The 55,605-nt window shown below is 71.8% G+C and carries 59 protein-coding genes (2 of these 59 cut by a window edge); 18 read left to right on the plus strand and 41 right to left on the minus strand.

The features are described 5' to 3' along the window. Positions 1-1,033 carry the 5' portion of a S9 family peptidase gene (locus FB563_RS12935; protein WP_142218656.1) on the minus strand. It extends 782 nt beyond the left edge of the window, so 1,033 of the gene's 1,815 nt are visible here — the first part of the coding sequence; it begins with the start codon at positions 1,031-1,033; its stop codon lies off the left edge, out of view. Positions 1,034-1,116: 83 nt separating this feature from the next. On the opposite strand from FB563_RS12935, the gene FB563_RS12940 reads away from it, so the two are divergent. Further along, positions 1,117-1,959 (plus strand): class I SAM-dependent methyltransferase, encoded by an 843-nt coding sequence (locus FB563_RS12940; protein WP_234357577.1) that lies wholly within the window; start codon positions 1,117-1,119, stop codon positions 1,957-1,959. Positions 1,960-2,058: 99 nt separating this feature from the next. Then, a complete protein-coding gene (locus tag FB563_RS12945; RefSeq protein WP_199832714.1) occupies positions 2,059-2,847 on the plus strand; it encodes an SURF1 family protein in 789 nt (262 codons plus the stop codon). A gap of 8 nt (positions 2,848-2,855) precedes the next feature. Here FB563_RS12945 and FB563_RS12950 read toward each other — a convergent pair whose 3' ends face one another. The 4 genes from FB563_RS12950 to FB563_RS12965 all read right to left on the minus strand — a co-directional run bounded on the left by FB563_RS12950 (position 2,856) and on the right by FB563_RS12965 (position 7,509). After that, positions 2,856-4,016, minus strand: a complete 1,161-nt coding sequence (locus tag FB563_RS12950) for a hypothetical protein (protein ID WP_079048537.1) — start codon at positions 4,014-4,016, stop codon at positions 2,856-2,858. A 128-nt stretch (positions 4,017-4,144) separates the two neighbouring features. Beyond that, entirely contained in the window at positions 4,145-4,825 is a 681-nt protein-coding gene (locus FB563_RS12955) for a SigE family RNA polymerase sigma factor (RefSeq protein ID WP_142218657.1), read from the minus strand. Positions 4,826-5,150: 325 nt separating this feature from the next. Next, a complete protein-coding gene (locus tag FB563_RS12960) occupies positions 5,151-6,209 on the minus strand; it encodes an aspartate-semialdehyde dehydrogenase (RefSeq protein WP_055704145.1) in 1,059 nt (352 codons plus the stop codon). A gap of 28 nt (positions 6,210-6,237) precedes the next feature. Beyond that, a complete protein-coding gene (locus tag FB563_RS12965; RefSeq protein WP_055704146.1) occupies positions 6,238-7,509 on the minus strand; it encodes an aspartate kinase in 1,272 nt (423 codons plus the stop codon). A gap of 191 nt (positions 7,510-7,700) precedes the next feature. Between FB563_RS12965 and FB563_RS12970 the strand changes: the two genes are divergently transcribed. Together FB563_RS12970 and FB563_RS12975 are read left to right on the plus strand one after the other, a co-directional pair. After that, positions 7,701-8,426: a sulfite exporter TauE/SafE family protein gene (locus FB563_RS12970; protein ID WP_107100508.1), complete on the plus strand. Its 726-nt coding sequence runs from the start codon at positions 7,701-7,703 to the stop codon at positions 8,424-8,426. A gap of 124 nt (positions 8,427-8,550) precedes the next feature. Then, positions 8,551-9,090, plus strand: coding sequence for a hypothetical protein (locus FB563_RS12975; protein WP_055704147.1), 540 nt, complete (start codon positions 8,551-8,553; stop codon positions 9,088-9,090). Here the strand turns inward: FB563_RS12975 and FB563_RS12980 are convergent. The 4 genes from FB563_RS12980 to FB563_RS12995 all read right to left on the minus strand — a co-directional run bounded on the left by FB563_RS12980 (position 9,087) and on the right by FB563_RS12995 (position 11,944). Continuing rightward, the gene (locus tag FB563_RS12980; RefSeq protein WP_055704148.1) at positions 9,087-9,665 is read right to left on the minus strand and encodes a Uma2 family endonuclease; all 579 of its coding nucleotides are present in this window, start codon (positions 9,663-9,665) and stop codon (positions 9,087-9,089) included. The genes FB563_RS12975 and FB563_RS12980 overlap by 4 nt on opposite strands. Before the next feature lie 50 nt (positions 9,666-9,715). Then, positions 9,716-10,693 (minus strand): hypothetical protein, encoded by a 978-nt coding sequence (locus FB563_RS12985; protein ID WP_234357578.1) that lies wholly within the window; start codon positions 10,691-10,693, stop codon positions 9,716-9,718. Between the two features lie 275 nt (positions 10,694-10,968). Beyond that, positions 10,969-11,157: a DUF397 domain-containing protein gene (locus FB563_RS12990; protein ID WP_142218658.1), complete on the minus strand. Its 189-nt coding sequence runs from the start codon at positions 11,155-11,157 to the stop codon at positions 10,969-10,971. Next, positions 11,150-11,944, minus strand: a complete 795-nt coding sequence (locus FB563_RS12995) for a helix-turn-helix domain-containing protein (protein WP_324615832.1) — start codon at positions 11,942-11,944, stop codon at positions 11,150-11,152. Before FB563_RS12995 ends, FB563_RS12990 begins: the two co-directional genes overlap by 8 nt. 84 nt (positions 11,945-12,028) lie before the next feature. Here FB563_RS12995 and FB563_RS13000 point away from each other — a divergent pair, with 84 nt between their 5' ends. Beyond that, a complete protein-coding gene (locus FB563_RS13000; RefSeq protein ID WP_234357707.1) occupies positions 12,029-12,466 on the plus strand; it encodes a hypothetical protein in 438 nt (145 codons plus the stop codon). Here FB563_RS13000 and FB563_RS13005 read toward each other — a convergent pair. The 3 genes from FB563_RS13005 to FB563_RS13015 are packed head-to-tail and all read right to left on the minus strand — an operon-like array spanning position 12,417 to position 14,067. Beyond that, positions 12,417-13,079, minus strand: a complete 663-nt coding sequence (locus FB563_RS13005) for a DUF5063 domain-containing protein (protein ID WP_055705746.1) — start codon at positions 13,077-13,079, stop codon at positions 12,417-12,419. The two genes, FB563_RS13000 and FB563_RS13005, sit on opposite strands and share 50 nt — an antisense overlap. Continuing rightward, positions 13,072-13,671, minus strand: coding sequence for a recombination mediator RecR (gene recR / locus FB563_RS13010; RefSeq protein WP_055705747.1), 600 nt, complete (start codon positions 13,669-13,671; stop codon positions 13,072-13,074). The genes FB563_RS13005 and recR overlap by 8 nt, the downstream gene beginning before the upstream one ends. Positions 13,672-13,722: 51 nt before the next feature. Continuing rightward, a complete protein-coding gene (locus FB563_RS13015) occupies positions 13,723-14,067 on the minus strand; it encodes a YbaB/EbfC family nucleoid-associated protein (RefSeq protein WP_055705749.1) in 345 nt (114 codons plus the stop codon). 276 nt (positions 14,068-14,343) lie between these two features. Between FB563_RS13015 and FB563_RS13020 the strand changes: the two genes are divergently transcribed. Then, complete coding sequence (locus FB563_RS13020) at positions 14,344-15,096, plus strand: SLATT domain-containing protein (protein ID WP_142218659.1); 753 nt, start codon at positions 14,344-14,346, stop codon at positions 15,094-15,096. A 54-nt stretch (positions 15,097-15,150) separates the two neighbouring features. On the opposite strand, the gene FB563_RS13025 is transcribed toward FB563_RS13020, so the two are convergent. Continuing rightward, positions 15,151-17,280 (minus strand): serine/threonine-protein kinase, encoded by a 2,130-nt coding sequence (locus FB563_RS13025; RefSeq protein WP_142218660.1) that lies wholly within the window; start codon positions 17,278-17,280, stop codon positions 15,151-15,153. Between the two features lie 238 nt (positions 17,281-17,518). Between FB563_RS13025 and FB563_RS13030 the strand changes: the two genes are divergently transcribed. The 5 genes from FB563_RS13030 (at position 17,519) to FB563_RS13050 (ending at position 20,900) form a co-directional block, all read left to right on the plus strand. Next, positions 17,519-18,874 carry an aspartate aminotransferase family protein gene (locus tag FB563_RS13030; RefSeq protein ID WP_055707540.1) on the plus strand — a complete coding sequence of 452 codons (1,356 nt, stop codon included), beginning with the start codon at positions 17,519-17,521 and terminating at the stop codon, positions 18,872-18,874. Positions 18,875-19,019: 145 nt separating this feature from the next. Next, the gene (locus FB563_RS13035) at positions 19,020-19,715 is read left to right on the plus strand and encodes a GntR family transcriptional regulator (protein WP_055707541.1); all 696 of its coding nucleotides are present in this window, start codon (positions 19,020-19,022) and stop codon (positions 19,713-19,715) included. Positions 19,716-19,756: 41 nt separating this feature from the next. Next, complete coding sequence (locus FB563_RS13040; protein ID WP_142218661.1) at positions 19,757-20,407, plus strand: hypothetical protein; 651 nt, start codon at positions 19,757-19,759, stop codon at positions 20,405-20,407. 75 nt (positions 20,408-20,482) lie between these two features. Next, the gene (locus FB563_RS13045; RefSeq protein ID WP_055709981.1) at positions 20,483-20,722 is read left to right on the plus strand and encodes a DUF6400 family protein; all 240 of its coding nucleotides are present in this window, start codon (positions 20,483-20,485) and stop codon (positions 20,720-20,722) included. Next, complete coding sequence (locus tag FB563_RS13050; RefSeq protein ID WP_055709980.1) at positions 20,709-20,900, plus strand: hypothetical protein; 192 nt, start codon at positions 20,709-20,711, stop codon at positions 20,898-20,900. Before FB563_RS13045 ends, FB563_RS13050 begins: the two co-directional genes overlap by 14 nt. Positions 20,901-20,910: 10 nt before the next feature. Here FB563_RS13050 and FB563_RS13055 read toward each other — a convergent pair whose 3' ends face one another. From FB563_RS13055 to FB563_RS13070, 4 genes are all read right to left on the minus strand, one after another. Further along, positions 20,911-21,279 (minus strand): ester cyclase, encoded by a 369-nt coding sequence (locus tag FB563_RS13055; RefSeq protein WP_079049101.1) that lies wholly within the window; start codon positions 21,277-21,279, stop codon positions 20,911-20,913. Further along, positions 21,243-23,060 carry a bifunctional metallophosphatase/5'-nucleotidase gene (locus FB563_RS13060; protein WP_055709979.1) on the minus strand — a complete coding sequence of 606 codons (1,818 nt, stop codon included), beginning with the start codon at positions 23,058-23,060 and terminating at the stop codon, positions 21,243-21,245. The genes FB563_RS13055 and FB563_RS13060 overlap by 37 nt, the downstream gene beginning before the upstream one ends. A 174-nt stretch (positions 23,061-23,234) precedes the next feature. After that, a complete protein-coding gene (locus tag FB563_RS13065; protein ID WP_055709978.1) occupies positions 23,235-23,447 on the minus strand; it encodes a hypothetical protein in 213 nt (70 codons plus the stop codon). Positions 23,448-23,485: 38 nt separating this feature from the next. After that, on the minus strand, positions 23,486-24,769 hold the full coding sequence (locus FB563_RS13070) for an adenylosuccinate synthase (RefSeq protein ID WP_055709977.1): 1,284 nt from the start codon (positions 24,767-24,769) through the stop codon (positions 23,486-23,488). A 211-nt stretch (positions 24,770-24,980) separates the two neighbouring features. Between FB563_RS13070 and FB563_RS13075 the strand changes: the two genes are divergently transcribed. Next, positions 24,981-25,814, plus strand: a complete 834-nt coding sequence (locus FB563_RS13075; protein WP_208766294.1) for a diacylglycerol kinase family protein — start codon at positions 24,981-24,983, stop codon at positions 25,812-25,814. Here FB563_RS13075 and FB563_RS13080 read toward each other — a convergent pair. Further along, complete coding sequence (locus FB563_RS13080; RefSeq protein WP_142218663.1) at positions 25,806-26,405, minus strand: Uma2 family endonuclease; 600 nt, start codon at positions 26,403-26,405, stop codon at positions 25,806-25,808. The two genes, FB563_RS13075 and FB563_RS13080, sit on opposite strands and share 9 nt — an antisense overlap. Positions 26,406-26,614: 209 nt before the next feature. Between FB563_RS13080 and FB563_RS13085 the strand changes: the two genes are divergently transcribed. Beyond that, the gene (locus FB563_RS13085) at positions 26,615-28,126 is read left to right on the plus strand and encodes an APC family permease (protein WP_142218664.1); all 1,512 of its coding nucleotides are present in this window, start codon (positions 26,615-26,617) and stop codon (positions 28,124-28,126) included. A gap of 118 nt (positions 28,127-28,244) precedes the next feature. Here FB563_RS13085 and FB563_RS13090 read toward each other — a convergent pair whose 3' ends face one another. Then, positions 28,245-28,733 (minus strand): GbsR/MarR family transcriptional regulator, encoded by a 489-nt coding sequence (locus FB563_RS13090; protein ID WP_055709829.1) that lies wholly within the window; start codon positions 28,731-28,733, stop codon positions 28,245-28,247. 73 nt (positions 28,734-28,806) lie between these two features. On the opposite strand from FB563_RS13090, the gene FB563_RS13095 reads away from it, so the two are divergent. After that, positions 28,807-29,709, plus strand: coding sequence for an ABC transporter ATP-binding protein (locus tag FB563_RS13095; RefSeq protein WP_055709830.1), 903 nt, complete (start codon positions 28,807-28,809; stop codon positions 29,707-29,709). Further along, complete coding sequence (locus FB563_RS13100; protein WP_055709831.1) at positions 29,706-31,286, plus strand: ABC transporter permease; 1,581 nt, start codon at positions 29,706-29,708, stop codon at positions 31,284-31,286. The genes FB563_RS13095 and FB563_RS13100 overlap by 4 nt, the downstream gene beginning before the upstream one ends. 141 nt (positions 31,287-31,427) lie before the next feature. Here the strand turns inward: FB563_RS13100 and FB563_RS13105 are convergent, their stop codons facing one another. The 20 genes from FB563_RS13105 to FB563_RS13200 all read right to left on the minus strand — a co-directional run bounded on the left by FB563_RS13105 (position 31,428) and on the right by FB563_RS13200 (position 51,850). Then, entirely contained in the window at positions 31,428-32,651 is a 1,224-nt protein-coding gene (locus FB563_RS13105; RefSeq protein ID WP_055709832.1) for a cytochrome P450, read from the minus strand. Positions 32,652-32,722: 71 nt separating this feature from the next. After that, positions 32,723-33,217: a hypothetical protein gene (locus tag FB563_RS13110; protein ID WP_055709833.1), complete on the minus strand. Its 495-nt coding sequence runs from the start codon at positions 33,215-33,217 to the stop codon at positions 32,723-32,725. A 26-nt stretch (positions 33,218-33,243) separates the two neighbouring features. Next, on the minus strand, positions 33,244-33,909 hold the full coding sequence (locus FB563_RS13115) for a response regulator (protein WP_055709834.1): 666 nt from the start codon (positions 33,907-33,909) through the stop codon (positions 33,244-33,246). After that, positions 33,906-35,246 carry a sensor histidine kinase gene (locus tag FB563_RS13120; RefSeq protein ID WP_079049089.1) on the minus strand — a complete coding sequence of 447 codons (1,341 nt, stop codon included), beginning with the start codon at positions 35,244-35,246 and terminating at the stop codon, positions 33,906-33,908. The genes FB563_RS13115 and FB563_RS13120 overlap by 4 nt, the downstream gene beginning before the upstream one ends. A 109-nt stretch (positions 35,247-35,355) precedes the next feature. Beyond that, the gene (locus tag FB563_RS13125; RefSeq protein WP_055709836.1) at positions 35,356-36,036 is read right to left on the minus strand and encodes a response regulator; all 681 of its coding nucleotides are present in this window, start codon (positions 36,034-36,036) and stop codon (positions 35,356-35,358) included. Continuing rightward, positions 36,033-37,580 (minus strand): sensor histidine kinase, encoded by a 1,548-nt coding sequence (locus tag FB563_RS13130; protein WP_425281730.1) that lies wholly within the window; start codon positions 37,578-37,580, stop codon positions 36,033-36,035. The genes FB563_RS13125 and FB563_RS13130 overlap by 4 nt, the downstream gene beginning before the upstream one ends. A 10-nt stretch (positions 37,581-37,590) precedes the next feature. Then, positions 37,591-38,913, minus strand: coding sequence for an acyltransferase family protein (locus FB563_RS13135; protein WP_142218666.1), 1,323 nt, complete (start codon positions 38,911-38,913; stop codon positions 37,591-37,593). Continuing rightward, complete coding sequence (locus tag FB563_RS13140) at positions 38,906-40,045, minus strand: alpha/beta hydrolase (RefSeq protein WP_142218667.1); 1,140 nt, start codon at positions 40,043-40,045, stop codon at positions 38,906-38,908. The genes FB563_RS13135 and FB563_RS13140 overlap by 8 nt, the downstream gene beginning before the upstream one ends. Positions 40,046-40,236: 191 nt before the next feature. Next, on the minus strand, positions 40,237-41,133 hold the full coding sequence (locus FB563_RS13145; RefSeq protein WP_055709024.1) for an alpha/beta hydrolase: 897 nt from the start codon (positions 41,131-41,133) through the stop codon (positions 40,237-40,239). A gap of 198 nt (positions 41,134-41,331) precedes the next feature. Beyond that, a complete protein-coding gene (gene kynU, locus FB563_RS13150; RefSeq protein ID WP_055709023.1) occupies positions 41,332-42,516 on the minus strand; it encodes a kynureninase in 1,185 nt (394 codons plus the stop codon). Continuing rightward, entirely contained in the window at positions 42,509-43,357 is an 849-nt protein-coding gene (locus FB563_RS13155; protein WP_055709022.1) for a tryptophan 2,3-dioxygenase family protein, read from the minus strand. The genes kynU and FB563_RS13155 overlap by 8 nt, the downstream gene beginning before the upstream one ends. 149 nt (positions 43,358-43,506) lie before the next feature. Beyond that, positions 43,507-43,920, minus strand: coding sequence for a DUF3151 domain-containing protein (locus FB563_RS13160; protein WP_142218668.1), 414 nt, complete (start codon positions 43,918-43,920; stop codon positions 43,507-43,509). Positions 43,921-44,010: 90 nt separating this feature from the next. Continuing rightward, positions 44,011-45,465 (minus strand): MFS transporter, encoded by a 1,455-nt coding sequence (locus tag FB563_RS13165; protein ID WP_142218669.1) that lies wholly within the window; start codon positions 45,463-45,465, stop codon positions 44,011-44,013. A 68-nt stretch (positions 45,466-45,533) separates the two neighbouring features. Further along, a complete protein-coding gene (gene fbaA / locus FB563_RS13170) occupies positions 45,534-46,556 on the minus strand; it encodes a class II fructose-bisphosphate aldolase (protein WP_055708107.1) in 1,023 nt (340 codons plus the stop codon). Positions 46,557-46,700: 144 nt separating this feature from the next. Then, a complete protein-coding gene (gene pyrE, locus FB563_RS13175) occupies positions 46,701-47,249 on the minus strand; it encodes an orotate phosphoribosyltransferase (protein WP_055708108.1) in 549 nt (182 codons plus the stop codon). Positions 47,250-47,259: 10 nt separating this feature from the next. After that, complete coding sequence (locus FB563_RS13180; protein WP_055708109.1) at positions 47,260-48,048, minus strand: aldose epimerase family protein; 789 nt, start codon at positions 48,046-48,048, stop codon at positions 47,260-47,262. Between the two features lie 50 nt (positions 48,049-48,098). Further along, positions 48,099-48,866: an SRPBCC domain-containing protein gene (locus tag FB563_RS13185; RefSeq protein ID WP_055708110.1), complete on the minus strand. Its 768-nt coding sequence runs from the start codon at positions 48,864-48,866 to the stop codon at positions 48,099-48,101. Between the two features lie 54 nt (positions 48,867-48,920). Continuing rightward, complete coding sequence (locus FB563_RS13190; protein WP_055708111.1) at positions 48,921-50,558, minus strand: polyamine aminopropyltransferase; 1,638 nt, start codon at positions 50,556-50,558, stop codon at positions 48,921-48,923. A gap of 97 nt (positions 50,559-50,655) precedes the next feature. After that, a complete protein-coding gene (locus FB563_RS13195) occupies positions 50,656-51,180 on the minus strand; it encodes a DUF2617 family protein (protein ID WP_055708112.1) in 525 nt (174 codons plus the stop codon). A gap of 319 nt (positions 51,181-51,499) precedes the next feature. After that, positions 51,500-51,850 (minus strand): hypothetical protein, encoded by a 351-nt coding sequence (locus FB563_RS13200; protein ID WP_142218670.1) that lies wholly within the window; start codon positions 51,848-51,850, stop codon positions 51,500-51,502. A gap of 118 nt (positions 51,851-51,968) precedes the next feature. Here FB563_RS13200 and FB563_RS13205 point away from each other — a divergent pair, with 118 nt between their 5' ends. Beyond that, entirely contained in the window at positions 51,969-53,162 is a 1,194-nt protein-coding gene (locus FB563_RS13205) for a pyridoxal phosphate-dependent aminotransferase (RefSeq protein ID WP_142218671.1), read from the plus strand. A gap of 32 nt (positions 53,163-53,194) precedes the next feature. Here FB563_RS13205 and FB563_RS13210 read toward each other — a convergent pair whose 3' ends face one another. Beyond that, the gene (locus tag FB563_RS13210) at positions 53,195-53,656 is read right to left on the minus strand and encodes a MarR family winged helix-turn-helix transcriptional regulator (protein ID WP_055708002.1); all 462 of its coding nucleotides are present in this window, start codon (positions 53,654-53,656) and stop codon (positions 53,195-53,197) included. A gap of 62 nt (positions 53,657-53,718) precedes the next feature. Between FB563_RS13210 and FB563_RS13215 the strand changes: the two genes are divergently transcribed. Together FB563_RS13215 and FB563_RS13220 are read left to right on the plus strand one after the other, a co-directional pair. Continuing rightward, complete coding sequence (locus tag FB563_RS13215; RefSeq protein WP_055708001.1) at positions 53,719-54,090, plus strand: hypothetical protein; 372 nt, start codon at positions 53,719-53,721, stop codon at positions 54,088-54,090. A 142-nt stretch (positions 54,091-54,232) separates the two neighbouring features. Further along, positions 54,233-55,426 (plus strand): hypothetical protein, encoded by a 1,194-nt coding sequence (locus tag FB563_RS13220; protein WP_411573203.1) that lies wholly within the window; start codon positions 54,233-54,235, stop codon positions 55,424-55,426. A gap of 15 nt (positions 55,427-55,441) precedes the next feature. Here FB563_RS13220 and FB563_RS13225 read toward each other — a convergent pair whose 3' ends face one another. Next, a protein-coding gene (locus FB563_RS13225; protein ID WP_055708000.1) for a type III secretion system chaperone family protein crosses the window boundary here: on the minus strand, positions 55,442-55,605 show its final stretch. Its footprint extends 376 nt past the window's final position; only the last 164 of its 540 coding nucleotides appear in the window; its start codon lies beyond the right edge, outside the window; it ends in the stop codon at positions 55,442-55,444.

Below are 55,605 nucleotides of genomic sequence, written 5' to 3' on the forward strand. Positions count from 1 at the left end.
CCATGCCGGGCGGGTCCAGGACGACGCCGCCGGACGTCGAGCGGACGGCGGGCGGCTCGGCGGCCGACGACCACAGGTACTCCACGCTGCCGTCGGGGCGGGCGGTGGCGCCGGAGACCGTGCCGGGCGGGGTGGGGATGCGGGTCAGCTCGCGGCTCGCCAGGTCGTAGCGGAACAGCTCGCTGCGGGCCTCGAAGCCGTGGGCGATGAGCAGGGCCGAGCCGTCCGGATACCACTCGGCGCTCACGTCGCCCGGCAGGTCCAGGGCGAGGTCGGTCTCCTCGCCCGTGGCCACGTCCCACACCAGCGGCTCCCAGCGGCCCCGGCGCTGATGGCCGATGAGCAGCCGGGTGTCGCCGTCGACCGGTGCGAAGCCCAGCACCTCCAGGCCCAGCTCCTCGGTGCCGCCCTTGGTGTCGTCCAGCTCGGCGACCGGCGTGCCGTCCGGGCGCAGGACGCGCAGCGCCGCGTGCATGGCGTCGCCGTGCTCGGTGTGCTCGACGGCGATCAGGGAGCCGTCGTGCGAGAGGTCGCCGACGCCCGCCGACTCGCGGTGCCGGTAGATCTCCACCGGGTCCTCGCCCTCCCGGGCGAGGTGGATCGTCGTGCCCTCGTCGTCCGTGGAGCGGCCCACGACCGCCGTGCGCCCGTCCCGGGACAGGGCGAGCCCGGCCGGGTAGGACGGATCGAGGCCCGGGACGGCCGGCTCGTCCGCTCCTCCCTCGAAGGGCTGGCGGCGCCAGATGCCGAACTCGTCGCCGTCCTTGTCGTCGAACCACCAGATCCAGGCGCCGTCCGGGGAGAGCGCGCCGTCCGTCGTGCCGTTCGGCCGGTCCGTCACCTGCCGCTGCCCGCCCGTCGCGCGGTCCCAGGCGTACAGCTCGTACGTGCCCGTCGCGTTCGACACGAACAGGGAGCGCTCCGGCGCGTCCTCCGCCCAGTCGGGCAGTGACACCCGCGGCGCCCGGAAGCGCTTCTCCCAGTCCGGCATGCCGGCCGCGTCGCGCGCACCCGGCCCGTTGCTCTCACTCATCGCCCCAGTCATGCGCCCATACTGCCTGGCCGCGCCGACAATTGGGTGGCGGGTGTGCGCAGCCTGTGGATAACTTCCCGATCATGAGTACCCAGGCCGACCATCACTGCGCCCCCGGCGGCTGGCGCGAGGACAACCGCGCCATGTGGGACGAGCGCGTGCCGGTGCACGTCGCCGGTGAGTACTACGACCTCGACGGCTTCCGGACCCACCCGGACGTGCTGCGGGACTTCGAGACGGCCGAGGTCGGCGACGTCACCGGCAGGACGCTGCTCCACCTGCAGTGCCACATCGGGACCGACACCCTCTCCTGGGCCCACCGGGGCGCCGCACGCGTCGTCGGCCTGGACTTCTCCGCCCCGGCCGTGGAGGCCGCCCGCTCCCTCGCCGCCGACCTCGGCCTCGGTCCCGAGCGCGCCGCCTTCGTCACCGGGGACGTGTACGACGCGGCCGACACCGTGCCCGAGCCGTCGTACGACATCGTCTACACCGGGCTCGGCGCGCTGTGCTGGCTGCCCGACATCCGGCGCTGGGCACGCACGGCCGCCTCCCTCGTCGCCCCCGGCGGCTTCCTCTATCTCGCGGAGTTCCACCCGATCACCGAGTCCCTGGACGACGCGACCGGCACCCGGATCGTGCGCGACTACTTCGCCCGCGACGCCCAGGTGTGGGACGAGCCCGGCACCTACGCCGACCTGAGCGCCCCCACGGTGCACAACCGCAGCGTCCAGTGGCAGCACACCCTCGGCGACGTCGTCTCCGCGCTCGCCGCGACCGGGCTGCGCATCGAGTTCCTGCACGAGCACGACGTGTCGCTGTTCCCGCGCTTCGAGAACTTCGAGGTCCGCGACGGCTACCACCGCTTCCCGGCGGACCACCCGCGCATCCCGCTGATCTACTCCCTCAGGGCGAGCAGGGACCACTGAGCGCGAGCCGGGACCACCGAGCGCGAGCCGGGGCCACTGACGCGGGCAAGGGCCGCCCCGCGGGCGGGCGCCCGGGCGCGGCGCCGTACCGTGGAGGGCGTGTACCGGTTTCTGCTGACACCCCGCTGGTGGGGCATCAACCTCTTCGTGCTGCTCGCCATCCCGTTCTGCGTCTTCATGGGGTCCTGGCAGCTGAGCCGGTTCGAGGGGCGCGTGCACGACAGCCGCGCCGCGACGCAGCGGGCCGCGTCCGACCAGCGGGAGGCCGCCCGTCCGCTGAACTCGATGCTGCCCGTCGACAAGGCCACCTCGGGCCGCCGGGTCACCGCGAGCGGGCACTACGGCACCCAGCTGCTGGTGCCCGGCCGGCAGCTGGACGGCAGGAACGGCTTCTACGTCCTCACCCTGCTGCGCACCGACTCCGGCAAGGCGCTGCCGGTGGTACGGGGCTGGCTGCCGGGCAGGGCGGACCCGGCGAAGGCGCCCGCGCCGCCGCGCGGTGAGGTCACCGTCACCGGCGCGCTGCAGGCGTCCGAGACACCCGGGGACAACGGCGTCAGCGCGGCCGGCGGACTGCCGTCCGGGCAGACGGCCGCGATCAGCTCTGCGTCGCTGGTCAACCTGGTGCCGTACAAGCTGTACGACGCGTGGGTGACCCTCGACAGGGCCGACGCGGGGATGAAGGCCGTGCCCGCGACGGCACCGGACGGCACCGGCCTGGACCTCAAGGCCTTCCAGAACCTCGGCTACACCGGGGAGTGGTTCGTCTTCGCCGGCTTCGTGGTGTTCATGTGGTTCCGCCTGGTACGACGGGAGGCCGAGGCCGCGCGGGACGCTGCGCTGGGCCTGGTGCCGGAGGAAACACCGGCGCCGGTGACCAGTAGCTGAGGGCGCCTCTACGCCCCCGCCAGCACCCCGGTGTAGATCACCGTCCCCGCGCACTCCCCCGCCACCGTGGCCGTGGCCGAAGGCGAGCCGCCCTGCGCCATGTGGGTGATCTGTACGCTGCCGTCGGCCGTGCCGTCCTCGGTCATCAGCTGGGTGGTGGTGCCGGCCGACCCCGAGCTGTCGGTCGAACCGCCGGAGGCGGTCGGTGTCGGATCCGGCGTCGCGCCACCGGTGTCCGAGCCGCCGGTGGTGCTGGTGCCGCCGCCGGTGGTCGGGCAGGTCTCGGAGGGTACGAAGGCGAACTTCTCCTCGTAGGCCGCGCTCGGCTGCAGGACCAGCCCGGTCACCTCCAGGGAGGGGTCGGGCAGTCCGGTCGCCGCGTCCCCGGCCACATGCCGGGCGGTGCTGATCTTGGTCTTGTCGGCCGCGCCCAGGGCGGTCGGGGTGATGGTGCCCGCGCCGGCGACGGTGCAGGCGGTGGAGGAGACGTTGACGACGCGGAACGTGCCGTAGACCACGCCCGCGCTGTCGGGGGCGTCGGCGGTGCCGGTGGCCGAGCCCAGCTGGGCCGGCGTACACAGCGGGACGCCGCTCGAGCTGAGGGTGGAGGAGGGGCTGGCTCCGCCGGTGGAGCCGCCGCCGCTGCCGCCGCCGTCCTTGCCCTTCGTCCCGGACTTGTCGGGGCCCTTGCCGGGCTGGACGCTCGTGCTGCCGGAGTCCTTCTTGCCGCCCGTGTCGCCGCCCTTGTCCCTGCCCTGCCCGGTGCCGCCCTGGGCCTGGGAGGACTGGCCGGCCATGGCGGTGTCGGGGTCGGTGCCGCCGGACTGGGTGACGTGCACGAGGGCGGGGATCGCGGTGCCGATGAACAGGGCCGCGGCGGCCATGCCGACGGCGGCCTGCCGCTTGCGGGCCCGCCGCGCGGGGACGGCCCGGCGCAGATGCTCCAGGGTGCCGGTGCGCGGCTCGAGGTCGTCGACGGCGGAGTGCAGCATCCGGCGCAGGGCCTGCTCGCCGGCACCGAGGCCGTCGAGGTCGGCACCGAGGCCGCCGAGGTCGAACCCGTCCGGACCGGCGCCGGGACCCTCACCGCGCCCCTCGGGACCGTTGCCGCGTCCGTCGGGACCCTGGTCGAGGCCCTCGGGGCCCTTCTCGTCGGGGCCGTGGTTCACAGTTCCGTTCCCAGCGTGCGATTGCGTGTGGTCTTGCTCATTGCGCTTCGTCGGCTCGTGCCAGGCGAAGGGCTCGTGACGTTCGTGGGAGTGACGTTCGTCGGAATCGCCCCCTTGGGCGCGCGCACTCATGCCAGTGCCCCCATGGCCACCCGCAGCGCGGCGATGCCCCGCGAGCCGTACGCCTTCACCGACCCCAGCGAGATCCCGAGGCTCTCGGCGACCTGGGCCTCGGTCATGTCCGCGAAGTAGCGCAGGACCAGGACCTCCCGCTGCCGGCGCTGCAGGCTCTTCATCGCCTTGATGAGGTCGCGGCGCTCCAGCTGGTCGTAGGCGCCCTCCTCCGCGCTCGCCATGTCGGGCATGGGCTTGGAGAGCAGTTTCAGGCCGAGGATGCGGCGGCGCAGCGTGGACCGGGAGAGGTTGACGACCGTCTGCCGCAGGTAGGCGAGGGTCTTCTCGGGGTCGCGCACACGCTTGCGGGCCGAGTGCACGCGGATGAAGGCCTCCTGGACCACGTCCTCGCAGGAGGCGGTGTCGTCCAGGAGCAGCGCGGCGAGGCCGAGCAGCGAGCGGTAGTGCGCCCGGTAGGTCTCGGTTAGGTGGTCGACGGTCGTACCGGCAGCCTCGGTCGCCGTGGTCGCCGCGGCCTCGTCGGAGCCGTCACGCTGACTTGGAATGCGGGCGGGCCGCGCTGCGGGCATGGGCGCGATCACCGGCATGCCGCCGGGCGTGCGGGGCCGGAGCGCACGGGGCGGCCGAAGGGCCGCCGCGCCGCGGGCCGCGCTGAGTTCGAGTACCTCTGCCACGCCAGTTGGACACGTCTCCCCCCGCCAGGGTTGTACGTGCCGGGCGTCACATGTGCGACAACCGGCCGAGCCTCAAGTGCCGTCATGCGTCCCGCTCTTCCCCTATGTCCGATATGGGCGGGTGTCCCCACACCCGAGCACGGCGTCCCCACGCCCGAAGAGTGACCGCAAAGACGCTCCCCGTCCTCCGCGCGGTTGCGGGGACGGGGAGGGAAATCCTCTGTTGCCTTGAGCAATGATTCAAGTGGTACGGACCATGCTCCCGGCCACACTTCTTACATGGATCCTACAAAGGTGTTGCCGTGGCCGGGCCGGGACCACGGTCTCAGCGGCCGGCCCACTCCGCCGCGACGAGCTCCGCGATCTGCGCGGTGTTCAGGGCGGCGCCCTTGCGGAGGTTGTCGCCGCAGACGAAGAGTTCGAGGGCGGTCGGGTCGTCCAGGGCCCGCCGCAGCCGGCCCACCCAGGTCGGGTCGGTGCCCACGACGTCCGCGGGAGTGGGGTACTCCCCGGCGGCCGGATCGTCGCACAGCACCACACCGGGCGCGGTCGCGAGGATCTCCCGGGCCCGGTCGACCGAGACCCCGCCCTGGAAGCGGGCGTGCACGGTCAGGGAGTGGGTGGTGATCACCGGGACGCGTACGCAGGTCACGGCGACCGGGAGCCGCGGCAGCCCCAGGATCTTGCGGGACTCGTCGCGGACCTTCATCTCCTCCGACGACCAGCCGTCCTCCCTGAGCGACCCCGCCCACGGGACGACGTTCAGCACGACCGGCTCCGGGAACGGCCCGGTGTCCTCCCCGACGGCCCGCCGTACGTCACCGGGCTGGGTGCCCAGCTCCGTCCCGGCCACCAGGGACAACTGGGCCCGCAGCGTGTCCACACCGGCCCGCCCGGCCCCGCTCACCGCCTGGTACGACGACACCACCAGCTCGCGCAGCCCGAACTCGGCGTGCAGCGCGCCCAGGGCGACGATCATCGTCAGGGTCGTGCAGTTGGGGTTGGCGACGATCCCGCGCGGCCGGACCCGTACGGCGTGCGGGTTGACCTCGGGCACCACCAGCGGCACCTCGGGGTCCAGCCGGAAGGCGGCGGAGTTGTCGACGACGACCGCGCCGCGCGCGACGGCGATCGGCGCCCACTGCGCGGCGACCTCGTCCGGGACGTCGAACATCGCGACGTCGACCCCGTCGAAGGCCTCCTCGCTCAGGGCCACCACCTCGACCTCCTCCCCGCGCACGGTCAGCTTGCGGCCGACCGAGCGGGGGGAGGCGAGCAGGCGGATCTCGCCCCAGACGTCCGCGCGCTGGGACAGGATCTGGAGCATGACCGCGCCGACGGCCCCGGTCGCTCCCACGACCGCGAGCGTCGGCTTGCCGGTCATCGTCGTACGCCTCCGTACGGAGAGACGGTCACCGGCCGGTGCCGCCGTAGACGACGGCCTCGTCGGTGTCGGAGTCGAGCCCGAAGGCGGTGTGCACGGCGCGCACGGCCTCCGGCACGTCGTCCTTGCGGGTGACGACCGAGATGCGGATCTCGGAGGTCGAGATCAGCTCGATGTTCACGCCCGCGTCGCTCAGCGCCTCGAAGAAGGAGGCGGTGACGCCCGGGTTGGTCTTCATGCCCGCGCCGACCAGCGAGATCTTCCCGATCTGGTCGTCGTAGCGAAGGGAGTCGAAGCCGATGCCCGACCGGCTCTTCTCCAGCGCGTCGATCGCCTTGCGGCCCTCGGTCTTCGGCAGCGTGAAGGAGATGTCCGTCAGGCCCGTGGAGGCGGCGGACACGTTCTGCACGACCATGTCGATGTTGATCTCGGCATCGGCGATGGCCCGGAAGATCGCGGCGGCCTCACCCGGCTTGTCCGGCACGCCGACGACCGTGATCTTGGCCTCGGAGGTGTCGTGCGCGACACCGGAGATGATGGCCTGCTCCACCTTCTTGTCCCCAATCGGCTCACTGCTGACCCAGGTGCCCTGCAGTCCGCTGAAGCTGGACCGGACATGGATCGGGATGTTGTAGCGGCGGGCGTACTCCACACAGCGGTGGAGCAGCACCTTGGAGCCGGAGGCCGCGAGCTCCAGCATGTCCTCGAAGGAGATCCAGTCGATCTTCTTCGCCTTCTTCACCACGCGCGGGTCGGCGGTGAACACGCCGTCGACGTCGGTGTAGATCTCGCAGACCTCGGCGTCGAGCGCGGCGGCGAGCGCCACGGCCGTCGTGTCGGAGCCACCGCGACCGAGCGTGGTGATGTCCTTCTTGTCGGCGCTGACGCCCTGGAAACCGGCGACGATCGCGATGTTGCCCTTGTCGAGCGAGTCCCGGATCCGGCCGGGCGTGACGTCGATGATCCGGGCTTTGTTGTGGACCGAGTCGGTGATGACGCCTGCCTGGCTGCCGGTGAAGGACTGGGCCTCGTGACCCAGGTTTTTGATCGCCATCGCCAGCAGGGCCATGGAGATCCGCTCTCCGGCGGTCAGCAGCATGTCGAATTCGCGCCCGGCAGGCATCGGAGAAACCTGCTCGGCGAGATCGATCAGCTCGTCCGTCGTGTCGCCCATCGCGGAAACGACGACGACAACCTGGTTGCCGTTCTTCTTCGCTTCCACGATCCGCTTGGCGACGCGCTTGATGCCCTCGGCATCGGCTACGGAGGAGCCTCCGTACTTCTGCACGACAAGGCCCACGTGCGCTCCTCGCTCGGTTCGTTTGTGTCGGCTCAGTCTAACGAGCGCCCGAATTCCACCACCGTGCTCCCGCATGGTGAGACATCGGCTGCTCGGTTCCGGAACCTGCCCAGCGTTCGGCGCCGCACGCGGAAAGTGCCCCGGGTCACAGTGGCGGACTGTTAAGTTTCAACCACTATCGGGGGAGCGCCATGACGGAGATGCTGCTGGCCGGGATCGTCCTGCTCGGCGGATGCGTGCAGTGGCTGACCGGTATGGGCTTCGCCCTGGTCGCCGTCCCGGCGCTGGTCCTGCTGCTCGGCCCCGCCGACGGCGTGGTGCTCGCCAACTGCGCCGCCGGCGCCATCAGCGTCGTGGGCCTGGCGGGCGGCTGGCGCCGCGTCCGCCCCGCGGCGATGGTCCCCCTCTGCCTGGCGGCCGCCTGCACGGTCCCGGCGGGCGCCTGGACGACCCGCCAACTCCCACGTCCCGCCCTGCTGTTGGTGATGGGCGCCCTGGTGACGGCGGCAGTCCTCCTGGTCATGCGCGGCGCCCGGATACCGTCCCTGCGGGGCGGCAGAGGAGCGGTGACGGCCGGCGCGCTGGGCGGCTTCATGAACGCGGCGGCGGGCGTCGGCGGCCCACCGGTGTCCCTGTACGCCCTCAACGCGGGCTGGACGGTACGGGAATTCGTCCCCAACGCCCAGTTCTACGGCGTCGCCGTCAACGCGTTCTCCATCGCCGCGAACGGCACGCCCCGCATGACCGGCGCGCAATGGGCGGCCGTCTGCGCCGCGATGACGACCGGCGCGGTGATCGGCCACACCATCGCCGGCCGCATCCCCGAGCACCGGGCCCGCCACCTGGTCCTCCTGCTGGCCCTGGCGGGCGGGGCGACGGCGATGACGAAGGGGCTGTGGGGGGTGTGGCCGGGCTGACGCAGCCCCGAAAGACGTCAAGATCGCGTCAAATCCCCTCGTCAAGCGTGGTGCAGGACCCACGCACGGCGTCACACTGCGCTGCCGGTGTGCTCGCCTGCCGCCGCTTCGGGAGGGACGAGGGATGTACACACTCGCGTCGGCGCGGATGCCGGAGCCGGAGTCGGCGCTGTTCGACCTGGCATGGGGTCTGGGGGCCACGGTCATCGGCTGGGTGGCGCTGATCAATCCGCGCGGCATCCTGGAGTGGATCGAACTGCGGCGGGGCGTGGGCGGGAAGGTGTGGCGGAGTCGCCTGATCGGTGGTGTGTTCGCGGTGATCGGGCCGGTGACACTGATCAAGGGGATCGTTCACCTGACGGCGTCGAAGGGGTGGGAGCGTCCCGCGCTGTTCCACCGGACGTACGGCTTCTCCCCGGCCCTCGCCGCTGTCATGATCGCGGTCATGGTGCTCATCGCGGTTCACGCCTGGCGCACCAACGCCTTCCTCCAGAAGGCCTGGACAGCCGGCGGCCTGCCCCGCGCCTGCGCCGTCCTCGCCACGCTCGCTGCACTGTCCTTCACCACGACGACCGCCTCCGGCTACCTGGCGGCGGGCATGCTGTGCTGGACCCTTGCCGCAGCGGCCGTAGCCGGACTCGTCCTCACCCGGAACCGCGTCTAATCGCCGAACTCCTTGAGCGGCTCCGTGTCCAGGGTGATGTTCACGGGGTCGGGGAGCTTGACGGAGGCGCCGAAGGGCAGCTTCTCCTCGTGCCGGTAGCGGCCGTCCTCGGGCTGGTTGAACACCACGACCGAGCAGTCGTCACGGTCGATGAGGAGGTAGACGGGGATACCGGCGGCGGCGTAGCCGTCGGGCTTCTCGACGCGGTCTCGACGTGCCGTGTCGGAATCCCACGAGGTGATCTCCACGGCCATCAGCACGCCGGTGGCCTCCGACCACTCGCCCTTGCCCTTGAGACTGCCCTTGGGGACGAGTACGCCATCGGCGCGAGCCCGCCCCTTGCGATACGCCTCGGTCTTGAGTCCCCGCTCGGGATGGAGCCGCAGGTCCGGTCGCAGCTGCATGCAGCGTTCCAGGAGCCACATGTAGATCTCGCTGTGATTGCCGTCCGGCATGGGCTTTACGACGACCTTCCCGTTCACGAACTCCAGCCACACGGTCTCCGGGGCATGGCGTTCCAGCTCCTCGAACTCCTCGGCAGTCATCTGCGGCCGGTCCTCGGTCCTGCGGCTCATGGCGTCGCCTCCTCGACTCCATGGTGCCCTGACCGGGGCGTCCTGCACGCTCATACGCCCTCCCACAGCGCCTTGCCTCCGGGCGAGCGCAATCCACCCGCCGCCCGCACCTGGGCCGCCCAACGGTGCACCTCCTCCGCACTGGGGATCGGCCCGGCGAGAAACGTCTCCGGCACGGGCGGGATCGGCTCCCCGTCGGGCGTGTCCAGCCCGAGCTCCACCCGGCAGGCCCGGCACACCCCGCCGACGATCTCCACGGTCCGCTCGTCCTCGTCGCATGTGGCGCAGGCGATCAAGACCCGATCGACGCGACCACGGAGCCGGGTCCTCTTCTGACGCACTTTGGCCTTTTTCGGCGGCATCTGCTTCTCCAGTCGATTGCGGGCGAGTCCGCCCGGGTTGGTCACGGGGTGGGGAAGTCCGGCGGTGAGGGCGCGGGTGATGTCCTCGGGAGTCGAGCCGCGCGCCAGCCACTCGGCGGCGAGGGATTCGAGAGACCGGCAGTCGGATTCGGACAGCGGCATACGGCGGTCTGTTTCACGAACTTCCGCCAGCGTCCGGTACGCCACGGTGCTCTGTGGCCCGTCGTCCGGCGCCTGGACGGCCTCGGCCTCCGGGGGCGTCCGCTCGGCCTCCTCGACGTGGGCCAGTCCGTCGCAGTGGTCGTCGGTGACGATCCTGCCGTTGCGCGACCGCGCGAATTCCCGCCACCACTCCACCGACCTGGGAGTACGCGACCAGTACGTCCGCGTGACCCACCGCATCGAGTTGTCTTCGAGGGTGATGTGCTCCCTGATCCGGTGCAGGTGCCCGGCGCGACTGAGGTGTCCCTGTGCGACGCGCACCGCTTGCTGGCCGTAGACCGGGTGCACAGCGGCGATCGCCTTGTAACCCGCCGCATGGCCGTCCTGGAGACGGTCCATGAAGATGGCGAGGTCGCGTTCACGTCCACTCAGGTGTGCGAAGTCCGCGTCCGCGTGCGGGTCTTCGTCACCGGCGGAGCGTTTGCCGTAACCCGTTTTGGCCATGGGGTGGGACGGGGACGGCAGGGCGGGGCTAGGGTAGGCGTAAGCCACCATCGAAGGTTCCGTTCGATGAGTAGGTCCAGGCCCCGGAGCCGGTGTTGGCGCACCGACCGGGGCCGATCTATTGCCGCGAAACTAGAGGCGCTTTACGTTCCGGCGCAAGCTGATCACGGAACGTCACTCTTTCGGGCTAGACCCACCCAACTCACCTACAGACTTGGTTGGTTGGGAGGTTCAACCAAGCCCAAAACCCAGGGGAAGGGCTCGAGGCCCGAGGCTCAAGCCCCGGGCTGGAGTGCGGCGATGAACGCCGACCAGGCGGGGGCGGGGAGGTGGAGTTCGGGGCCGGTGGGGGCCGTCTTGGAGTCGCGGATGTGGATGGTCGTGGGGGTGGGGGCGACCTCGACGCAGGCGGCTCCTTCGGAGTCGCTGTAACTCGACTTGAACCACTTCAGCTGGTCAGCCATGGCGCTCCATCATCCGTTCGAGAAACCGGGTCGATTCAGCAGGACTGAGGGCCTGGGCACGAAGCATGCTAAGCCGCTCGGTCACCCGCCGAACAACGTCAGGATCCGCCGACAGGTCACTGATGAACTGACTTTCCGTGTAGGCGAACCGTTCATGGCTGACGGTCTCCAGCAAGATCATGGGCCCCATTCCCGCGATGGAGACGGCTCGTTCGAACGGCAGCACCTGCAACACGACGTTTCTCAGCTCCGACATCGCCAGCAGGTGACGGAGCTGTGCGTCGTCCACCAAGGGGAGGCGTAGAGCAGCCTCGTAGAGGGTGAAGGCAAAGGCAACTGGTGGCGTGCGATCCAGGATGGCCTGCCGTTCCATCCTGCCCGTGATCCGCTGCTCCACCGTCGCCTCGTCCAAGGGCGGAACATGGCTCTCGATCAGGCTCCGCATGTACGCGTTCGTCTGCAACAGCCCGGGGATCAGGCCGGCCTCGTACGACCAGAAACTGATCGCCTCTTTCTCCCGCTCCATGAAGTCCTGCGCCCGTTTCGGGAACTTCTCGCGCTGCAAGTAGTCCTTCGCCGCACTCAGCATCCCCTCCGCCCCGCACATCTCGTCCGCCACGTCCAGGACTCGGGGCGTCGGCATCCGCACCCCCTGTTCCATCGCCTTGATGGTGTCCGTGGAGTAGTTGGAGGCGGCGGCCAGTTGCTCGCGGCTGACGTTGGCCTTGCTGCGCCAGCGTTTCATCTGGTTACCGCTGAAGCGCCACATCGGCGGCGACTGGGACACCGTACGCACCTCCGACGGGTACAGCTCGGCGTGTAGCACCTGGGTCACTACCGAGGGTAGCCGCGCCGGCGCCACTGTGTGACCATGACGAACGGAATTCACCGGCCCGCCTGGGTCCCCGCCCGTGGGCACCGACTCCGCGTGGCCGGTGTGCACTTCGACGCCGTGCGGATCGAGGGGAGACGGGGCGAGGCCGTCGCCGACTGGCTGATCGAGCGCGGGGACGGGGACGCCGGGCCCATCGTGTGCGCGGGCGGCAGCGGGACGCGGTGGGTGTACTTCCTGCTGGCGCCCGGGGTCGTACACCGCTACGACTGGCCGCTCGGCGTCCAGCACTTCGGGCGGCGCATCGACCGGACGACCGTCACGTACGTCGGTGTTCCCGCGCTGGAGGGCGAGACCTGGCCGTTGCGCTGGTACAGCGAGCCGACGCCGACCGCGCCGTACGTCGACGCGGAGGCGCTGCTCGGGGTCACTTCGCCGGGCGCATCCCCAGCGGGCCGCCGATCTCCTGGGCCATGACGCGGCCCGCCTCGAACTCCAGGGTCTCGTCGCCCATGTCGGACTGGTCGGTGTCGAGGCCGTCCAGTTCTTCCAGGGGCTGGTTGAGACGGACGTGGATGAGGACCGACTGCAGGGCGCGCAGGACGGCGGAGGCCGTGGGGCCCCAGTTGGAGAAGTAGGAGAACTGCCACCACCACAGGGCCTCCGTGGTGCGGCCCGCGCGGTAGTGGGCCATGCCGTGGCGCAGGTCGGTGATGACGTCGGCGAGGTCGTCGGAGATCCGGGCCGGCACCGGCGCCTTGCGGGGCTCGTACGGGTCGAAGACCTCGGAGTAGACGTCGACCGGCTCCAGGAGACGGGCGAGGTTCTCGCGGAGGCCGTCCACGTCCGGGTCCGGGCCCGTGTCCGGCTCGTAGCGCTCGTCGGGCACGATGTCCTCGTGGGCGCCCAGGCGGCCGCCGGCCAGCAGGAGCTGGGAGACCTCCAGGAGGAGGAAGGGGACGGTCGAGCCGGGCTCGTCGCCCCTCGCCACCTCCGTGACGGCCACCAGGAAGCTCTCGATCTGGTCCGCGATCTGGACCGCGAAATCGTCCGGGTTGTGACCGGTCGCGTGCAGTGTGGCGTCAGACATCTAGGAGTCGTCTCCCCTCGAAGGCGCGGCCGAGGGTGACCTCGTCCGCGTATTCCAGGTCGCCACCCACCGGGAGGCCGCTGGCCAGGCGGGTGACCTTCAGGCCCATGGGTTTGATCATGCGGGCGAGGTAGGTGGCCGTGGCCTCGCCCTCCAGGTTGGGGTCCGTCGCCAGGATCAGCTCCGTGACCGTCCCGTCGGCCAACCGCGCGAGAAGTTCTCGTATACGCAGGTCGTCGGGACCGACGCCCTCGATCGGGCTGATGGCGCCGCCGAGGACGTGGTAGCGGCCCCTGAACTCACGGGTGCGCTCGATGGCGACCACGTCCTTGGGTTCCTCGACCACGCAGATGACCGAGGGGTCGCGGCGCGGGTCACGGCAGATGTTGCACAGCTCCTCCTGCGCCACATTGCCGCAGGTCGCGCAGAAGCGGACCTTCGCCTTGACCTCCAGGAGCGCATGCGCGAGCCGCTTCACGTCCGTCGGCTCCGCCTGCAGGATGTGGAAGGCGATCCGCTGCGCGCTCTTGGGACCGACGCCGGGCAACCGCCCCAGCTCGTCGATGAGGTCCTGGACCACGCCTTCGTACACCGGACTGCCCTTCCTTAAGACCTTTCGGTACGTACCGTAGTTGGCCCGGCCTCAGAACGGCAGACCGGGGATGCCCGTGCCGCCGCCGAGCCCCTGGGCCAGCGGGCCGAGCTTCTGCTGCTGCAGCGTCTGGGCGTTCTCGTTGGCCGCCTGTACGGCCGCCACGATCAGGTCGGCGAGGGTCTCGGTGTCCTCCGGGTCGACCGCCTTCGGGTCGATCTTCAGCGCGCGCAGCTCGCCGGCGCCGGTCACGGTGGCCCTCACCAGGCCTCCGCCCGCCTGCCCGTCGACCTCCGTGTTCGCCAGTTCCTCCTGGGCCCGCTGGAGATCCTGCTGCATCTTCTGGGCCTGCTGGAGCAACTGCTGCATGTTGGGCTGGCCACCACCGGGGATCACGATCAGCTCCTCTGCGTTCTTCTTCTTGAGCATGAGCCTACGTGGTCCACGCGCGCGTCGCCCCGCCACTCTTTCGAGTGAGAAGTACGGCAGGCCTATACCTGATCAAGGCCCTCTTCCGGGCGGAAAAGTCGGGAAAGCTCCTTCTTCGCCACCCATTGGGCGGTAGGAAGGGTGCCGCGCGTCGGCATGGAATCGGCATGGAATCCGCATGGGGTGTCACGCAAAGTGACCGGTCGTGATCAGGTGTCAGCAGGGATCAGTAGGGAGTGCCGGGTGGGTCAGCCGGAGATGCAGCCCGAGGGTCCGCCTCAGGACGGGCGGGGCGAGGGTGCGGCCGGGCTGCGGCCGGGCGATCTGACCGGGCGGGCCTTCCCGCTCGGCGACTGGGGCGAGCCGGCCCAACGGCTCGACGAGCTGTACCGGTGGGTGGAGCACGGCGCACTGCAGACGGCGTCCTGGTATCTGCGGGACCGGGTGTGGAAGCGGCGTGCCGCCCGGATCCTGCGCTCGGGCGCGGCGGCGGGGGTGGCGGCCGGGGCGGCGCTGCCCCTGCTGGACCTCACCGGTGCGGCCCACGGGGTCGCGCCCTGGGGCTGTCTCGCGCTGCTGCTCGCCGTCGGCTGCGTCGGCGTCGACCGGTTCTTCGGCGTGACGTCCGGCTGGATGAGGGACGTGGCCACCGCGCAGGCGGTACAGCGGCGGCTGCAGGCGTTGCAGTTCGACTGGGCGTCCGAGAGCATCCGGGAGGTGCTGGGCCCGGCGGAGGGCACGGCCGGCGAGGCGGCGGAGCGGTGCCTGGGGGTGCTGCGGCGCTGCGCGGAGGACGTCACGGAACTGGTGCGCGTGGAGACGACGCACTGGATGGTCGAGTTCCGCACGGGTTCCGCCCCCCTGGGCATGCAGGCGGCGGTGGCCGGCTACGCGCCACGCCAGGAGCCCGGCGCCGCGACAGCCCGCTACCCGCTCCCGCCCGCCAACGGAACCCGCCCGAACATGCCCCGGCAGCGACCGCCCGAGCCGCGCTAGGCACCGAAGGGGTTTCGCTCACCGGCGCCGGTGCCGGCAGGGGGGCCGCCGAGCCTACTGTTTGGTGTACGTCAGGCTCTCCCCGCCGCCCGCCTTCGCCCGCCTCAGCCGGCCGTCCGGCAGCAGGGTGACCTCGGTGGCCTCGCCCGGGGTGCAGGAGGAGGCGGGATCACCACTGGTGACGGTGGACGGCCCGATCTCCAACGGCCCGTCGGCACCGGGCTGTTCGGCGAGCTTGGCGTCGAAGACACAGTGGTACGTGCCACCGCCGTCCGTCGGTCCGTCCGCGACCAGCGTCAGCACACTCTGCCCCACCTCGCCCTGCCGGATGGTCAGTTGGCGGGTGTTGGTCCCGTTGGCGTTGTCGATGGTCGTCTCCCAGGTCCCCAGGTAGCCGGCCGGAATCGCCCCGTCCGAGGAGGCGGAGGCGGAGTCGGAGGCGGACGGCGTCGGCCCCGCCGTGCTGGGCGCCCCCGAGGTGCCGGAGCCGCTGACGGTGGGCGCCGGACTGACGGTCCCGCCGCCCTTGTTGTCGCCCCCGCCGCCGTTCCTCATCAACGCGTACACCGAGCCGCCCGCGCCCAGCGCCACCACCAGCGCGATCACGACGAGCAGCGCGGTCGACCGCCCGCTGCGCCGCTCCGGTTCCCGCGCCCCACCGACAGGCGGCGGCCCGTACGGCGGCGTGGACCCGATCCCGCCGCCATAGGCGTGGTACGGCTGCTGGGCCCCGCCCCACGCCCCGGCCCCGCCCTGCTGTGGATAGCCATAGGCGCCGCCCGACTGCGCGTACGGCTGAGGCTGAGGATGCTGCTGCGCATACCCGTACGCCCCCGGCGCGCCGCCGAACCCCGGCGGCACCGGCGGCGCCCCCGGCGGCGGAGTCTGCCCCGCGACAACGGTCGGCAGATGATTCACCCCACCCCCGGCCCCCGGCCCGCTCCCCTCATCGGCAACGGCACCATGCTCGGCCGCCACGACACCGTCCCCACCACCGGCACCCGGGGCACCCCCACGGGCACCACCCACACCCGCAACCGGCGCGGCACCCCCACCGCCACCACCCGCGGCCGCCGACGGCGAATCCGCCCCACCAGGGCCACCCGCACCCGACGACGATGCCTGCACGGGTGGTGCGGGTGGGAACCCGGACCCGGCCGAAGGCCGGGTGCCCCCCGACGTACCCGCACTTGCACCCGCACCCGCACCCGCACCAGAACTCGCACCCGCAGACGAAGACGAAACGGACCCGTCCCCCTCCGGATCCTCGACCTCCAGCAACTGCACGGCATGACGCCCGAGTTGCGCGACCAGCGCCCCCGGCAGCCAGGGATCCCGAGACCGCCCCCCGGCCACGGTGTCCTCCGCCCCCGTCCGCTCCAGAATCGCGTCCAGCGAAGGCCGGCCCCCCGGCTCCTTGCGCAAGCACTCCCGCACCAGGTCGGCGATCCCCTCCGGCACCCCCGACAGATCCGGCTCCTCCTGAGCGATCCGGAACATCAGCGCGTGCACCCCACTGTTGGCGGTCCCGAACGGCAGCGCCCCCGTCGCCGCGTACGCCAGCACCGACCCGAGGCAGAAGACGTCGCACGCGGGCGTGATCCGGTCCCCCCGCACCTGCTCGGGCGCCATGAACCCAGGCGACCCGACCAGCGACCCCGTCCGGGTGAGCCCCTCGCCGCCCAGCGAGGTCGTCTCCAGCGCCCGCGCGATCCCGAAGTCGATGACACGCGGACCGTCGATGGTGACCAGCACGTTCGACGGCTTCAGGTCCCGGTGCACGATCCCCGCCGCGTGGATGTCCTTCAGCGCGTGCGCGAGCCCCGCCGCGAGGATCCGTACCGACCGCTCGGGCAGCGCCCCGTGGTCGTGGCCGACCACCTGCTGCAGGCTGGGCCCGGCGACGTACCCGGTGGCGACCCATGGCACCGCCGCCTCGGTGTCCGCGTCCAGCACGGGCGCGGTCCAGTACCCGCCGACCCGCCGCGCGGCCTGCACCTCCTGCCGGAACCGCGCCCGGAACTCCTCCTGCTCGGCGAGCTCCTCGCGGACCAGTTTCACGGCGACGGTACGGCCCCGGTCCGACCGGGCCAGATACACGTGCCCCATGCCGCCCGCGCCCAGCCGCGCCAGCAGCCGGTAGCCCCCGATACGCTGCGGATCCCCCGCCCCCAGCTTGTCCATGGCCGCCCCGCCCTCCCCCTGCACACACCCCTGGACACACATCGCATACGTGTGCAACAGACCGAGAATAGTCCGGCCCCTGAAGGAGTCGCGCGGCCCGCCGCCTACGGTTCCGTAACAGGCATACCCAGCTCGTCCACGACTGCTGGGAGTGTCGACAACCTGTCGCAGAAACCCCTCGTCCACGGAACAAGACGCCGATGTCGCTTCCGCATCGCGGACATTTACCCTCACCCGCATGACCCCTCAGCCCAACCCCGACGCCGGCGCCGCAGTCAAGGCCGCGGACCGCGCGCACGTCTTCCACTCCTGGTCCGCCCAGGACCTCATCGACCCGCTCGCCGTCGCCGGCGCCGAGGGGTCGTACTTCTGGGACTACGACGGCAAGCGGTACCTGGACTTCACCAGCGGGCTCGTCTACACGAACATCGGCTACCAGCACCCGAAGGTCGTCGCGGCCATCCAGGAGCAGGCGGCGAAGATGACGACCTTCGCGCCCGCCTTCGCGATCGAGGCGCGCTCGGAGGCGGCCCGGCTGATCGCCGAGCGCACCCCCGGCGACCTGGACAAGATCTTCTTCACCAACGGCGGCGCCGACGCCGTCGAGCACGCGGTGCGCATGGCCCGGCTGCACACGGGCCGCCCCAAGGTGCTCTCGGCCTACCGCTCGTACCACGGCGGCACCCAGCAGGCGGTCAACATCACCGGCGACCCGCGCCGCTGGGCGAGCGACAGCGGCACGCAGGGAGTCGTCCACTTCTGGGCGCCCTTCCTCTACCGCTCCCGCTTCTACGCCGAGAACGAGGAGCAGGAGACCGCGCGCGCCCTGGAGCACCTGGAGACGACGATCGCCTTCGAGGGGCCGGGGACCGTCGCCGCGATCGTCCTGGAGACCATCCCCGGCACGGCCGGAATCATGGTGCCGCCGCCCGGCTACCTGACCGGGGTCCGCGAGATCTGCGACCGCCACGGCATCGTCTTCGTCCTGGACGAGGTCATGGCAGGCTTCGGGCGCACGGGTGAGTGGTTCGCCGCCGATCTCTTCGGTGTCGTACCCGACCTGATGACCTTCGCCAAGGGTGTGAACTCGGGTTACGTGCCGCTCGGCGGTGTCGCCATCTCCCAGGAGATCGCCGCGACCTTCGGCAAGCGCCCCTACCCCGGCGGTCTGACCTACTCCGGGCACCCGCTGGCCTGCGCCGCCGCCGTCGCCACGATCAACGTGATGGCGGAGGAGGGCGTGGTGGAGAACGCGAAGCGCCTCGGCGAGACCGTCCTCGCCCCGGCCCTCGCCGACCTGGCCCAGCGCCACCCAAGCGTCGGCGAGGTGCGCGGCGTCGGCATGTTCTGGGCACTGGACCTCGTGAAGAACCGCGAGACCCGCGAGCCGCTGGTGCCGTACAACGCGGCGGGCGAGGCGAACGCCCCGATGGCCGCGTTCGCGGCCGCCGCCAAGCAGCACGGCGTCTGGCCCTTCGTGAACATGAACCGCACCCACGTGGTCCCGCCGTGCAATGTCACCGAGGCCGAGCTCAAGGAGGGCCTCGCCGCCCTCGACGCCGCTCTGAGCGTGGCCGACGAGCACACGGCGTAGCGGTACGACGGCTGCCGCCGGGGCGATCCGAACGCGTAAGGTGGCGTGCTCGTACAGGTAGATACTCGCGTAGACGCCGCCCGGCGACAGCGAGTAACGAGTACGTACGAGTACGTCACCGGACACGCGACGAGAGGCCCCGACCATGCCCGGCAACGGCGCCGTGACACGCAGCACCCTGCGCCAGCAGATCGCGGACGCGCTCCGTGACGAGGTGCTCGCGGGGCGGCTGCGGCCGGGCCGGGCGTTCACGGTCAAGGAGATCGCCGACCAGTACGGCGTCTCCGCCACCCCCGTCCGCGAGGCGCTGGTCGACCTGTCCGCGCAGGGCATCCTGGAGGCCGACCAGCATCGCGGCTTCCGGGTGCCGGAGTACTCGGTCACCGACTACCGGAACATGATCGAGGCCCGCAGCCTGGTCACCGACGGCATGTTCCAGGCCCTCAGCACCGGCCACCCCGCCTTCCGCACCCCGCCCGAGGACCCGCGTACGACGGCCGCGCTCACCACGGTGCGGCGCCGCGGCGAGGAGGCCGCGCGGGCCGCCGCGGCCGGCGACCTGACCATCCTCATCGGCTACGACCTGCGCTTCTGGCGCGAGCTGAGCGCGCTCTTCGGCAACCCCTACCTCGGCGACTTCCTCAACCGCCTGCGCGTGCAGTCCTGGGTGTGCGCGGTGCAGCACCTGCTCCGCCTGCCCGACCTGCGCGGCCGCCTGTGGGCCGGGCACACGGACCTGGTCGACGCGCTGTCCCGCCGCGAGGCCGACACCGCCCGCGGCATCGTCGCCGCGTCCAACGCCCATTCGCTTCAGCTGCTGGAACACCTGACCAACGGGTAGATGACCAGTACTCTTCCCAGACCACCTGATGAGGAGCTCTCTTGGCCTGTGACCTGTGGCTGGTACCGCTCGTGGACGTGTTGTGCCACACCCCGGACAACCCGTTCGCCGAGGAACTCGCGCAGTACAACAACGCACTGGCGGCGGCCGGCCTCCCCCCGGTGCCCGTGTACCAGTACATGCCGGGCCTGTCCGGCGAGGTCGCCCCGGTGGCCGGCTTCGACTACGACGCCCTCCACTTCCTGCGCCGCGCGTACCTGCTGCAGGTCTGCGGCCTGCCGGTGACCCCGGTCGACGAACTCGGCGGCGACTACGAGCAGTTGCTGGAGATGTTCGAGTCGACGGCCCAGCAGTCCCACCTGGTCTGGCACTACGACCACGCGGGCGCGTACGTCCCGGTGGACTTCCCGCACCCCCTGTCGAACGACGAACTCCTGGCGGGCGGCGGTCCCTTGGGCTCCTCCCAGACGCTGCTGCGCGAGCTGGAGTACGTCGCCGGTTCGATCGGCATCGACCCGGCCAACCCCCCGGCCGCCCCGGCCCCTCCCACGGCCCCCACGGAACTGGAGGAGCCGGCCGTCCCGGCCCCGTACGACCCCAGCCCCTTCGCCCGGGAACGGCACGTGTGGCTCGGCCTGCACGCGGCAGCCACGCGCTCACTGGCCCAGGGCTCGATGATCGTGTTCAGCTGAGCGCCGCTTCAGCCCGGTGTGATTTCACCCACCTGTTCTTGCCGTGGGGGAAATGCCCGTCCTACGTTCGATGGCATGTCCCCCCACGGCCCCGCCTTCGAATTCAGCGTCGACCTGAGCGCGCACGAGATGCTCCGGCGCACCCACGTCATGGCCGCCCTCGGCCCCGACTGGGACCCTGCGGCGGCGCTGCGGGGCGAGGAGGAGGCGCGGGCGCTGCTGTACTCCGGCCTGGACGCCGAGCAGCAGCGGATCTACGACGAGCTGGTGGCGGCCGGCGTACTCCCGGCGGAACCCGGCGATGCTGCCGCTTGATCCGCAGGCCGACCGGGCGCGGCGCGCCTGGGGGCTGGACTGCCCGCACTGCGACGACCGGAGCGGGTGGCGCTACCTGCTCTCCAACACCGGCAGTCTGCTGCACCTGCAGTGTCCCGCGTGCCACCACGTCTGGACGCACGAGACCTACTTCGGCGCCACCCGCTCAACCCCCTGACGCGACCGGCTCAGCCCTCGGGCAGCGGCCAGCCCAGCTGTGCGAACAGGCCGAGGCGGTCGCTCACCGCGCGGATCTCCGCGATCTTCCCCTCCCGCAGCGTGAAGATCCAGATCGCCTCGATCTCGAAGGACCGGCCGGTCGGCTCCGGCATGCGCGGATGCGCCCCGCTGTGGACGCCCCGCTGGGTCACGCGGGCCACCACCCGGTCGCCCTCGCCGATCAGCTCGTCCACCCGGACGGTGAGCGGTGCGAGGGCCTCCGACTGCCGGCGCAGGCCCTCGAACGCCGCCCCCGGCTCGTCCGCCGTTCTCGTCCTCGTCCGTCGGGCGGACGGCCCGCTCAGAAGACGGGCGTGCCCGCCTGCGTCAGCTTCCAGTTGGTGACGGCGAAGTCGGCCGGGTCGAGGGTCTTCTTCGCGGTCACGTAGTCGATCATCAACTGCCGGATCTCGTTTGTCGAGCTGTACGCGATCGGGGCGGAAGCGATGTGCGGGTAGCCCGAACCGCCGTTCGCCCGGTAGTTGTTGACCGCGACCACGAAGACCTGGTCGTCGGCGATCGCCGCGCCGTTGTAGCTGAGGTTCTTGATCCTCGACCCTTCCGGCTGCGCGATGTCGATCTCGTAGTCGACGCCCGCCGCCGTGTCGTACATGTAGTCCCAGAAGTTGTTGGCGTTGGTCAGCGTCGCCGTGTCGACCTTCGTGCCCGCCGGGACCTGGTGGTAGTACTTCGCCGCGTACTCCAGGTAGTCCTTGAGCTGGGCGCCCGTCAGCTTCTTGCCGTACAGGGTGTTGTCGTAGATGTAGAGGCCGGCGATGTCCTTGATGGTGACGTTGCCCTGGGGGATGTCGGCCGTGCGGGAGAAGGGGGCCGCGACCGAGATCAGGGGGAGGGCGGCGTCGGCCGTGGAGAGGCCCGCCTTCACGCTCTCCATCTGGACCTTGTGGATGAAGTCCATGATCGGGACGTCCTTCCAGCAGGAGTCCGCCGCCGAGAGGTCCGCGGTGCACGTGCCGACCGCCGTGTTGACGTACTTGACCACCAGCTCGTGGTCGGCCTCCAGGAGCTTCTTGATCTCCGGGTCCTCGTCCACGTCCTTGGGGTTGAGCGTCTGCGCCGTCTTGCTCGTCACCTTCCACTGGCCGTGGTGGAGTTCGAGCTCGAAGTCGAAGACGCTGAGGCGGTAGCCCCAGCAGTACGGCTCGGAGAGGAGGACCTCCTCACCGGTCTCCGCGTTCTTCACCGTGTAGGACGGGACCTCGACGTGCGTGTGGCCCACCAGGATCGCGTCGATGCCCGGGACCTGCTCGGCGACCAGGTTCGACGCGTTCTCCACGTAAGGGAGTTCGTCGCCGTACGACGACGAGCCGTCCAGGCCCGAGTGGTCCGTCAGGAAGACCACGTCACAGCCCAGGGCGCGCAGGCGCGGCACGTACTTCTTCGCCTGCTCCACCAGGCCCGGGAACACCATCTTCCCGCTGACGTTGTCCTTGTCCCACAGCGCGATACCGGGGTTGGTCAGTCCGAGGATGCCGACCTTGATGTCCGGCGCGCCCGGCACACAGATGCGCTTCACGGTGTACGGCTGGAAGGCCGGGCGCAGGGTCTTGGCGTCGAGGGCGTTGGCGCCGAGCAGCGGGAAGTGGCACTGGCTCTCGAACTTGCGCAGCGTGTCGATGCCGTAGTTGAACTCGTGGTTGCCGAGGGCGGCGGCGTCGTAGCGCATGTGGTTCATGGCCGCGGCCATCGGGTGCTTGGGGCCCTTCTTGCCGTCGGTGCCCGTGATGGGGTCGACGCGCGCGAAGTAGTAGGCCAGGGAGGTGCCCTGGATGATGTCACCGGCGTCCACGAGGAGGACGTGGTCCTCGCCCTTGGCCTCGCGCTGCTGCTTGATGAGGGTGGCCACGCGCGCCACGCCCACGGAGTTGCCCGCCTTGTCGGTGTAGGGGGCGTCCTTGTAGTAGTCCCAGTCGAAGACGTGGCTGTGCAGGTCGGTCGTGCCGAGGATGGAGAACGACCAGGTGCGCGGGTGGCAGTCCGGCTTCTGCTCGGCCGCCTGGGCGGTGCCGGTGCCGACGGTCCCGGCTGCGGCGACCGCCGCCCCGGTGACGGCCGACTTCTTCACGAACTCCCGGCGGTTCATGGGACTGAGGGGCATTCAGGGCTCCTGGTGTGGCTGGAACGGGGGGCGAGCAGCGGCGGGTGCAGTGCGGAGGCTACCCGCGTAGATGCTGCTCGCGCCCACGATTGCCGGAAAACCAGGAAATGACCATGTCCAGGTCAAGGATGGGTCAGTGCGCGCCCTGTGCGAACTCCGGGGAAACAGCCGGTGTCAGATACGGCCGATGAGCCTGATCTCCGGCGGCCACAGCACCCCGCTCGCCATCAGCAGGGAGGGGCCCAGATGCACCGGGCAGACGTGCAGCGGGGGCAACTGGTACCGGCTGACCTCGAAGATCGCGGGATCCAGGCAGTCCGTGCCCTCGGCATCGGCACCTTCACCGCCGTAGGGCCCCCGGCACCGCAGGTCCCGGTGGACGCTCATACCTCGATTGTCCACCGGAACCCACGGACATGGATCCCCTACAGGAACGAGTTGATCTCGATCGTCTCGTCCCGGCCCGGGCCCACGCCGATCGCGGAGATCGGGGCGCCGGACATCTCCTCCAGCGCCTTGACGTAGTTCTGGGCGTTCTTCGGCAGGTCGGAGAAGGACTTGGCCTTGCTGATGTCCTCCGACCAGCCCGGGAGCATCTCGTAGACCGGCTTCGCGTGGTGGAAGTCGGTCTGCGAGTACGGCAGCTCCTCGACCCGCTTGCCGTCGATCTCGTACGCCACGCAGACCGGGATCTGCTCCCAGCCGGTGAGGACGTCGAGCTTGGTGAGGAAGAAGTCGGTCAGCCCGTTGACGCGGGTGGCGTACCGGGCGATGACGGCGTCGAACCAGCCGCAGCGGCGGTCGCGGCCCGTCGTCACACCCCGCTCGCCGCCGATCCGGCGCAGCGCCTCGCCGTCCTCGTCGAACAGCTCGGTCGGGAAGGGACCGGCGCCGACACGGGTGGTGTAGGCCTTCAGGATGCCGATGACCCGGCTGATCTTCGTGGGGCCCACGCCGGCGCCGGTGCAGGCGCCGCCGGCGGTCGGGTTCGAGGAGGTCACGAAGGGGTACGTGCCGTGGTCGATGTCGAGCAGCGTGCCCTGGCCGCCCTCGAACAGGACGACCTTGTCGTCCTCCAGGGCCTGGTTCAGGACCAGGACGGTGTCGGCGACGTACTGCTCGATCTGCTCGGCGTAGCCCAGCAGCTCCTCGACCACCTGGCTCACGGCGATCGCGCGCCGGTTGTACAGCTTGGTCAGGATCTGGTTCTTGACGTCGAGGGCCGCCTCGACCTTCTGGGTCAGGATCGACTCGTCGTACAGGTCCTGGACCCGGATGCCGACGCGGTTGATCTTGTCGGCGTAGGTCGGGCCGATGCCGCGCCCCGTCGTGCCGATCTTCCGCTTTCCGAGGAAGCGCTCCGTGACCTTGTCGACGGTCACGTTGTACGGCGTGATGATGTGCGCGTTACCGCTGATCAGGAGCTTGGACGTGTCGACGCCACGCTCGTTCAGACCGCTCAGCTCGGAGAGCAGGACCGACGGGTCGACGACGACGCCGTTACCGATGACCGGAGTACATCCGGGAGACAGGATTCCGGAAGGGAGGAGGTGGAGGGCGTACTTCTGGTCGCCGACGACGACCGTGTGGCCGGCGTTGTTGCCGCCCTGGTACCGCACTACATAGTCCACCGAGCCACCGAGCAGGTCGGTCGCCTTTCCCTTGCCTTCGTCACCCCACTGAGCACCGAGCAGCACAAGTGCGGGCACGCGCGTACACCCCTTCCGGGCGGGGCATGTCCAAGGTCGGGGGCGTGGGCGTAAGGTTCACCGCCGCGTACCACAGCGACCGCCGTTGGTCGCCAACCGTCGGACCGGATGCCCCGGAATAGACGAAGCCCCTGGCGCAATAGCGCAAGGGGCTCTTGCACAAAGATGCTACCCGAGGAAGCGAGGCAGGACCGAGGTGGCGACTTTCGCGATGTCCGAACAGCTGCTGGTGATCATCGATCCGGCGGCACGGCAGACGGACGGAGAGTCCGTACGGATCGCGAAAGACGTGCTCAGCGCGGGTGCGGCGACCAAGGTGTGCCTGCCGGACGGGCCGGAGGAATTCGCCCGCGCGCTGGGCCGACGGGGTGCGCGGCGGCCGGTCGTGGTGGGCGACGGTCACGCTCTGGTACGGGCCGTGACCGTGCTGCACCGGGCGCGCGAGCTGGCCGGATGCGCGCTGTCGGTGGTCCCGGTGGGTGACACCGGGCTCGCCGAGTCGCTGGGCGTGCCCAGCGGCACGGTGGCGGCGGCGCGGGCCGTGCTGGACGGCGCCGAGCGGCGCCTGGACCTGCTGGTCGACGACAGCGACGGGGTAGTGCTGAGCGGGCTGGGCATTCCGCCGGGGCCGCCGGTCCGGGCGGCCGTCGCCGAGCCGGTGGCCGTCTCCGCGGGCCGGCCCGGCCGACCCTGGTACCGCTCCCTGGTCCGCACCCTCGCCCCGCGCCCGCCCCGGCTCTCCGCCGTACCGGCGCCGGGGCCCTCCCGGCTCCGGGTCGAGGTCGACGGGGAGACGGTGGTCGACCTGGGCCAGCCCGTCGAGGCCGTGTCGGTCACACCGGGCACGGGCGGACTCGCGGAGGTGGAGGTACGGCCCCTGTCAGTGGGCGCGGAGGCGACCCCGGTACGGGCCTCCGGCCGGACGGTGACCGTGATCGGCGCGGACTTCCGGTACCGGGCGGACACGGGGGTGACGGGTCCGGTACGGCGACGGACTTGGCGGGTGGCGGAGGGGGCTTGGGGGCTGGTGCTGCCGTCAGCGTGAGGCGGGGGCCTGGAAGCCGGTGGTGTCGAGTGTGCAGTCGAAGGGCGCCGGGATGTGGAGCTTCTCGCCGAAGGGCTGCGTGCAGTGTGACTCGTAGCCCGTTCCTGATGGCGTCCAGAAGACGGTCGCCTGCTCCTTTTGCATGTCGAGGAGCAAGTAGACGGGGACTCCAGCCCGTCCGTAGACCTCGACCTTGTCCGTCAGGTCGTCGCCCCGGGTCGCGGGAGAAGTCAGCTCTGCGACGAAGGACAACCCTTCGCCGTCCAAACGATTGCTATCCGTTTCGAAGACCCGCTCGTGGGCCGCGTGGATGTCTGGTCCGTACGCACTCTCGTCACCCGGAAAGACGAAGAGGAACGGGCCGACGCTGAGGTGGTGGCCCTGAGGAAGGTAGCTCTGCAACTGTTCGCAGACCCGCCTCATCACCAGGGCGTAGTACCCCTTCGACCACGGCGACACGACGATTTTCCCCCTGTAGATCTCGGCCTTGAAGCCATCGCGCAGGTCCAGCTCGTCGAGGATGTCCAGCAGTTCCTCGAAGCTGTCGGGCTTGCCGCCGCTTATCGTCGGTTGCTCTGTCATCAACGTCATGATGCGCCCTCCCTCTAAAGCCGACCAGCCACCACTCAGCGTAGCCGAATGAACACACACACGTGCAGAGATCCCGAAAGTCATAGTCCAATGGTCCGGTGACAGATATTTAACCGCGCCGACCCCTTCCCGCGCCCCTCTTCCGTGCACCATCCTGCTCCATCAGGACCCACCAGGACGCAGGGACACGACACGGAGGGGGCCACCCGATGGCAATAGACGAGGGCGTCGCCCCAGCGGCCGACACAGGGGACGGGGAAGCGGTTCACCGGCTCAAACCCAACGCCGTGGGGCTGCTCGGGGTGGTCTTCATGGCCGTCGCCACCGCCGCGCCGATCACCGCGATGACCGGCAACGTGCCCTTCATGGTGTCGTCCGGCAATGGGATCGGCGCGCCCGCGAGTTATCTCGTGGCAATGGTCGTCCTGGCAATCTTTTCCGTCGGTTTCACGTCGATGGCGAAGCACATCACGTCGACCGGAGCCTTCTACGGGTTCATCTCCTACGGCCTCGGACGGACCGCCGGCCTCGCCTCCGGGCTGCTCGCGACCTTCGCGTACGTCGTCTTCGAGCCCGCCCTCATCGGCATCTTCTCCACCTTCGCGACCACGACCCTGAAGGACCAGACGGGCATCCACCTGCCCTGGTGGGCCTTCGCGATCCTGATGCTGGCGATCAACGCGACCGGCACCTGGTTCGGGATCAGCGTCGCCGAGAAGCTGCTGGTGGCGCTGCTGGCGACCGAGGTGACCGTGCTGGCGGCGATGGCGGTGTCGGTCGCCTTTCACGGCGGCGGGCCGCACGGGTTCAGCCTCGCGCCGGTCGACCCGGTCAACGCCTTCAAGGGCACGTCCGCCGGGCTCGGGCTCTTCTTCGCCTTCTGGTCCTGGGTCGGCTTCGAGTCGACCGCGATGTACGGCGAGGAGTCCCGCGACCCCAAGAAGATCATCCCCAAGGCCACGATGATCAGCGTCCTGGGCGTCGGCGTCTTCTACGTCTTCGTGTCCTGGATGGCCATCACCGGCAACGGTGAGGCCGAGGCGGTGAAGGCGGCCTCCTCCGCCAATCCGCTCGCCCTGTTCTTCAACCCCACCGAGCGGTACGTCGGCCACTGGGCCGTCGACGTCATGCAGTGGCTGATGATCACCGGCTCGCTGGCCTGCGGCATGGCCTTCCACAACTGCGCCGCCCGCTATCTGTACGCCCTGGGGCGGGAAGGCGTGCTGCCCTCGCTGAAGAACACCGTCGGGCGGACACATGCCCGGCACGGCTCGCCGCACATCGCCGGGCTGGTGCAGACGGTGGTGAGCGCCGTGCTGATCGCGGCGTTCTGGATCGCGGGCAAGGACCCGTACAACGCGCTCTACGTCCTGCTGGCCATCCTCGGCACGATGGCGATCCTGGTCGTGCAGGCCGTGTGCTCCTTCGCGGTCCTCGTCTACTTCCGCAGGAACCACCCCGAGAGCCGCCACTGGTTCCGGACCTTCACCGCGCCGCTCGTCGGTGGCATCGCGATGCTCGGCGTGGTCGTCCTGCTGGTGTCCAACATGGGGGTCGCGGCGGGCGCGGAGTCCGGCTCACTGCTGCTGAGGGCGACGCCGTGGCTGGTGGCGCTGGTCGCGGCGACGGGCGTGGGCTACGCGCAGTACCTCAAGCGCCGGGCGCCCGAGCGGTACGCACTGCTGGGGCGGACGGTGCTGGAGGAGACCAAGGAGCGCTGACGCTCCGCCGGGGGCGCCGGGTTCGGTCGTCGTTCGGCTGCGGCGTCGTCGTGGCCGGTCGCGCCCACGCGGCGGAGCCGCACGTCGACAGAGCCCCGCGCCCCTTCAGGGCACGGCCCTACCGTCCGTACTTCCGCTCCCGGTACACCCGCCAGCGTTCCATCATCTCGGCCACGTCCTTCTCCACGAACTCGAAGAAGTCCAGCGTCTCGGCGAGCCGGCGTCCCGCGGGGGTGTCGGCTCCGAGGCTTGCCACCCCTTCCCGCAGGGCGTCCTCCCAGCGCTTGATGATCGCCTCGCGGTTGGTGAGCGCCTCGTACCACTGGTCGCTGTGCACCCGGTACCGCTCCCGGCGTGAGCCCGGCTCGCGTTCGCGGGAGACCAGGTGGACCTGGGCGAGGTAGCGGACCGCGCCGGAGACGGCCGCCGGGCTGATCCTGAGCCGTTCGCCCAGCTCTGCTGAGGTCAGGGTGCCGTCGTCGGAGGCGAGCAGCGCGGCGAACACCCGGGCCGGCATGCGCGGTACGCCCGCCTCGACCAGCTGAGCCGCGAAGTGCTCCACGAACTTGGAGACCGTCTCCGGGTCTCGCCCCACCGCATCCGTCATGGTCCAACCGTACCCACCCTTAGGGAACTTCGGTAACTTCACAAATTTCTGAAAGAAGCGTACGTTCGGAAGCATGACGAAGGCAATCACGGTCTCCGGACTCCACAAGTCCTTCGGCCGTACGCGCGCACTGGACGGCCTCGACCTGGACGTCGAGGCCGGTGAGGTGCACGGCTTCCTCGGTCCGAACGGCGCCGGCAAGTCGACCACGATCCGGGTGCTGCTCGGCCTGCTGCGCGCCGACGCGGGCGCCGCACAGGTGCTGGGCCGCGACCCGTGGCGGGACGCGGTGGAGGCGCACCGCAGGATCGCCTACGTGCCCGGTGACGTGACGCTGTGGCGCAACCTCTCCGGCGGCGAGGTCATCGACCTCTACGGCCGCCTGCGCGGAGGACTGGACCGGCGGCGGCGCGCCGAGCTGATCGACCGCTTCGAGCTGGACCCCACGAAGAAGGGCCGCACCTACTCCAAGGGCAACCGGCAGAAGGTCGCCCTGGTCGCCGCCTTCGCCTCGGACGTGGACCTGCTGATCCTGGACGAGCCGACCTCGGGCCTGGACCCGCTGATGGAGGAGGTCTTCCAGCGCTGTGTGGAGGAGGAGCGGGAGCGCGGCCGTACCGTCCTGCTCTCCTCGCACATCCTGAGCGAGGTCGAGGAGCTCTGCGACCGCGTCAGCATCATCCGCAAGGGGCGCACGGTGGAGAGCGGGTCGCTGGCCGACCTGCGGCATCTGACCCGCACCAGCGTGAGCGCCGAACTCGCCGGCCCGCCCGACGGGTTGGCCCGTCTGCCGGGCGTGCACGACCTCGACGTGCAGGGCCACCGCGTCCGGCTCCAGGTGGACACCGACCGACTGGACGCCGTACTGCGCTCGCTGACCGCCTCCGGGGTGCGCTCGCTGACCTCGACGCCGCCGACGCTGGAGGAACTGTTCCTGCGGCACTACCAGGACGAGCCGGACGAGGTGACGGTATGACCCCGCGCGGCTCCCAACTGGCGGGCACGGGAACCCTGCTGAGGTTCGCCCTGCGCCGCGACCGCCTGCTGATCCCCGCCTGGGTCGCGGTGAACGCGCTGATGGTCCTCTCCATGCCGAACACCCTGAAGACCCTGTACGGCACCCCCGCCGCCCGTGCCGGCCTGATGCGCCAGATGGCCGGCAACACCTCCCTGCGCGCCATGGTCGGCCCCGTCTTCGACGACTCGCCGGGCGCGCTGACGGCCTGGCGGGTCGGGGTGTACGCGGGCGCGCTCGCCGCCGTCATGAGCCTGCTCGTCGTCGTACGGCATACCCGGGACGAGGAGGAGAGCGGGCGGCAGGAGCTGCTGTCCTCCGGGACGGTGGGGCGCCGGGCCCCGCTCACGGCGGCCCTGCTGGCGGCGGCCGTCGCGAACGCGGCGCTGTGCGTGCTGATCGCGGCGGGACTGGCCGGACAGGGTGCCCGGGGTGCCCTGGCCTTCGGGCTCGCAGTGGCGGGCACGGGCATGGTCTTCGCCACGGTGGCGGCGATCGCGGCCCAGCTGTCGGAGAGCGCCCGGCTGACCCGGGGGCTGACGGCGGCCGTGCTGGGCGCGGCGTTCGTCCTGCGGGCGGCGGGCGACTCGGCGTCGGACGACGGTTCGTCGGTACTGACCTGGCTGTCCCCCTTGGGCTGGCTGGAGAACCTGCGCGCCTTCGCGGCCGAACGCTGGTGGGTGCTGCCGCTGTTCGCGGCGGCCGCCGCCCTTCAGGGCCTGGCCGCCTACGAGTTGGCCGGGCGGCGGGACACCGGCATGAGCTTCCTGCCGACCCGGCCGGGACCGGCGTCCGGGCGCCTCGGCACGGCGGGCGCGCTGGCCTGGCGGTTGCAGCGCGGCAGCGTGCTCGGCTGGTCGACCGGCTTCTTCCTCGCCGGAGTCGTCTACGGCGCGATGACGGACGGCGCGGCCAGGCTCGTCGGCGACAACGCCGGGGCGCGGGAGATCTTCCAGCGGATGGGCGGCCACTCGGGGCTGACGGACGCGTTCCTGGCCGCGATGGCCGGCATGCTCGGTCTGGTCGCCGCGCTCTACGTCGTCTCCTCCGTGCTGCGGCTGAGCGGTGAGGAGACCTCCGGCCGGGCCGAACCGGTGCTGGCCGCGGCCGTGGGCCGGCTGCGCTGGGCCGCCGGGCACCTGCTGATCGCCTTCGGCGGCTCGGCCCTGCTGATGCTGCTGGCCGGCCTGGGCTTCGCCGTCGGCTACGGCCGGCAGATCGGCCCGGTGCTGGGGGCGTGCCTGCTCCAGGTCGCCGCGGTATGGGTGATCGGCGGGGTCGCCGTCCTCCTCTACGGCGTCCTGCCGCGGGGCGCGGTCGCGGCGTGGGGCGTGGCCGGTGCGGCCCTGCTGATCGGCTGGATCGGTCCCGCGCTGAACGTGCCGCGGGCGGTGCTGGACCTGTCCCCGTTCGGCCATCTGCCCAAGCTGCCGGGTGGCGGGATGCAGTGGGGGCCCGTGCTGGTCCTGCTGGGTCTGGCCGTGGTGCTGGTGGCCGGCGGTCTTGCGGGGGTGCGGCGGCGGGATCTGGCCGGCTGAGGGGTCCGGTGCCGGCTGGGCGTGGTGGCCGGCTGGGCGTGGTGGCCGGCTGGGCGTGGTGGCCGGCTGGGCGTGGTGGCCGGCTGGGCGTGGTGGCCGGCTGGGCGTGGTGGCCGGCTGGGCGTGGTGGCCGGCTGGGCCTCAGCCGACCACCACGTCCAGCCCCTCCAGGCCCCTGATCACGAAGTTCGGCTTGCGCTGCGGCTCCGCCGCCAGGGTCAGCGTGGGGGCCTGCTGCAGGAGGGCCGTCATGGAGGCCGCGAGCTCGATGCGGGCCAGCGGGGCTCCGATGCAGTAGTGGATGCCCGCGCTGAAGGAGATGTGCGGGTTGTCGGCGCGGGTCAGGTCGAGTCGCTCGGGATCGCGGAAGACCTCGGGGTCGTGATTGGCGGAACCGAAGAGCATCGCGATCTCCGCGCCCCTCGGGATCGTCGTGCCGTCGATCTCGATGTCGTCCAGCACCCAGCGTTCGAAGAGCTGGAGCGGGGTGTCGTAGCGCATCAGCTCCTCGACCGCGGACGGGATCAGGGAGTGGTCGGCGCGCAGGGCGGCCAGCTGGCCGGGGTTGCGGAACAGGGCCCACCAGCCGTTCACCGTGGCGTTGACGGTGGCCTCGTGGCCCGCGTTGAGCAGCAGGACCGCCGTGGAGATCATCTCCTGCTCGGTCAGCCGGTCGTCGTCCTCGTCGTGGGCCGCGATCAGTCCGGAGATCAGGTCCTCGCCCGGTTCCTTGCGGCGGGCCGCGATCAGCGTCAGCAGATACTCCGAGAACTCCACCGAGGCCCGCACCGCCCGCGCGGCGGTCTCCTCCGAAGGGCTCAGCTCGTACATCCCGCAGATGGCCGCCGACCAGGGGCGCAGCTGCCCCCGGTCCGCCTCCGGGATGCCCAGCATCTCGGCGATCACCGCGACCGGCAACGGCTCGGCCACCTCGGCCAGCAGATCACCGCCGCCCTTGCGGACCAGGGCCGCCACCAGATCGCCCGCCAGGCCCCGCACATACGGCTTCAGCCGCTCCACCGTGCGCGGCGTGAACGCCTTCGACACCAGGCGCCGGATCCGGGTGTGGTCCGGCGGCTCCAGGTCGAGCATGCCGTGGTCGTTGAGGGTGTGGAACGGCTCGTGCTCCGGCGCGGGCGGGGTCCGGCCGAACTCCTCGTGCGAGAAGCGGTGCTGATACGTCCGCCCCAGCCGGCGGTCCCGGAGCAGCGCCGAGACGTCCGCGTGGTGCGGGACCAGCCACTGGTCGGTCGGCTCGTACCGGATCACCCGGCCGCGTGCGCGCAGCTCGGCGTAGGCGGGGTACGGGTCCGCGAGGAACGCCGGGTCCCAGGGGTCGAAACCGAGGTCGTCAGAGCCTGCCATGCCGGGACGCTAACCCGCCGGACGGACCCCTGACCAGGGGGTGCCCCGTCAGCGCTCCCCCGCCGCCGGCGTCATGCTCGGCCCCGGTCCCCGTCAAGGAAGTCGTAGTAGTCCTTCCCGCCGACGAGGACGGACGTGACACACAGCGGCAGACCGTCGGCATCACGGGGCACCTCCCGGGAGGTCTGCCGGGTGAACCCCAGGGACACGCCGGGGATCACGGGCTGTTCGGGCCGCGACCGGTCGACCCTCCATCCCCGCGCAGTGGCCCGGCGGAAGAGGTCCCGCGCCGGTGTGCCGAAGACGTCGTCCCCGTCGAGCAGGACCCGGGTGCCTTGGGCCCGGCCCTCGCCGGGCCACCACAGTTCGATCGCGGTGACCGTGGGGCTGCTCTCCAGCAGGGCCTGCACCCCGACCCCGTCCAGGGACCAGGAGACCCGCGCCGAACTCCGGCGCCTGAACACTCTTGGCTCGCCCCAGGCGGACGCCGCCCCGATCGCCTCGTCGAGCGTCATCCCCAGACGCAGCGGTGCGACTCCGTGCGGTGGGTCGAGTATCAGTTCCATGGCTCCCTCGGATCCGGCGCCGCCCGTCAGCCCGGTGTCACCAAGCGCGCCTCGTACGCGAACACCGCTGCCTGGGTGCGGTCTCTGAGGCCCAGTTTGACCAGGATGCGGCTCACATGGGTCTTGATCGTCGACTCCGCCACCACCAGCCGCTCGGCGATCTCCGCGTTGGACAGGCCCTGGGCGATGAGGATCAGGACCTCGGTCTCGCGCTCGGTGAGTTCGCCGTAGGCCGCGTGGGCCGACGGGACCAGGCGCGGGGAGTCCGAGAGGCGGGAGAACTCCGTGAGCAGGCGTTTGGTGACCGAGGGCGCCAGGAGGGCCTCGCCCGCGGCGACCACCCGCACCCCGTCGGCCAGCTGACGGGCCGAGGCGTCCTTCAGGAGGAAACCGGAGGCTCCTGCGCGCAACGCCTGGTACACGTACTCGTCCAGGTCGAAGGTCGTCAGGACCAGCACCTTCGCCGCCGCGTCCGCCGCCACGATCTCCCGGGTCGCCTCGATGCCGTTCAGCTCCGGCATGCGGATGTCCATCAGCACGACGTCCGGGGCGAGTTCACGGACCCGGTCCACCGCCTCCCTCCCGTTGACGGCCTCGCCGGCGACCTCGATGTCCGGCATCGCGTTCAGCAGGACGGAGAAGCCCTCGCGGACCATCATCTGGTCGTCCGCGATCAGTACGCGGATGGTCATGCGGCCCCTTCGCTCTCCGTCACCGCCGGCGCCGGCAGGAACACCGTCACCTCGTAGCCCCCGTCCTGCGCCGGGCCCGCCGTCATCTCGCCGCTCAGCATCGACACGCGCTCCCGCATGCCCGTGATGCCGTGCCCCGCGCCCGGAGAGGGCTTGGTCAGGCGCGGCGCGGGCGGCGGGGTGTTGACTATGCGCAGGCCCAGACCGCCGAGGACATAGCCGATCTCCACGCGGGCGCTCGCCCCCGGTGCGTGCCGCAAGGTGTTGCTGAGGGCCTCCTGGACGATCCGGTACGCCGACAGCTCCACGCCCTGCGGCAGTTCGCGCACCGCGCCGGTCACCGCCTTGTCCACCGTCAGGCCGGCCTCCCGCACGTTGGCGAGCAGCCCGTCGAGATCGGCCAGGGTCGGCTGGGGGGCGTCCGGCGCCTCGTAGTCCTCCGCGCGTACGACCCCGAGGACCCGGCGCAGCTCGGTCAGGGCCGCCACCGCGTTCTCCCGGATGGTGGCGAACGCCTTCTGAAGCTCCTCCGGCGCGTTCTCCACCCGGTAGGGGGCGGCCTCCGCCTGGATGGCGACCACCGACATGTGGTGGGCGACCACGTCGTGCAGCTCACGGGCGATCGTCGTGCGCTCCTCCAGGAGGGTGCGGCGGGAGCGTTCGTGCTCGGTGACCGTCTGCTGGGCGGTCACCTCCTGCTGGGCCTGCCGGCGTATGTGCCGGACCGTGACGGCCAGCAGGAGCAGGGCCGACACGAGCAGCATCGGGGTCACATTGGTGTCGTAGCGGTGCCAGCCGAAGACGCCTCCGGTGACGAAGCCGTAGACCGCGGTCATCACCCACATCGAGGCCGCGGTGCGCGGGCGGGTGCGCAGCGCGACGACCGTGAGCACGACCAGGTGGGACAGGAAGCTGCCCGGCAGCCAGGGCCAGTCGCTGAAGTCGCCCCGGCCGATCAGGGCGGTGGCCGTGCTCGCGCCGAGCGAGAACCAGAACGCGCCCACCGGACGCGCCAGCGTCAGCAGGACCGGCCCCAGCGCCAGCAGCCCGCACAGCAGGGTGGCCGGCCCGGACTCGAAGGAGCCCGCCACGGCGAGGGACATCGCGATCAGGCCCAGGGCGGCCACCACCGTGTGCGGCAGCCAGACCGCGCCGGACAGACGGCGGGTGACCCGGCCGTCGGCGCTCATGCGGGGCAGCGGATCGTAGGCGAAGGCGTCCTGGAACAGGTCCTGCCGCAGCCCTCGCCAGGCGTCCGCGGCCAGCCGGAACTCCGGGCTGCGCGGCCGGCCGGCCGGGCCCGGCGGTGTCGTCTGCGTGTGCGTCGTCTGGGTCACGTACGAAACGGTAGGCGGCCGGCGAGGCGCGGTCGTCACCTTGGAGAGGGGTTCTCGCGGGTCCCCCTCAGGTACTACGGGTCGCCCCTTGCGGGTGTCACCGCGGGTGTCACCGGCCGCCGGGGCGGACCACGCCGGACTCGTAGGCGAAGACCGCCGCCTGGGTGCGGTCGCGCAGGCCCAGCTTCACCAGGATCCGGCCCACGTGCGTCTTCACGGTCTGCTCGGCCACCACCAGCCGCTCGGCGATCTCCGCGTTCGACAGGCCCTGCGCGATCAGCGCCAGCACCTCCGTCTCCCGCTCGGTGAGGTCGCCGACGCGCTGCTTGAGCGGGGCCCGGCGGCTGCCGTCCAGACGGGAGAACTCGGCGATGAGACGGCGGGTGACACCGGGCGCGAGCAGGGCGTCGCCCGCGGCCACGACCCGGACGGCCTCGGCCAGCTGGTCCGCGGAGGCGTCCTTGAGCAGAAAGCCGGAGGCCCCGGCCCGCAGCGCCTCGTACACGTATTCGTCCAGGTCGAACGTGGTCAGCACCAGCACCTTGATGGCGGGATGCTCGGCGGTGATCCGGCGGGTCGCCTCGATGCCGCCGAGTTCGGGCATCCGGATGTCCATCAGCACCACGTCCGGGGCCAGTTCGGCGGTCTGCACGATCGCGTCCAGACCGTCCACCGCCTGCCCGATCACCTCGATGCCGGGCTGGGCGCTGAGCAGCACGCCGAAACCCTGCCGGACCATCTGCTGGTCGTCGGCGATGAGTACGCGGATGGGACCGCCACCGCTCGTCATGGGTCCTGTTCTCCTGTCGGGGGCTCGGGCGGGTACGGATCAGGGGTGGGGCCGGAGGCCGGCTCAGGGGTGGGGCCAGGGTCAGGCTCCGGGGTGGTGCCGGAGGACGGCCGGCGCCGGAACGCGGCGGGCAGGGCGAGGCCGGCCGGCACCGGGGTGCCGTCGCGCGGCAGGAACGCGGTCACCCGGAAGCCGCCGTCCTGCTCGCCCGCCGCGACCACGTGGCCGCCCAGCATCGCCGCCCGCTCCCGCATGCCGAGCAGGCCGTGCCCGCTGCCCGGGGACGGCGGGGCCGGACGGCTGGGCCGGGAGTTGGTGATGTCCAGGCATATCCCGTGGGGATGGTGGAGGACCTCGACGCTGACCCGCGCGCCCGGGGCATGCCGCAGGACGTTGCTCAGGGCCTCCTGGACGATCCGGTACGCCGACAGCTCCACACCCTGCGGATAGCCGCGCGGCTCGCCCACGACCGTCTTGACCACGTCCAGGCCGGCCGCCCTGGTGTTCTCCATCAGGGCGTCCAGGCGGGCGAGGTTCGGCTGCGGGGCGTCGGGGGCCGGGCCCGTGCCGGGGGCGGACAGCCGGTGCGTCTCCTCGAGGGCCTCGGGGTCGTCCGGGTCCTCCGACCGCAGCACCCCGAGGACCCGGCGCAGCTCGGTCAGGGCCTCCAGGGCGTTGTGGCGGATGCCGGCGAGGTTCTCCTTCAGCTCCTCCGAGGGGTTCTGCACCAGGTGCGGGGCCACCTGCGCCTGGATCGAGATCACCGACATGTGGTGCGCGACCACGTCGTGCAGCTCACGGGCTATACGGCTGCGCTCCTCCAGGAGGGTGCGCCGGGCCCGTTCCTCCGCGGTGATCGTCGTCTGCTGGACCAGTTCGGTACGGGCCTCGCTGCGGCTGCGCAGGGCGGCGCCGACGGCGGTGGCGATCGCGAACAGGCCGACGGCGACGGTGCCTGTCGGGGAGTAGCGCACCGCTCCCATGCCGCCCTCCACAACGGCCGTCACCAGGGCGGTCGTCACGAGCGCGGCGACCGTCCCACGGAACCGGACGCGCAGGGCCAGAAGCAGCAGCACGGCCATGTGGGCCAGCAGGAGGGGTGTGTCCCAGGGCCAGAAGGGGACGGGCAGCCGGAGCCCCGGCACTGCCAGCTGCCGGCGGGCGAGCAGCGCGGTGGCGACGGCTCCGGTCAGGGACAGGGCCCAGGCGGGCACCGGGCGCCACAGGGCCAGGACCACGGCCGCGGCCTGGAGGAACGTGCTGAGGAAAGCAACGGCCGCGGTGAAGCCGTAGGTGTTGGCCAGCTCCTCGCCGCCGCCGAGGGCGATCGCCAGGGCGAAGTAGAAGGTGAACAGGTAGGTGAGGAGACGGGCCCAGCGGTGCCGGGACAAGGGAGGTGACTGGGGCGACGGGTTCTCACCGAGCCAGGCGCGCAGCCGGCGCCGGGTGGCCTCGGGGGTGGGTGCACCGGCCGCCGCGGGGGCGTGGTCGGGTGCGGGTGGCCCCTGGGGGGCGTTCTCACCGTCGGCGGCCGCGGGCTTCACGAGGTCAACACTAGGCATTGCGTGGGTTCTTCGCTGGGGGCAGATGACGGCGGACCACTTGGGACCTGCGGTTTCGGGGGCGGCGGGGGCCCTGTTCGTGGTGCCGGAAGGCCGTCCGGCACAGGGCGAGGACCAGTCCGAAGACGGGGAGCCAGGCGAGGCGGTACGCCACCCAGCCCACGGAGTCCGGCGCGGTGTGCAGGCCGGGCAGCCGGCCTGCCAGGAGGCCGGTGGCCGTCGTGGCCATCATGGCCGTCTGGTGCCAGAGGTAGATCGTCATCGCGGAGAGGTTGACCAGGGCCACCGCAGCCCACAGCACCGGGCGGGCCATCGCGCGGCGCAGCCTTTCGCGGAGGAGGAGGGCGAGACCGCACTGGGCCAGGCCGAAGGTGACGGCCGCCAGGGTCGGGGGGTCGAGGTTGGAGATCCGTGCGCCGGGGACGCCGACCATGGACGCCGGGTATCCGGCGCAGGCTATGAGCGCGGCCGTGGCCGCCGTACCGCCGAGGAACAGGACCCGGGCCGCGCGGCGGCTGTCCAGTTCGCCCCGGGTCCAGGCGGCGCCCAGGGTGTACGGGACCAGCCAGCCCGCCGGGAGGTTCAGCCAGCCGAGCCAGGACGGGCCGGTGTGCAGGCCGAAGCGGAGCAGGTCCACGTGCAGGACGACGGCGAGGGGCCAGAGCGGGTTGAGGCGGGTGAGAAGCGGGGTGGCGGCCGTCAGGCCGGCGAAGACCAGCAGGAACCACAACGGTGACAGGGCCAGCTTGAGCAGGGCCTCGACGGTGGCGAGCGGCGCGCCGGTGAGGAGGAGGGCCGTGACGGTCACCGCCCACAGGCACAGGAGTGCGGCGACCGGGCGGAGGAGGCGGGTCAGGCGGGCGCGCAGCCAGGAGCGGTAGGTGTCGCCTCTGGCGCGGGCGGTGGCGAGGCTTCGGGTTGCCACATGGCCGCCGACCAGGAAGAACACGGCCAGGGTCTGGAACAGCCAGGAGACCGGGGCGAGGTGGGGCATGTGCTGCAGCGGGCTGGTGGTGTGCAGGCCGCCGTCCTTGGCGACCAGTGCGGTCACCAGCCAGTGGCCCAGGACGACGCCGAGGATGGCGATCGCCCGGAGGGCGTCTACGGCTCGGTCCCGGGAGGCGGGGGTGACGGTGTCGAGGTGACGGGCGGATCGGCGTAGGGCGGAGAGGGGGTGGCCCTCATGGGGCGCGATCGCCGGCGGCGGCTCCGGGACCGTGCGGGGGGCGGTGGAGGCAGGGGAGTTGGAGGAAGGGGGCCGGGGAGCCGGGACCGGTGGGGTGTTGTGGGGGCGGGTCGGGGTCGGGTCAGGCATGGGGGGCCTCCGGGGGTTGGCCGAGGGTGATCCGGGCCAGGTTGGTGAGGGAGGCCGAGCCCGGGGTGAAGTAGCCGCTGTGGTTGGCGTCGCCGGCGTCGAAGACCCGGGCGCCGAAGGCGCGGGAGACCGGGTCGGCGCCGAAACCGACGGTGGTGCCGAAGAGGGTGGCGCCGGCGTGCGGGACGTTCGCGATCCAGTCCTCGCCGCCGCGGGCCGCCCAGACTCCTGCGCGGGTGCGCAGGGCCTCGACGGAGTCGGCCCCGGTGCCGGGGCTGCCGACGAGGACGATGGCGTCGGCGTCCAGACCGGCGGCGGCCCGGCCGCAGACGACCGTGCCGTAGGAGTGGCAGATCAGTGAGACGTGCGCCTGCGCCGGGGCCACGGCGCGCAGGTGGCCCATGAGAGCGCGCAGGTGCGGGGCCGCCTCCTTGGCGCGGGTGGTTGTGGTCACCGTGGTGCTGACCGTGGCCGGTGTCTCGTAGCCGAGCCAGGCGACGACCGCGGTGCGGGTGCCCCGGGGTGCGCGGTGCGTGAGGTCCGTGTACAGGGCCGCGGCCGCCTGGTGGAAGCGGGCGTAGGTGTCCAGGGAGGTGTCCGAACCGGGGACCAGGACGGCGATGTGGTCGGCGTGGGCGAGGTCGCCGAGCACCTCCGTGGCCTGGCCCGGCCCTCGGCCGTCGAAGGCGAGGAGGTGGCGGGACGGGGCGGCCAACGTGCGGTCGGCGGTGGCGCGGTGGGTGTCGCCGTGCGCGGCGGCCATGTCGGCGGCGCGGGTGGCATTGGCTCGGTTGGCGGCGTAGGTCGCCTGGAGGGTCGTCGCCGTGATCGGGGGGAGCGCGGCGGGGGGCGGTGCGGGGATCTGGGGGCGGGCGGCGCCGGAGAGGGGGGCGGCTATGGCGGCGGTGAGGAGGGTGGCGAGGAGGGCGCGGCGCCATTTCCGGGTGCGGTGAGCTTTGTGCGTGTTGTGCGTGTTCGGCTGCGGGTCCGTGGGTGGACACCCGGCCTTCGGCCGGGCTTGTGTTCCCACCCGCACCACCCGTGCTCCTTTCGTCGTCGGGTGCGGGTGGCCCCCGTGGGGCGTGATCGCCGTCGGCGGCTGGGGATGTGTGGTCTCGTGGGTGGGTCCCATGGGCGGGCTTCCTTTCGGACCGCCCGGCCATCGGGCTTGTCCGACAAGGAAGTTATGGAGGAGGGCGTATCGCCCGCGTCCCGCCAGGGAGCTGTTCTGCGGGGTAGCTCTCAAGTACTACGGGTATCACCGGGGCCGACCCGCACGGGACGGCCCACAGGGATCAGCCCCACAGGAGTGAGTGGCCCCCGCTACCAGGCCAGTTGGGCGATCTCCTCCGCCACCACCGCGCACGCGTCCGCCGCCGGGTCGATGAGCGGGAAGTGGCCGACGTCCTCCAGCAATGTCAGACCCACCACCTCGCCGGCCTTCGCCGCCGCGTCCGCGTACGACTCGGCCACCGCCTGCGGCACCTCCAGGTCCGTACGGCCCTGGACGAGCGTGGTCGCGATGCCCGTCGGGAGGAGCAGGACGGGGTCGGCGTAGGGGCGGCGCTCGGCGAAGGTGTCGTGGCCGCCGAGGAGTTGCAGGCTCGCGTTGCCGCAGACGTCCAGTTTCTCCGCGACCTCGAAGTCCGCGATCGGGGCGAGGGCCACGACACCACGGAGGAGGGCCGGGCCGTCGGTGCGCCACGGGGCGTCCGCGGGCAGGACGTGGCGGGCGGCTGCCCACAGCGCGAGGTGGCCGCCGGCCGAGTGGCCCGTCAGCACGGTGCGGCGGGGGTCCGCCTGCGGCAGCGCCTGACGGACCAGAGCGGGCAGCGCGTCCAGGGCGGCCGCGATGTCGTCGAAGGTGTCGGGCCAGCGGCCGGCCGGAGGGATGGCGTCGCCGTCGCCCTTGTTCTGCCCGGGGATCAGCGGGTCACCGCCGCGCCGGTACTCGACGTTGGCCACGGCGTAGCCCCGGCGGGCCAGGAAGTCGGCGAAGGGAGTGATGTGGCGACGGTCGTAACGGGCCCGCCAGGCGCCGCCGTGCAGGACCACCACCACAGGGGCGGGGGACTCCGTGGCGGTCCGGGGGGCGTAGAAGTCGATCACCTGGTCGGGGTGGCTGCCGTACGCGGAGGTGGCGTCGGGGTCGACCGGGGCGTGCGAGAAGGCCGACTCCTCTTCGGCGGCGGCGCGGGCTGCTGCGGCGTCGTCCGGCATGCTCCAACCTCTCAGCGATGGAACGTTTTTGGCGTCTGACCGACCAGTTCGCCGTTGGCGGGACGGTATCAGGCCGGTGACGTGCGGGGACATGGGGATGTCACGCAGGGTGAGGGATAAACGGTTCTGCGCGGAGAGGCCCGGGAGAGGAGTCCCCCAGACCTCTCCCTGGCCTCTCCAGGCCTCTCCCGGACGCCCCTACGCCAGTTCCTCCCCCAGGATCCGGGCCGCCCGCTCCGCCTCGCCGAAGCCGACGTACAGCGGGGTGAAGCCGAAGCGGAGGACGTCGGGGTGCCGGAAGTCGCCCACGACACCCCGGGCGATCAGGCGTTTCATCACCTCGCCCGCGTCGTCACAGCGCAGCGCCACCTGGCTGCCGCGCTCCTCGTGGCGTTCCGGGGTCACGGACTCGACCCGCCCCGGCTCGCTGTACGCCCGCACGCACCGCAGGAAGAAGTCGGTCAGCGCGAGGGACTTGGCGCGGACGGCGGCGACGGACACGCCGTCCCAGACGTCCAGGGCCGCCTCCAGGGCCAGCATGGACAGGATGTCCGGCGTGCCCACGCGACCGCGGAGAGCGCCCGGCGCCGGGGCGTACGACGGGCTCATGCCGAAGGGGTCGGTGTGCGAGTTCCAGCCGGGCAGCGGGGAGTCGAAGCGGGGCTGGAGATCGCGGCGGACGTACAGGTACGCCGGGGAACCCGGGCCGCCGTTCAGGTACTTGTAGGTGCAGCCGACCGCCAGGTCGACCCCGTGCTCGTCCAGGCCCACTTCCAGCGCGCCCGCGCTGTGGCACAGGTCCCAGACGGCGAGGGCGCCGGCGGCGTGGATCGCGGCGGTCAGACCCGGCAGGTCGTGCAGCCGGCCCGTGCGGTAGTCGACGTGGTTCAGCAGCACCGCCGCCGTACGGTCGCCCAGCTCCCCCGGTACCTCCGCCGGCGTCACCGCGCGCAGGGTACGGCCGGTCAGGCGGGCCGCCGACTCGGCGATGTAGCCGTCCGTCGGGAAGGTCGTGGCGTCCACCAGGATCTCGGTCCGGTCCTCGCCCGCCATCCGTACCGCGGCAACAAGTGCCTTGAAGACATTGACACTTGTGGAGTCGCCCACGACGATCTGCCCGGCCGCCGCGCCGACCAGCGGGGCGATCCGGTCGCCGATCCGCTCGGGCGCGCTCCACCAGCCGCTCTCCTCCCAGGAGCGGATGCGCAGTTCGCCCCACTGGCGGCGGACCACGTCGGCCACCCGGTCGGGGACGTTCGCGGGCAGCGCGCCGAGCGAATTGCCGTCCAGGTAGACGACGTCGTCCAGGACGAAACGGGAACGCAGCGGCGCCAGTTCGTCCGCCGCATCCAACTTCTGTGCTTCCAGGGCAAGTTCAGACATGGGACCTCGCCGTCCACAGCTCCGGGAACACGTTCTTGCGGGCGCGCTTCTCCAGCCAGGCCACGCCGGCCGAGCCGCCCGTGCCGGGCTTGGCGCCCATCGCACGGCGGGTGGCCACCAGGTGGTCGTTGCGCCAGCGCCAGACGAGTTCGGCCACGTCGGTCAACGCCTCGCCCAGGCGCGCGAGTTCGGTGTCCTGGTCGCCGGAGTAGATCGCCGCCCAGGCCCGCTCGACCGCCTCGGAGGGCTCGTAGCGCTGGGAGACGTCCCGGTGCAGGACGGACCCGGGGATCGCGTGCCCGCGCCGGGCGAGCAGCCGCAGCACCTCGTCGTACAGGCTCGGCTCGTGCAGCGCCTTCTCCAGCTCCGCGTGCGCGCGGGGGGCGCCGCGGTGCGGGACCAGCATGGACGCGGACTTCTCGCCGAGCAGGAACTCCAGGCGCCGGTACATCGCCGACTGGAAGCCGGAGCCCTCGCCGAGGGCGCTGCGGTAGGAGTTGAACTGCGCCGGGGTGAGCTGGCCGAGGGGTGTCCAGGAGGCGTTGAGGGCCTCCAGTTCCCGTACGGAACGCTTCAGCGCGGCGATCGCGGTCGGTACGTCGTCCCCGCGCAGGGCGGCCGCCGCGGTCTCCCACTCATGGACGATGACGGTGAACCACAGCTCCATGACCTGGGTCGTGACCAGGAAGACCATCTCTCCGGGATCGTCGGAGAGGGTGTGCTGGAGGTGGGTGAGCACGTCCGCCCTGACGTAGTCCTCGTACGGCGTCGTGCCCGCGAAATCGAGATGCGGAGTCTCGGGCTCCTGAGTCTCCAAGGACTGCTGAGCCGATTGGGACATCGCTGTCTCCTGTTGTTGCTCCGGGTAGCGGTCCGCCCCTGCCGATGCCGGCACGGGGGCCCCGGTCCCCACCGGCATCCTCCGCAATGGGCCCCGATACGGCAAGGCCCGTCCGCTGCCAGACGGGCCACACCGGTGACGTGCGTCGGCTAGCCGAGGGTCTGGGCCGCCGTGGGCGAGGAGTCCTTCAGGAACTGTGTGCAGCGCTCGTACTCCTCCTGCTCGCCGATCGCCTGGGCGGCGCGGGCGAGGGCGTGCAGGGCGCGCAGGAAGCCGCGGTTCGGCTCGTGCTCCCAGGGCACCGGGCCGTGGCCCTTCCAGCCGCTGCGGCGCAGGGCGTCCAGGCCGCGGTGGTAGCCCGTACGGGCATAGGCGTACGACTCCACGACCGCGCCGCGCCCGAACGCGTCGTCCGCCAGCTGGGCCCAGGCGAGGGAGGAGGTGGGGTACTTGGCGGCGACGTCCGTGGGGGCGGCACCGGCGGCGAGCTGTTCGCGGGGCTCGGGGTCGTCGGGGAGGTGGGTGGGGGGCGGACCGCCGAGGAGGTTTTCGTGGATTGTCATGGGGTCCAGTCTGGCTCACCTCACGGGTCCGTGTGCCGGGGCCGTGCACAGGTGTGCCGCGGCCACGGCGGGTGATCCGAACGACAGGGCCTAGCCCTGCCGTTCCCCCTCCAGCGGCGGAGCCGTGACGCAGCCGTGTACGTGGCATTCCGGGTGGCGGCAGCCGGGGGCCGGACGGCGGACCAGGGTGAAGGCCAGGAGGGAGCCGGCCACCAGCACCGCCGCGCAGATCGGCATCGCCCGCCGGAACGCCGCGTCGAAGGCCGACGGCACCCGGTACGCCTCCGGGCCCATCCCCGCGAGCAGGGGCAGCGCGGCGACGGCGATCAGGCCCGCCGCTCTCGCCGCCGCGTTGTTGATGCCGCTGGCCAGGCCCGCACGCGCGGTGTCGACCGAGGCGAGCACCGTCGCCGTCAGAGGGGCTACGAGGGTCACCATGCCCGCGCCCATGACCAGCAGGGCGGGCAGCACGTCCGTCAGGTAGTCCGCGTCCCTCCCCACCCGCAGCATCAGCAGCATCGCCGCCGCGCAGAGGAGAGGGCCGACCGTCAGGGGCAGGCGCGGGCCCGTGCGGTCGGCCAGGGCGCCCGAGCGGGCGGAGAACAACAGCATCAGGGCCGTCGTCGGAAGCAGCGCCGTACCCGCGGCCAGCGGCGAGTAGCCCGCCACCACCTGCAACTGCAGCGCGGTGAGAAAGAAGAAGCCGCCGAACGCCGCGTACACGCACAGGGTGACCAGGTTGACCGCCGTGAACTGGCGGGAGGCGAAGATGTCCGGCGGGAGCATCGGCGCCGGGCGGTGCCGCTCCACCTGCACGAAGGCCACCGCCGCCGCCACACCGGCCACCCCGGTCAGCGCCACGGCCAGGGAACCCGACCTCGCCTCGATCAGTGCGTACGTCAGCAGGGCCAGGGCCAGGGCGCCCAGGGCGGCACCGAGCACGTCGAAGCGGCCCCGGCTGCCGGTGTCGGAGGATTCCGGCACGTGCCGCAGCGCCACCGGTACGCACAGCAGGGCCAGCGGGACGTTCAGCAGGAACACCCAGCGCCACCCGGGGCCGGCCACCAGCCAGCCGCCCAGGAAGGGGCCGACCGCCGCGCCGATGCCGCCGAAGCCGGACCAGAGGCCGACGGCCCGGCTGCGGTCGTCGGGGTGGAAGGACGCCTGGATGATGGCGAGGGAGCCGGGGGTCAGGAGCGCGCCGCCGATGCCCTGCAACGCCCGCGCGGCGATGAGGATCCCCGGATTCGGCGACAGGCCGCACAGCAGGGACGCGGCGGCGAACCACACCACGCCCAGCAGGAAGATCTTCCGGCGGCCGTAGTGGTCCCCCAGCGAGCCGCCCAGCAGGATCAGTCCGGCCAGCGTGACCATGTACGCGTTGACCGTCCACTGCAGGGCGGCCAGACTCGCGCCCAGGTCCTCGCCGATGCGCGGCAGCGCCACGTTGACGACGGTCGAGTCCAGCAGCGCCATGCTGGAGCCGAGGACCGTGGTGAACAGGATCCACTTGCCCTGGGGCGAGGCCAGCCGGACATCGGGCACGTCCCAGGTATACAGCGGCCCGGCGGCCGAGGACAGCCGCCGGGCCCGCCGCGGAACGGACGTACCGCTTACTTGATCTTGTTGCCCGCCGAGCGCAGGTTCTGCGTGGCCTCGACGACACGCGCGGCCATGCTCGCCTCGGCCAGCTTGCCCCAGGTGCGCGGGTCGTAGGCCTTCTTGTTGCCGACCTCGCCGTCGACCTTCAGGACGCCGTCGTAGTTCTGGAACATGTGGGCGGCGACCGGACGGGTGAAGGCGTACTGGGTGTCCGTGTCGATGTTCATCTTCACCACGCCGTTCTCCAGCGCGGTGAGGATCTCCTGCTCGGTGGAGCCGGAGCCGCCGTGGAAGACGAAGTCGAACGGGGAGGCCTTGCCGAACTTCGCCGCCACGCCCTCGTTCAGCTCCTTCAGCAGCTCGGGGCGGAGCACGACGTTGCCCGGCTTGTACACGCCGTGCACGTTGCCGAAGGAGGCGGCCAGCAGGTAGCGGCCCTTCTCGCCCAGGCCGAGGGCCTCGGCGGTGCGGATCGCGTCCTCGACCGTGGTGTAGAGGGAGTCGTTGATCTCGTGGGAGACGCCGTCCTCCTCGCCACCGGTCGGGGTGATCTCGACCTCCAGGATGATGTTGGCCGCGCGGGTGCGCTCCAGCAGCTCCTGGGCGATGGCGAGGTTGTCGGCGAGGGTCTCGGCGGAACCGTCCCACATGTGGGACTGGAACAGCGGGTTCTTGCCGGCCTTCACGCGCTCCTCGGAGACCGCGATCAGCGGGCGTACGTACCCGTCGAGCTTGTCCTTCGGGCAGTGGTCGGTGTGCAGCGCGATGTTGACCGGGTACTTCTCGGCGAGGATGTGCGCGTACTCGGCGAGGGCGACCGCGCCGGTGACCATGTCCTTGCTGTACTGGCCGCCGAGGAACTCGGCACCGCCGGTCGAGATCTGGACGATGCCGTCGCTCTCCGCCTCCGCGAAGCCGCGCAGCGCCGCGTTCAGGGTCTGGCTCGAGGTGACGTTGATGGCCGGGTAGGCGAACTTGCCTGCCTTCGCCCGGTCGAGCATCTCGTTGTAGACCTCGGGGGTTGCGATGGGCATCTGTCCGCTCCTTGGTGTTGCGGGTTGGATTGCTGCGTTACGGCCCTGACCTAGACCTGGGTGTGCGACGTCATCGTCGTCCCCATCTTTCCAGACATGGACGGCTGGTCCATGCGCCGGTCAAGTCCAGGTCAATCCGCGTCGTCAGTCCAGACCCAGTTCATCCTTCGAGAAGGCGAAGCGGTACGGAACCCCCGCGCCGGCCTCGATCTTCTCGGCGGCGCCGGTGGCCCGGTCCACGATGGTCGCGACGGCGACGACCTCCGCGCCGGCCTCGCGCACCGCCTCCACGGCGGTGAGCGGGGAGCCACCGGTGGTGGAGGTGTCCTCGACGACCAGGACCCGGCGGCCCGCGATCTCCGGGCCCTCGACCCGCCGCTGAAGACCGTGCGCCTTCGCGGCCTTCCGTACGACGAACGCGTCGAGCTTCCTCCCGCGCGCGGCGGCGGCGTGCAGCATGGCCGCGGCGACCGGGTCGGCGCCCATGGTGAGCCCGCCCACCGCGTCGAACTCCAGGTCGGCGGTGAGATCCAGGAGGACCTGGCCGACCAGCGGGGCGGCCTCGCCGTCGAGGGTGACGCGGCGCAGGTCGACGTAGTAGTCGGCCTCCAGACCCGAGGAGAGGGTCACCTTGCCGTGCACCACGGCCTTGTCCTTGATCTGCTGCAGCAGCGCGCCACGTACGTCCGTCATGCCGACCAGCTTAAAGGCGCCGCCAGCTCCAGGTCGTCGTCGCCTCCAGCGGCTCCAGCGGGGTGACCAGGCGCGGGTGGGTGTTCAGGCCGTTGGGCGGGCCGGTCTGGGGCTCCACGCAGACGGCCTCGGCCTGCTCGTCGTAGACGACCACCCACTCCTCGCGGCTGGCCACCTTCAGCTCCAGCCGCCCCGGCCAGGTGAGGGTGACGTCGACGCCGCCGGGCATGCCGAAGCAGTCGTCCCAGGGGCCGGGCTTCGGGTCGATCCGGTTGCCGGTGGGCAGATGGTCCTCCCCGCGCTCCTCCTGCCAGGCGGGCTCGAAGTCGAGCGTCACGTCTTCGCCGCCCAGACTCCGGTTGAACCAGGGGTGCCAGCCGATCTGCGCCGGGAAGGAGTCGTCCCGCGCCTCCACCGACATCGTCAGCGTCAGGTTGTCCTCGGCGAGCGTGACGACCTGGGTGACGCGGCCGGGGTGCGGCCAGGGGTCGACCAGGTCGTACGTGATCACCGCCTCGCTGTCCGAGACGCGCGCGGTGCGCCAGGCGCCGTCGCGGGTGGTGCCGTGGATGGCGTGGGGCGGGGAGTTGAGCGGCATCTGGCGGACGGTGCCTCCGTCCAGGAAGCGTCCGTCCTTGATGCGGCCGCACCAGGGCACCATCGGGAAGCAGCCGTAGCGGTGCCCTTGCCTCAGCAGTTCCAGCTCGCCCACCTTGAGGCTGCTGATACGGCCGCCATGGGCGGGGCTGACGCGTACCTCCGCGGTGCCTGCGGTCAGCGTGATGTCTTCGTTACTCACAGGAAGACAGTACTTGGGGGAGATCGGTCCGGACTCCGGCCGAGGGGCGCTCAGCGGCGTTTGCGCAGTGCCCTGCTGACGACGATCGCCGACGCCACCACCAGTGCCGCCGCCGGTGCGGCCCAGCGCAGCGCGGACGTCGCGGTGACCGTCTGGGGTGCCGGAACCGGTGCGTAACGACCCCGTGGCGGGGCATGGTCGACCTCCTCCGCGCTGCGGCCGATCATCGTGCGGCGGGCGTGGGCGGCCTCGGCGGGGGGCTCGCCGGTGTCGGCGAAGTCGTCGGAGAGACGGTCGGCGGCCGGGTCCAGGGACGGTGGGGGGATCTCGGTGTCGAACACCGAGGTGTGGTCGGCCTCGGTCTCGGGTGCCGGCCGGGATTCCCGCTCCGGCTCCTCCTGGGGCGTCGCCAGGTTCTCCACGAAACGGTTCAGCAGGCGGGTCAGCGCCGCGTGCACCGCGTCCGGTGGCAGCTCCGCGACACGGCCGTCCGCGTCGGCCGTGCCCTCGACCGTGACCGTCGTACCGCCCTCGGTGTCCGCGAGGCGCAGGGTGAGGGCGAGTTTCACGGCGCCGGTGCCGCGGGCCTCGGTGGCGTCGGCCTCGACGGCGTACGTGCCGTCGGCGCGGGCGACGACGCGGGCCGTACCCCGGTAGGTGACCGAGTGTCCGCCCACGCGGAGCTTCAGGCGTCCGGCGACGGGGTCGGCACCGGCGTCCTGTTGCAGGCCGGGGACCGCGCGGGCGACGCGCGCGGGGTCGGCGAGGGCGGCTCTGAGCGGCTCGGTCGGGACCGGGACGAAGACCTGGTGCTCCATGTCCGGTGAGCCTACCCAGGTGTGACCGGAAATCACCCCCGCCTGACCGGCTCGTCAGTACCGGGGATGCACCAGCGTCGACGCGGGCAGCCCGCCGGTCCGGGTCCGCTCCGCCGCCCGCGCGTCCGCCGTCAGGTCCGCCTGCGTCAGGGTGCGCAGGGGCACGGCGGTCAGTCGCAGCGGTGGGGGGGTGACTCCCGGGCTCGCCAGCAGGAATCCCCAGTCGGGCGGGGCCTCGGACGCGCCCGCCGAGCGGTCGGGGCCGGCCGGGAAGCCGGAGTCGCGGCCGAGGACCCGGTAAGGGGAGCCGGCGAAGCCGGCGGCGCGCAGGGTCGCGGCGACCGTCCAGAAGACACGGGGGCGGGCGGTGACGGATCCGGCGTGGACGACGAGCCGGCCGCCGGGGGCGAGGACGCGGCGGGCCAGGCCGTAGAACTCCTGGGAGTACAGCTTGGTGCTGGCGGTGATGCCGGGGTCGGGGAGGTCGGCGATCACCACGTCGTACCGGGCGGGGGGTGCGCGGCGCAGCCAGCCGAGCGCGTCGGCGGTGGTGGTGCGGACGCGGGGGTCGTCGTAGGCGTGGCCGTTGACGGCCGCGAGGCCGGGGTCGTGCCGGGCCAGGTCGAGCAGGCCCTGGTCGAGTTCGACGATGTCGAGGCGGCGCACGCCGGGACGGCGCAGGACCTCGCGGGCGGCCAGGCCGTCGTCGCCGCCGAGGATCAGCACGCGCGCGTGCGGGCCGCCGGACATGGCCGGGTGGACGAGGGCCTCGTGGTAGCGGCGTTCGTCGCGGCCGCCGACGCGCAGCCGGCCGTCCAGGAAGAGGTCGAGGGGCTTGCCGTCGGTGCCGCCGGCGAGGACGACCTCCTGGACGTCGGTCTGTTCGGCGACCCGGACGTCCTTGCCGTAGACGGCGTGCCGGGCGGCGCGTTCGAACTCGTCGGCGAGGGCCGCGGCGGAGGCGAGGACGCCGAGGACGGTGAGGCCGACCAGGAGCAGGGTCCAGCGGGCCCGGCGGGTGAGGTCGCGGCGGAAGAGACCGAGGACCAGGGCGCCGCCCGCGACGACGTTGACCGTGCCGGTGAGCAGGGCGCCCGTCAACTGGCCGAGGACGGGCAGGAGAAGGAAGGGGAAGGCCAGGCCGCCGACCAGCGCGCCGACGTAGTCCGCCGCGAACAGGTCGGCCACCGCGCCGCCCGCGTCCTGCCGGCGGATGCGCTGGATCAGCTCCATCAGCAGCGGGACCTCGGCGCCGATGAGCAGGCCGATGGCGAGGGAGAAGGCGACCAGCAGGCAGCGCGGGCCCTCGGCCCACACCCCGCCCCAGCCGCCGGTCCAGGCGAAGACGGCGTACAGCGCCATCGCGCTGCATCCGCCGACCAGCGCGAGGAGGGTCTCGATCGCGCCGAAGCCCGCGGCCGCATGCCAGCGCAGCCGCTTGGCGCCGAGGGAGCCGATGCCCATCGCGAACACCATCACGGACAGCACGACGGAGGCCTGGGTGACCGAGTCGCCCATCAAGTACGAGGCGAACGCGACGAGTTCGAGTTCGTACACGAGCCCGCAGGCCGCGCAGACGAAGACGCACACGAGGACCAGGAACCGCCCGGTGCCGGGCCGGACGGGCAGCCGGGCGGGGGCTGTCCAGGACGGCTGGCAACCCGGGGGCGCGGGAGCGTGCGGTTCGATCACTCTGCGACGTTACGTCACATGCTCGGTACGCTTCGTCACCCACACGTGTGGATCTGGAGGCAGTTGACGTCGGCGGGTTTATCTCCTCACGGCGTGCTCAGCGCAGTTGTGCGGACGGCACCCGCACCCCGACCCGGGTCCGGGTCGCCACCAACTGCCCGTCCTGCGGGTAGGCGTGCCAGGTACGCCAGTGCACCTGGCCCTCGTGGCGCTGGGCCAGCATCGCGGTGAAGGCGTGCGGGCTGCCCGGGAAGACGCCGGCGAGGCCGTGCGGGTGGTCCGAGACGAGGGCCAGCAACTCCTGGGCGCGACCCTCGAACGAGCCGGGGGTGAGCACCTCGACGCGTGCGGCGAACTCGTACTCCCAGTCGCCGACGCGCTTGGCGACGCCGAGCGGCAGCGGGGTGCTGGAGCCGGGGATGCAGGCGACCGTCTCCGAACAGCGGCCGCGCTCCTCGTCCAGCAGCACCTGGTGGGACGCGCCGAGCAGTCTCAACTGGAGCTTCGCACCGGTGAGTTCCAGGTCGAGGGTGGCCAGGGCCGGCAGCGGCTCGCGTCCCAGGGCCCAGGCCAGGTCGGCAGCCCGCGTATCGGTGTAGGAGGTGTTCAGGGTCGTGAGCATGGATCGGCTCCGCTAACACGCGATGAGGGGGAGATCGGCCATGTCAGCCCAGCCGGCTCGGCCGGGGCGGGAGTCTCAGGGACGTCCGAGGGGCTGCGTTGGCGGTTTAGAGGGAATCATGAACAGAGGCGCCCCCACCTCGTTTTTACCCAACTTCGTGGGGTTTCCATCCCTCAGAGGGCTCCTTTGCTCAACTGTTCAACCATGGCGTGCGCCGGGGCGCGGAAAGGACGGCGGGCGCCCGCCGGCTGTTCCTGCCCGGCGGGCGCCCGCGTGCGGTGGCTGGGACCCGTTCCCCCGTGAGCCCGGCCGCCCCGTGTCAGCTGCCTCCCCCGCATCCGCCCCCGCCGCCGCACGACGAACCCCCGCCGCAGGACGAACCTCCGCCGCAGGAGGAGTGGCCCCCGCAGGAATGGCCCCCACCGCAGGAGTGGCCGCCGTGGTGACCCCCGTGGTGCCCGCCCGACGAACCGGAGTCGACGCCGCCCGCCCACCAGCTGCCGCTGCCGTCGTACGACGAGGACGAGGACGAGCGGTACGACCCCGACCGGCCGCGACCGCGCTTGCCGAGCGCCACCTTGCGCTGCCGGTTCCCGCTCCGCGCGCCCGCCCGTGCCATGACGGTCACGAAAGCGGCCACGACCAGGATGAAGATGATGCCGACGACCATGGCGTCACCCTCCTTCCGTTCCCCCGAAGCGGCCCACCGTGGACCGCGGTGCCCGGCAGATGCCCGGCCGTCTCGGGGCTCAAAGCGGAGTTGAGGAACTCCAGAGCTTGGGCGCAGGATGGCCGCCATGACCTCCAGCGCACGCCCTCACCTCAATCGCCGGCTCGCCGAGTTCGGGACGACGATCTTCGCCGAGATGTCCGCGCTCGCCCTGTCGACCGGGTCGATCAACCTGGGCCAGGGCTTCCCCGACACCGACGGCCCGGAGGAGGTCAGGGAGGCGGCCGTACGGGCACTGCGCGACGGCCGCGGCAACCAGTACCCGCCGGGGCCGGGCATCCCGGAGCTGCGCACCGCGATCGCCGCGCACCAGCAGCGCCGCTACGGGCTGAGCCACGACCCCGACACCGAGGTGCTGGTCACGGCGGGCGCGACGGAGGCGATCGCGGCCGCGCTGCTGGCACTGGTGGAGCCGGGCGACGAGGTCGTGGCCCTGGAGCCGTACTACGACTCCTACGCGGCGAGCATCGCCATGGCGGGCGGCACGCGCGTGCCGGTGACCCTGCGCCCGCACGAGGGCTCTTTCCGCCTGGACCTGGACGAGCTGCGCGCCGCCGTCACCGACCGCACCCGGCTGCTGCTGATCAACACCCCGCACAACCCGACCGGTACGGTCCTCACGCGCGCGGAGCTGGCGGCGATCGCCGAGCTGGCGGTCGAGCGGGACCTGCTGGTGGTCACGGACGAGGTCTACGAGCACCTGGTCTTCGACGACGCCGGGCATCTGCCGCTCGCGTCCTTCCCCGGGATGCGCGAGCGCACGGTGACGATCGGCTCGGCCGGCAAGACGTTCTCCTTCACCGGGTGGAAGGTCGGCTGGGTCACGGCCGTGCCGGAGCTGGTGAGCGCGGTCCGCTCGGTGAAGCAGTTCCTGACGTACGTCTCCTCGGGCCCCTTCCAGTACGCGGTCGCCGAGGCGCTCGCCCTGCCCGACGCCTACTTCGAGGAGTTCCGCCGGTCCATGCTGGCCCGCCGGGACATCCTCGCGCAGGGCCTGACGGAGGCGGGCTTCGAGGTCTTCCGGCCGGCCGGCACCTACTTCATCACCACCGACATCCGCCCGCTCGGCGAGAAGGACGGCTTCGCCTTCTGCCGCACCCTGCCGGAACGGGCCGGCGTCGTGGCCATCCCCAACGCCGTGTTCTACGACGACCGGGAGGCGGGGGCGCCGTTCGTACGGTTCGCGTTCTGCAAGCGCGAGGAGGTGCTGCGGGAGGCGGCCGAGCGACTGACCGGGCTGCGGAAGGGCTAGCGGCGCGTCACGGCGGGCCGGCCAGCCGCGCGTCACGGCAGGCCGGCGCGGTGCGCGAGCACGCGCAGCGCCTCCTCCAGCGCCTTGCGCTGCTCCTCCGTCAGGCCGGCCACGAGCTCCTCGTCCAGGGTCCGCGCGAGGGACGTGCAGCGGTCCAGCAGGTCCCGCCCCTCCTCGGTGAGCGTCAGTGCCTGCCGTCGGCGGTCCCGCGGATCCCGGACCCGCCGGACCGCGCCGAGACCCTCCAGGTGGTCGGCCAGCGACACCATCAGGCTGGGCGCGACGCCCATCCGCGCGGCGAGTTCCTGCTGGGAGGCCACGGCGGCACGGCTGAGCGCGGCCATCAGGCCGACGTGCTTGGGCTTGAGGTCGAGCCCCTCGATCTCCCGGGTGAACCGGTCGGTGACCACCGTGCCGAGGGTGCCGAGTCTGAACACCACGGTCGAGGCCAGACCCGGGGCATCGCCGGCCGTCGCGCCATTGACATCGCTCATGCCGCGAATGATAACTTCAAAAAACCATTCACGGTAAGAATGATTCACGGGGAGACGTAACTGTGAACTCGTCCACCGTCGAGGCCGTCCTCATGGTCACCAACGGCCTCGCCTCCCTCGTCTCGGCCGGCTTCTGCATCGCCGGAATGATCAGGCCCGGCCTCGCCCTGCCCCAGGGCATGACCGTCAACGGCGGCACACATCTCTACGCGAACGCCTACGGAGCCCGGGCGATCCCCCTCGCCGCCGTCACCCTCGCCCTGTTCGTCCTGGGCGACCGGTCCACCGTCGCACCCGTCCTCGCCATCGCCGGCCTGGCCCAGACCGGCGACTGCGCGATCGGCGTACAGCTGCGCAACAAGGGCATGGCCGTCTGCGCCGGGCTCCTCGGTGTGCTGCACCTCGCGTCGGCGTGGTGGTTCCGCACGCACTGAACGACCAGCCACGACGCCCCCGAACGCACGCCGGACCGCCGGCCCGACGGCGCTCCGCCGCTTACTCGACACAGGTGAACCCGTACCGCCCTCGGAGGCACCTGCTCGCTTCGGCGGCGCCGCCCTTGCAGGGTGCTCAGGTGTGACCCACGCCAGCACCGCCCTCGCCCCGCCCGTAACCGCGGCCAAGCCGACGCCGCGCGACCGCACCGGGCCGCCTCTCGTGCGGGCGGGCGGGGTCGCCGTGGGGCTCTTCCTCGGGGTCCGGCTCACCGGGGTCACCGTGCTCGCCCTCGTCGCGCACGTCGCCGGCCGGCACCCCCTGACCCTGCTCGGCCGGTCCTGGGACTCGATCTGGTACCTCGGCATCGCGGCACACGGCTACGGTCACAACCTGCCCTCCCCCGACCCGGACCCGCACAGCGACCTGGCGTTCTTCCCCCTGTACCCGGCGCTGCTGCGGGCGGTGACCGCGCTGGCCCCGGTCGGCGGCGGCATCGCCGGACTGCTGATCTCATGGACCGCGGCCGCCGTGGCCGCCGCCGGGATCCACGCGGTCGGCTCCCGGCTGCACGGCCGGTCCACCGGTATCGCGCTGGTGCTGCTGTGGGGGCTGCTGCCGCACTCGGTGGTGCTGTCGATGGCGTACACCGAGCCGGTGCTGGCCGCGTTCGCGGCCTGGTCGCTGTATGCGCTGCTGGCCGGGAAGTGGGTGTGGGCGGGCGCGCTGGCGGCGGGCGCGGGGCTGGCCCGGCCGAACGGGTTCGCGGTCGCCGCCGCGGTGCTGGCCGCGGCCGGAGCCGAGGTGTGGCGGCGTCGCGGAAGGGTTTCCCACAGGCTGTGGACGGGCGCGGCGCTCGCCCCGCTGGGCTGGACGGCGTATGTGCTGTGGGTCGGGCGGCGCAAGGGCGATCTGTTCGGCGGCTACTTCGAGGTGCAGCGGCTGTGGGGGTCGACGTTCGACTTCGGGTACGGCTCGCTGCAGTTCCTGCGGGCGATGCTGCTGCACGGCAGCCGGTTCGTGTTCCCGATGGCGCTGGTCCTGGTCGCGGCCGCGACGGTGCTGTACGCACTGCTGCTGCTGGACCGCGCTCCGCTGCCGCTGCTGGTGTTCAGCGGGGTGCTGCTGCTGATCGCGCTCGGCGGGTCGGGGTTCTTCGAGTCCAAGCCGCGGTTTCTGCTGCCGGCGTTCCCGCTGCTGCTGCCGCTGGCCCAGGGGCTGGCGCGCACGGCGAGAGCCCGGCCCTGGCACGCGACCGTGCTGGTCGCGGCCCTGGCCGGGCTCAGTCATGTCTACGGCGCGTACCTCGTGGTGTACGCGCAGGCACCGCTGTAGGCGCCGGGACGCGGCCTACTCGCCGTCGTCCTCGGGGTTCTCGGGCTTGTCCGCCTCGTTGACCTCCTGCTCCAGGCCGAGCTGCTCGACGAGCCAGCGGTCGAACTCGATCGCGGCCCGCACCCAGCTGACGGTCGAGGAGACGAAGTGGTTGATGTCGACGCCCGTGCCGATCAGCA

This window comes from Streptomyces puniciscabiei (assembly GCF_006715785.1).
GTDB lineage: Bacteria > Actinomycetota > Actinomycetes > Streptomycetales > Streptomycetaceae > Streptomyces > Streptomyces puniciscabiei.

Coding starts and splice junctions, on each gene's coding strand:
- FB563_RS13065 (WP_055709978.1), bottom strand. CDS start 23,447: ATGAGCGTCCACCGGGACCTGCGGTGCCGGGGGCCCTACGGCGGTGAA.
- FB563_RS13090 (WP_055709829.1), bottom strand. CDS start 28,733: ATGACGGATGCGGTGGGGCGAGACCCGGAGACGGTCTCCAAGTTCGTG.
- FB563_RS13110 (WP_055709833.1), bottom strand. CDS start 33,217: ATGGAACTGATACTCGACCCACCGCACGGAGTCGCACCGCTGCGTCTG.
- kynU (WP_055709023.1), bottom strand. CDS start 42,516: ATGTCTGAACTTGCCCTGGAAGCACAGAAGTTGGATGCGGCGGACGAA.
- FB563_RS12960 (WP_055704145.1), bottom strand. CDS start 6,209: ATGACCGGCAAGCCGACGCTCGCGGTCGTGGGAGCGACCGGGGCCGTC.
- FB563_RS12990 (WP_142218658.1), bottom strand. CDS start 11,157: ATGGCTGACCAGCTGAAGTGGTTCAAGTCGAGTTACAGCGACTCCGAA.
- FB563_RS13060 (WP_055709979.1), bottom strand. CDS start 23,060: ATGCCCCTCAGTCCCATGAACCGCCGGGAGTTCGTGAAGAAGTCGGCC.
- FB563_RS13095 (WP_055709830.1), top strand. CDS start 28,807: ATGACGAAGGCAATCACGGTCTCCGGACTCCACAAGTCCTTCGGCCGT.
- FB563_RS13030 (WP_055707540.1), top strand. CDS start 17,519: ATGACCCCTCAGCCCAACCCCGACGCCGGCGCCGCAGTCAAGGCCGCG.
- FB563_RS13160 (WP_142218668.1), bottom strand. CDS start 43,920: ATGACAATCCACGAAAACCTCCTCGGCGGTCCGCCCCCCACCCACCTC.
- FB563_RS12975 (WP_055704147.1), top strand. CDS start 8,551: ATGTACACACTCGCGTCGGCGCGGATGCCGGAGCCGGAGTCGGCGCTG.
- FB563_RS13005 (WP_055705746.1), bottom strand. CDS start 13,079: ATGTCTGACGCCACACTGCACGCGACCGGTCACAACCCGGACGATTTC.
- FB563_RS13195 (WP_055708112.1), bottom strand. CDS start 51,180: ATGCTCACGACCCTGAACACCTCCTACACCGATACGCGGGCTGCCGAC.
- FB563_RS12980 (WP_055704148.1), bottom strand. CDS start 9,665: ATGAGCCGCAGGACCGAGGACCGGCCGCAGATGACTGCCGAGGAGTTC.
- FB563_RS13115 (WP_055709834.1), bottom strand. CDS start 33,909: ATGACCATCCGCGTACTGATCGCGGACGACCAGATGATGGTCCGCGAG.
- FB563_RS13140 (WP_142218667.1), bottom strand. CDS start 40,045: ATGGGACCCACCCACGAGACCACACATCCCCAGCCGCCGACGGCGATC.
- FB563_RS13105 (WP_055709832.1), bottom strand. CDS start 32,651: ATGGCAGGCTCTGACGACCTCGGTTTCGACCCCTGGGACCCGGCGTTC.
- FB563_RS13045 (WP_055709981.1), top strand. CDS start 20,483: ATGTCCCCCCACGGCCCCGCCTTCGAATTCAGCGTCGACCTGAGCGCG.
- FB563_RS13000 (WP_234357707.1), top strand. CDS start 12,029: ATGACGAACGGAATTCACCGGCCCGCCTGGGTCCCCGCCCGTGGGCAC.
- FB563_RS13210 (WP_055708002.1), bottom strand. CDS start 53,656: ATGAGCGATGTCAATGGCGCGACGGCCGGCGATGCCCCGGGTCTGGCC.
- FB563_RS13100 (WP_055709831.1), top strand. CDS start 29,706: ATGACCCCGCGCGGCTCCCAACTGGCGGGCACGGGAACCCTGCTGAGG.
- FB563_RS13135 (WP_142218666.1), bottom strand. CDS start 38,913: ATGCCTGACCCGACCCCGACCCGCCCCCACAACACCCCACCGGTCCCG.
- FB563_RS13035 (WP_055707541.1), top strand. CDS start 19,020: ATGCCCGGCAACGGCGCCGTGACACGCAGCACCCTGCGCCAGCAGATC.
- fbaA (WP_055708107.1), bottom strand. CDS start 46,556: ATGCCCATCGCAACCCCCGAGGTCTACAACGAGATGCTCGACCGGGCG.
- FB563_RS13185 (WP_055708110.1), bottom strand. CDS start 48,866: ATGGAGCACCAGGTCTTCGTCCCGGTCCCGACCGAGCCGCTCAGAGCC.
- pyrE (WP_055708108.1), bottom strand. CDS start 47,249: ATGACGGACGTACGTGGCGCGCTGCTGCAGCAGATCAAGGACAAGGCC.
- FB563_RS13080 (WP_142218663.1), bottom strand. CDS start 26,405: ATGACGTTGATGACAGAGCAACCGACGATAAGCGGCGGCAAGCCCGAC.
- FB563_RS12970 (WP_107100508.1), top strand. CDS start 7,701: ATGACGGAGATGCTGCTGGCCGGGATCGTCCTGCTCGGCGGATGCGTG.
- FB563_RS13205 (WP_142218671.1), top strand. CDS start 51,969: ATGGCCGCCATGACCTCCAGCGCACGCCCTCACCTCAATCGCCGGCTC.
- FB563_RS13155 (WP_055709022.1), bottom strand. CDS start 43,357: ATGTCCCAATCGGCTCAGCAGTCCTTGGAGACTCAGGAGCCCGAGACT.
- FB563_RS13145 (WP_055709024.1), bottom strand. CDS start 41,133: ATGCCGGACGACGCCGCAGCAGCCCGCGCCGCCGCCGAAGAGGAGTCG.
- FB563_RS13050 (WP_055709980.1), top strand. CDS start 20,709: ATGCTGCCGCTTGATCCGCAGGCCGACCGGGCGCGGCGCGCCTGGGGG.
- FB563_RS13085 (WP_142218664.1), top strand. CDS start 26,615: ATGGCAATAGACGAGGGCGTCGCCCCAGCGGCCGACACAGGGGACGGG.
- FB563_RS12940 (WP_234357577.1), top strand. CDS start 1,117: ATGAGTACCCAGGCCGACCATCACTGCGCCCCCGGCGGCTGGCGCGAG.
- FB563_RS13075 (WP_208766294.1), top strand. CDS start 24,981: ATGTCCGAACAGCTGCTGGTGATCATCGATCCGGCGGCACGGCAGACG.
- FB563_RS13200 (WP_142218670.1), bottom strand. CDS start 51,850: ATGGTCGTCGGCATCATCTTCATCCTGGTCGTGGCCGCTTTCGTGACC.
- FB563_RS13125 (WP_055709836.1), bottom strand. CDS start 36,036: ATGACGAGCGGTGGCGGTCCCATCCGCGTACTCATCGCCGACGACCAG.
- FB563_RS13025 (WP_142218660.1), bottom strand. CDS start 17,280: ATGGACAAGCTGGGGGCGGGGGATCCGCAGCGTATCGGGGGCTACCGG.
- FB563_RS12985 (WP_234357578.1), bottom strand. CDS start 10,693: ATGGCCAAAACGGGTTACGGCAAACGCTCCGCCGGTGACGAAGACCCG.